General features: G+C 69.9%; 55 protein-coding genes (2 of these 55 only partly in view). 26 read left to right on the top strand and 29 right to left on the bottom strand.

The annotated features are described in order from the left end of the window. Together ACSF8R_RS08865 and ACSF8R_RS08860 are read right to left on the bottom strand one after the other, a co-directional pair. Window positions 1-467, bottom strand: the beginning of a protein-coding gene (locus ACSF8R_RS08865; protein ID WP_434811504.1) for a methionine synthase. It extends 559 nt beyond the left edge of the window; the window shows 467 of its 1026 coding nt (coding positions 1-467); it begins with the start codon at window positions 465-467; its stop codon lies off the left edge, out of view. 17 nt (window positions 468-484) lie between these two features. Further along, window positions 485-1474 carry a putative oxygenase MesX gene (locus ACSF8R_RS08860; protein ID WP_434811503.1) on the bottom strand — a complete coding sequence of 330 codons (990 nt, stop codon included), beginning with the start codon at window positions 1472-1474 and terminating at the stop codon, window positions 485-487. 119 nt (window positions 1475-1593) lie between these two features. Here ACSF8R_RS08860 and ACSF8R_RS08855 point away from each other — a divergent pair, with 119 nt between their 5' ends. Genes ACSF8R_RS08855 through ACSF8R_RS08845 form a run of 3 tightly spaced genes read left to right on the top strand, consistent with a single transcriptional unit; the run spans window position 1594 to window position 3933 of the window. Then, window positions 1594-2535: a LysR family transcriptional regulator gene (locus ACSF8R_RS08855; RefSeq protein ID WP_434811502.1), complete on the top strand. Its 942-nt coding sequence runs from the start codon at window positions 1594-1596 to the stop codon at window positions 2533-2535. A 52-nt stretch (window positions 2536-2587) separates the two neighbouring features. After that, a complete protein-coding gene (locus ACSF8R_RS08850) occupies window positions 2588-2938 on the top strand; it encodes an ArsR/SmtB family transcription factor (protein WP_434811501.1) in 351 nt (116 codons plus the stop codon). 29 nt (window positions 2939-2967) lie between these two features. After that, the gene (locus tag ACSF8R_RS08845; RefSeq protein WP_434811500.1) at window positions 2968-3933 is read left to right on the top strand and encodes an SRPBCC family protein; all 966 of its coding nucleotides are present in this window, start codon (window positions 2968-2970) and stop codon (window positions 3931-3933) included. A 145-nt stretch (window positions 3934-4078) separates the two neighbouring features. Here ACSF8R_RS08845 and sufU read toward each other — a convergent pair whose 3' ends face one another. The 6 genes from sufU to ACSF8R_RS08815 are packed head-to-tail and all read right to left on the bottom strand — an operon-like array spanning window position 4079 to window position 10661. Continuing rightward, window positions 4079-4540, bottom strand: a complete 462-nt coding sequence (gene sufU, locus ACSF8R_RS08840) for a Fe-S cluster assembly sulfur transfer protein SufU (RefSeq protein ID WP_434811499.1) — start codon at window positions 4538-4540, stop codon at window positions 4079-4081. Next, on the bottom strand, window positions 4537-5850 hold the full coding sequence (locus tag ACSF8R_RS08835; protein ID WP_434811498.1) for an aminotransferase class V-fold PLP-dependent enzyme: 1314 nt from the start codon (window positions 5848-5850) through the stop codon (window positions 4537-4539). Before ACSF8R_RS08835 ends, sufU begins: the two co-directional genes overlap by 4 nt. Before the next feature lie 52 nt (window positions 5851-5902). Then, a complete protein-coding gene (locus ACSF8R_RS08830; protein ID WP_434811497.1) occupies window positions 5903-6643 on the bottom strand; it encodes a hypothetical protein in 741 nt (246 codons plus the stop codon). Between the two features lie 36 nt (window positions 6644-6679). After that, window positions 6680-7906, bottom strand: coding sequence for an amidohydrolase (locus ACSF8R_RS08825; protein WP_434811496.1), 1227 nt, complete (start codon window positions 7904-7906; stop codon window positions 6680-6682). Window positions 7907-7953: 47 nt separating this feature from the next. Continuing rightward, window positions 7954-8970 carry a LacI family DNA-binding transcriptional regulator gene (locus tag ACSF8R_RS08820; protein WP_434811495.1) on the bottom strand — a complete coding sequence of 339 codons (1017 nt, stop codon included), beginning with the start codon at window positions 8968-8970 and terminating at the stop codon, window positions 7954-7956. Between the two features lie 8 nt (window positions 8971-8978). After that, window positions 8979-10661, bottom strand: a complete 1683-nt coding sequence (locus ACSF8R_RS08815) for a glycoside hydrolase family 13 protein (protein WP_434811494.1) — start codon at window positions 10659-10661, stop codon at window positions 8979-8981. 93 nt (window positions 10662-10754) lie between these two features. Between ACSF8R_RS08815 and ACSF8R_RS08810 the strand changes: the two genes are divergently transcribed. Both ACSF8R_RS08810 and ACSF8R_RS08805 read left to right on the top strand, forming a co-directional pair. After that, window positions 10755-11273 (top strand): adenine phosphoribosyltransferase, encoded by a 519-nt coding sequence (locus ACSF8R_RS08810; protein WP_434811493.1) that lies wholly within the window; start codon window positions 10755-10757, stop codon window positions 11271-11273. A gap of 118 nt (window positions 11274-11391) precedes the next feature. After that, a complete protein-coding gene (locus ACSF8R_RS08805; RefSeq protein ID WP_434811492.1) occupies window positions 11392-12759 on the top strand; it encodes a MinD/ParA family ATP-binding protein in 1368 nt (455 codons plus the stop codon). A gap of 6 nt (window positions 12760-12765) precedes the next feature. Here the strand turns inward: ACSF8R_RS08805 and ACSF8R_RS08800 are convergent, their stop codons facing one another. Then, window positions 12766-13686 (bottom strand): 2-hydroxyacid dehydrogenase, encoded by a 921-nt coding sequence (locus tag ACSF8R_RS08800; protein ID WP_434811491.1) that lies wholly within the window; start codon window positions 13684-13686, stop codon window positions 12766-12768. A gap of 114 nt (window positions 13687-13800) precedes the next feature. On the opposite strand from ACSF8R_RS08800, the gene ACSF8R_RS08795 reads away from it, so the two are divergent. Next, the gene (locus ACSF8R_RS08795; protein WP_434811533.1) at window positions 13801-14232 is read left to right on the top strand and encodes a DUF1761 domain-containing protein; all 432 of its coding nucleotides are present in this window, start codon (window positions 13801-13803) and stop codon (window positions 14230-14232) included. Window positions 14233-14269: 37 nt separating this feature from the next. Here ACSF8R_RS08795 and hpxO read toward each other — a convergent pair whose 3' ends face one another. The 4 genes from hpxO to ACSF8R_RS08775 form a co-directional block, all read right to left on the bottom strand. Then, window positions 14270-15457 (bottom strand): FAD-dependent urate hydroxylase HpxO, encoded by a 1188-nt coding sequence (hpxO, locus tag ACSF8R_RS08790; RefSeq protein ID WP_434811490.1) that lies wholly within the window; start codon window positions 15455-15457, stop codon window positions 14270-14272. 63 nt (window positions 15458-15520) lie between these two features. Then, entirely contained in the window at window positions 15521-15841 is a 321-nt protein-coding gene (uraH, locus tag ACSF8R_RS08785) for a hydroxyisourate hydrolase (protein WP_434811489.1), read from the bottom strand. 1 nt (window position 15842) lies between these two features. Further along, a complete protein-coding gene (gene uraD / locus ACSF8R_RS08780) occupies window positions 15843-16340 on the bottom strand; it encodes a 2-oxo-4-hydroxy-4-carboxy-5-ureidoimidazoline decarboxylase (protein ID WP_434811488.1) in 498 nt (165 codons plus the stop codon). 44 nt (window positions 16341-16384) lie between these two features. Continuing rightward, complete coding sequence (locus tag ACSF8R_RS08775) at window positions 16385-16990, bottom strand: helix-turn-helix domain-containing protein (protein WP_434811487.1); 606 nt, start codon at window positions 16988-16990, stop codon at window positions 16385-16387. Between the two features lie 217 nt (window positions 16991-17207). On the opposite strand from ACSF8R_RS08775, the gene ACSF8R_RS08770 reads away from it, so the two are divergent. Together ACSF8R_RS08770 and ACSF8R_RS08765 are read left to right on the top strand one after the other, a co-directional pair. Further along, window positions 17208-18857, top strand: coding sequence for an NCS1 family nucleobase:cation symporter-1 (locus tag ACSF8R_RS08770; RefSeq protein ID WP_434811486.1), 1650 nt, complete (start codon window positions 17208-17210; stop codon window positions 18855-18857). Then, complete coding sequence (locus ACSF8R_RS08765) at window positions 18854-19561, top strand: aspartate/glutamate racemase family protein (protein ID WP_434811485.1); 708 nt, start codon at window positions 18854-18856, stop codon at window positions 19559-19561. The genes ACSF8R_RS08770 and ACSF8R_RS08765 overlap by 4 nt, the downstream gene beginning before the upstream one ends. Before the next feature lie 20 nt (window positions 19562-19581). On the opposite strand, the gene ACSF8R_RS08760 is transcribed toward ACSF8R_RS08765, so the two are convergent. The 3 genes from ACSF8R_RS08760 to ACSF8R_RS08750 are packed head-to-tail and all read right to left on the bottom strand — an operon-like array spanning window position 19582 to window position 22261. Continuing rightward, window positions 19582-20370: an ABC transporter ATP-binding protein gene (locus ACSF8R_RS08760; RefSeq protein WP_434811484.1), complete on the bottom strand. Its 789-nt coding sequence runs from the start codon at window positions 20368-20370 to the stop codon at window positions 19582-19584. Window positions 20371-20384: 14 nt separating this feature from the next. Continuing rightward, the gene (locus ACSF8R_RS08755; protein ID WP_084201860.1) at window positions 20385-21251 is read right to left on the bottom strand and encodes an ABC transporter permease; all 867 of its coding nucleotides are present in this window, start codon (window positions 21249-21251) and stop codon (window positions 20385-20387) included. 53 nt (window positions 21252-21304) lie between these two features. Beyond that, entirely contained in the window at window positions 21305-22261 is a 957-nt protein-coding gene (locus ACSF8R_RS08750) for an ABC transporter substrate-binding protein (protein WP_434811483.1), read from the bottom strand. Window positions 22262-22452: 191 nt separating this feature from the next. Between ACSF8R_RS08750 and ACSF8R_RS08745 the strand changes: the two genes are divergently transcribed. The 6 genes from ACSF8R_RS08745 (at window position 22453) to ACSF8R_RS08720 (ending at window position 29873) form a co-directional block, all read left to right on the top strand. Beyond that, on the top strand, window positions 22453-23073 hold the full coding sequence (locus tag ACSF8R_RS08745; RefSeq protein ID WP_434811482.1) for a helix-turn-helix domain-containing protein: 621 nt from the start codon (window positions 22453-22455) through the stop codon (window positions 23071-23073). A 73-nt stretch (window positions 23074-23146) separates the two neighbouring features. After that, window positions 23147-24535, top strand: coding sequence for an allantoinase AllB (gene allB, locus ACSF8R_RS08740; RefSeq protein ID WP_434811481.1), 1389 nt, complete (start codon window positions 23147-23149; stop codon window positions 24533-24535). Beyond that, window positions 24532-25617, top strand: a complete 1086-nt coding sequence (locus ACSF8R_RS08735; RefSeq protein WP_434811480.1) for an acetamidase/formamidase family protein — start codon at window positions 24532-24534, stop codon at window positions 25615-25617. Before allB ends, ACSF8R_RS08735 begins: the two co-directional genes overlap by 4 nt. Window positions 25618-25753: 136 nt before the next feature. Beyond that, a complete protein-coding gene (locus ACSF8R_RS08730) occupies window positions 25754-27328 on the top strand; it encodes an AtzH-like domain-containing protein (protein WP_434811479.1) in 1575 nt (524 codons plus the stop codon). Then, entirely contained in the window at window positions 27325-28572 is a 1248-nt protein-coding gene (locus tag ACSF8R_RS08725; protein WP_434811478.1) for a pyridoxal-phosphate-dependent aminotransferase family protein, read from the top strand. The genes ACSF8R_RS08730 and ACSF8R_RS08725 overlap by 4 nt, the downstream gene beginning before the upstream one ends. Then, window positions 28569-29873 carry an allantoate amidohydrolase gene (locus ACSF8R_RS08720; protein WP_434811477.1) on the top strand — a complete coding sequence of 435 codons (1305 nt, stop codon included), beginning with the start codon at window positions 28569-28571 and terminating at the stop codon, window positions 29871-29873. The genes ACSF8R_RS08725 and ACSF8R_RS08720 overlap by 4 nt, the downstream gene beginning before the upstream one ends. A gap of 6 nt (window positions 29874-29879) precedes the next feature. Here ACSF8R_RS08720 and ACSF8R_RS08715 read toward each other — a convergent pair whose 3' ends face one another. Then, a complete protein-coding gene (locus ACSF8R_RS08715) occupies window positions 29880-30494 on the bottom strand; it encodes a TIGR00730 family Rossman fold protein (RefSeq protein ID WP_434811476.1) in 615 nt (204 codons plus the stop codon). A gap of 72 nt (window positions 30495-30566) precedes the next feature. Between ACSF8R_RS08715 and ACSF8R_RS08710 the strand changes: the two genes are divergently transcribed. Together ACSF8R_RS08710 and ACSF8R_RS08705 are read left to right on the top strand one after the other, a co-directional pair. Further along, window positions 30567-31937, top strand: coding sequence for an amidohydrolase family protein (locus tag ACSF8R_RS08710; RefSeq protein WP_434811475.1), 1371 nt, complete (start codon window positions 30567-30569; stop codon window positions 31935-31937). Window positions 31938-32003: 66 nt separating this feature from the next. After that, the gene (locus tag ACSF8R_RS08705; RefSeq protein WP_434811474.1) at window positions 32004-33470 is read left to right on the top strand and encodes a D-alanyl-D-alanine carboxypeptidase family protein; all 1467 of its coding nucleotides are present in this window, start codon (window positions 32004-32006) and stop codon (window positions 33468-33470) included. A 16-nt stretch (window positions 33471-33486) separates the two neighbouring features. Here the strand turns inward: ACSF8R_RS08705 and ACSF8R_RS08700 are convergent, their stop codons facing one another. The 6 genes from ACSF8R_RS08700 to ACSF8R_RS08675 form a co-directional block, all read right to left on the bottom strand. Next, window positions 33487-34281: an ABC transporter permease gene (locus ACSF8R_RS08700; RefSeq protein ID WP_434811473.1), complete on the bottom strand. Its 795-nt coding sequence runs from the start codon at window positions 34279-34281 to the stop codon at window positions 33487-33489. Further along, entirely contained in the window at window positions 34281-35084 is an 804-nt protein-coding gene (locus tag ACSF8R_RS08695) for an ABC transporter permease (protein ID WP_434811472.1), read from the bottom strand. Before ACSF8R_RS08695 ends, ACSF8R_RS08700 begins: the two co-directional genes overlap by 1 nt. Then, window positions 35084-35905, bottom strand: a complete 822-nt coding sequence (locus tag ACSF8R_RS08690) for an ABC transporter ATP-binding protein (RefSeq protein ID WP_434811471.1) — start codon at window positions 35903-35905, stop codon at window positions 35084-35086. Before ACSF8R_RS08690 ends, ACSF8R_RS08695 begins: the two co-directional genes overlap by 1 nt. Before the next feature lie 7 nt (window positions 35906-35912). Continuing rightward, window positions 35913-37016: an ABC transporter substrate-binding protein gene (locus ACSF8R_RS08685; RefSeq protein ID WP_434811470.1), complete on the bottom strand. Its 1104-nt coding sequence runs from the start codon at window positions 37014-37016 to the stop codon at window positions 35913-35915. A gap of 116 nt (window positions 37017-37132) precedes the next feature. Continuing rightward, complete coding sequence (locus ACSF8R_RS08680) at window positions 37133-39877, bottom strand: molybdopterin-dependent oxidoreductase (protein WP_434811469.1); 2745 nt, start codon at window positions 39875-39877, stop codon at window positions 37133-37135. Next, entirely contained in the window at window positions 39874-40698 is an 825-nt protein-coding gene (locus tag ACSF8R_RS08675; RefSeq protein ID WP_434811468.1) for an FAD binding domain-containing protein, read from the bottom strand. Before ACSF8R_RS08675 ends, ACSF8R_RS08680 begins: the two co-directional genes overlap by 4 nt. A 118-nt stretch (window positions 40699-40816) precedes the next feature. Between ACSF8R_RS08675 and ACSF8R_RS08670 the strand changes: the two genes are divergently transcribed. Both ACSF8R_RS08670 and ACSF8R_RS08665 read left to right on the top strand, forming a co-directional pair. After that, a complete protein-coding gene (locus ACSF8R_RS08670; RefSeq protein WP_434811467.1) occupies window positions 40817-41899 on the top strand; it encodes an XdhC family protein in 1083 nt (360 codons plus the stop codon). Further along, on the top strand, window positions 41896-42456 hold the full coding sequence (locus ACSF8R_RS08665; RefSeq protein ID WP_434811466.1) for a nucleotidyltransferase family protein: 561 nt from the start codon (window positions 41896-41898) through the stop codon (window positions 42454-42456). Before ACSF8R_RS08670 ends, ACSF8R_RS08665 begins: the two co-directional genes overlap by 4 nt. An 84-nt stretch (window positions 42457-42540) precedes the next feature. On the opposite strand, the gene purQ is transcribed toward ACSF8R_RS08665, so the two are convergent. Both purQ and purS read right to left on the bottom strand, forming a co-directional pair. Beyond that, window positions 42541-43248, bottom strand: a complete 708-nt coding sequence (gene purQ, locus ACSF8R_RS08660) for a phosphoribosylformylglycinamidine synthase subunit PurQ (RefSeq protein ID WP_434811465.1) — start codon at window positions 43246-43248, stop codon at window positions 42541-42543. Beyond that, a complete protein-coding gene (gene purS, locus ACSF8R_RS08655) occupies window positions 43245-43490 on the bottom strand; it encodes a phosphoribosylformylglycinamidine synthase subunit PurS (protein WP_434811464.1) in 246 nt (81 codons plus the stop codon). Before purS ends, purQ begins: the two co-directional genes overlap by 4 nt. 298 nt (window positions 43491-43788) lie before the next feature. On the opposite strand from purS, the gene ACSF8R_RS08650 reads away from it, so the two are divergent. The 5 genes from ACSF8R_RS08650 (at window position 43789) to ACSF8R_RS08630 (ending at window position 49597) form a co-directional block, all read left to right on the top strand. Next, complete coding sequence (locus ACSF8R_RS08650; protein WP_434811463.1) at window positions 43789-45066, top strand: ABC transporter substrate-binding protein; 1278 nt, start codon at window positions 43789-43791, stop codon at window positions 45064-45066. Window positions 45067-45166: 100 nt separating this feature from the next. Next, window positions 45167-46150: a carbohydrate ABC transporter permease gene (locus ACSF8R_RS08645; protein ID WP_434811462.1), complete on the top strand. Its 984-nt coding sequence runs from the start codon at window positions 45167-45169 to the stop codon at window positions 46148-46150. Then, window positions 46150-47043, top strand: coding sequence for a carbohydrate ABC transporter permease (locus tag ACSF8R_RS08640; protein ID WP_434811461.1), 894 nt, complete (start codon window positions 46150-46152; stop codon window positions 47041-47043). Before ACSF8R_RS08645 ends, ACSF8R_RS08640 begins: the two co-directional genes overlap by 1 nt. Before the next feature lie 56 nt (window positions 47044-47099). Further along, complete coding sequence (locus ACSF8R_RS08635) at window positions 47100-48587, top strand: GH1 family beta-glucosidase (protein WP_434811460.1); 1488 nt, start codon at window positions 47100-47102, stop codon at window positions 48585-48587. Next, on the top strand, window positions 48584-49597 hold the full coding sequence (locus tag ACSF8R_RS08630; protein ID WP_434811459.1) for a LacI family DNA-binding transcriptional regulator: 1014 nt from the start codon (window positions 48584-48586) through the stop codon (window positions 49595-49597). Before ACSF8R_RS08635 ends, ACSF8R_RS08630 begins: the two co-directional genes overlap by 4 nt. A gap of 22 nt (window positions 49598-49619) precedes the next feature. On the opposite strand, the gene ACSF8R_RS08625 is transcribed toward ACSF8R_RS08630, so the two are convergent. From ACSF8R_RS08625 to ACSF8R_RS08615, 3 genes are all read right to left on the bottom strand, one after another. Then, window positions 49620-50495, bottom strand: coding sequence for a VOC family protein (locus tag ACSF8R_RS08625; RefSeq protein WP_434811532.1), 876 nt, complete (start codon window positions 50493-50495; stop codon window positions 49620-49622). 110 nt (window positions 50496-50605) lie between these two features. Next, complete coding sequence (locus ACSF8R_RS08620) at window positions 50606-51964, bottom strand: uracil-xanthine permease family protein (protein ID WP_434811458.1); 1359 nt, start codon at window positions 51962-51964, stop codon at window positions 50606-50608. Window positions 51965-52055: 91 nt separating this feature from the next. Beyond that, a complete protein-coding gene (locus tag ACSF8R_RS08615; RefSeq protein WP_434811457.1) occupies window positions 52056-52952 on the bottom strand; it encodes a phosphoribosylaminoimidazolesuccinocarboxamide synthase in 897 nt (298 codons plus the stop codon). 88 nt (window positions 52953-53040) lie between these two features. Between ACSF8R_RS08615 and ACSF8R_RS08610 the strand changes: the two genes are divergently transcribed. From ACSF8R_RS08610 to ACSF8R_RS08600, 3 genes are all read left to right on the top strand, one after another. Beyond that, window positions 53041-53682 carry a TetR/AcrR family transcriptional regulator gene (locus ACSF8R_RS08610; RefSeq protein ID WP_434811456.1) on the top strand — a complete coding sequence of 214 codons (642 nt, stop codon included), beginning with the start codon at window positions 53041-53043 and terminating at the stop codon, window positions 53680-53682. A 77-nt stretch (window positions 53683-53759) separates the two neighbouring features. Beyond that, complete coding sequence (locus ACSF8R_RS08605; RefSeq protein ID WP_434811455.1) at window positions 53760-54269, top strand: septum formation family protein; 510 nt, start codon at window positions 53760-53762, stop codon at window positions 54267-54269. Between the two features lie 114 nt (window positions 54270-54383). Beyond that, entirely contained in the window at window positions 54384-55964 is a 1581-nt protein-coding gene (locus ACSF8R_RS08600; RefSeq protein ID WP_434811454.1) for a DHA2 family efflux MFS transporter permease subunit, read from the top strand. A gap of 31 nt (window positions 55965-55995) precedes the next feature. On the opposite strand, the gene purD is transcribed toward ACSF8R_RS08600, so the two are convergent. Then, on the bottom strand, window positions 55996-56086 hold the final stretch of the coding sequence (gene purD / locus ACSF8R_RS08595; RefSeq protein ID WP_434811453.1) for a phosphoribosylamine--glycine ligase. The gene runs 1184 nt beyond the window's last position; 91 of the gene's 1275 nt are visible here — the last part of the coding sequence; the start codon falls outside the window, past its right edge; the stop codon is at window positions 55996-55998.

Here is a 56086-nt window from a genome sequence, read left to right as displayed (position 1 = left end):
AACTCCCACGCCAGCTTCTCGCGGCTCTTGTAGTGGGCGTCGTAGAGCGTGTCGATCATCGTCATGGGGCCGGGCAGTGCCCACTTGATCGGGCGGTCGGTGCTCTGCCGCAAGAACTTCGCGTCGTCGACGAACACGGGCCGCTCGCGGCCGACCGCGCCGACGACCGTGGGCACGCTCGCGTCGTAGCGGTCGCGGATACGGACCGTCTCGCGCCGTTCGAAATCGACACCGCTCAGGTGCTCGATGAAGGTCGTGACGAAGTGCTGACGGGTCTGCTCGCCGTCGCTGACGATGTCGATGCCGCGGCGCGTCTGCTCCTGCACGGCGATGCGCAGCGCATCCTGCTTGCCCTCGACGAGCGCGTCGCCTTCGAGCTTCCACGGTGACCACAGGGTTTCGGGCTCGGCGAGCCACGACGGCTTGGGCAGGCTGCCGACGATCGAGGTCGGAAGGAGGGTGCTCATGTCGTGATCCTCCGCGCTCAGCCGACCGGGGCGAGCGCGCCGGCGAGCCACTGCTCGAGCGCGTCGTTGTGCGGCGTCATGAAGTGCTCGTCGGTGTACTTGCCCTGCGTGACGCCGAGTCGGCTGCGCTCTTCGCGGTCGTAGTCGATCTGCGTGCGCGAGAAGTCCAGCGACTCGAGGGTCGGCCGGTAGATGTCGGCTGCGGCCGAGTTCGCGTTGTAGATCTCGGGGCGGTAGATCTTCTGGAACGTCTCCATCGTGCTGATCGTGCTGATCAGCTGCAGGTTCGAGTAGTCGCTCAGCAGGTCGCCGCGGAAGTAGAACGCGAGCGGCGCGACACTGCCGCGCGGCATGAAGTACCGCACCTGCAGGCCCATCTTGGCGAAGTACTCGTCGGTCAGCGAGAACGCGTCCTGCTCGTACTCGACGCCCAGCACGGGGTGCACGTTCGTGGTGCGACGGTAGGTCTTGCTCGTCGAGACGCTGATGCAGATGACCGGTGTCTGCGTGAAGCGCTCGCGGTACGCGTCGGATGCCAGGAACTGTTCGAACAGGCGGCCGTGCAGCAGGCCGAAGTCGTCGGGCAGGTGCGACGATCCGCTGTTGCTGAGCGAGGGGAGCACGATGCTGAAGTCGTAGTCGCGGACGTACGACGAGAAGTTGTTGCCGACGATGCCGTGGTGGCGGGCACCCGTGCGGCGGTCGACGATCGAGGTGTCGAGCACTTCGAGCAGCGGAAAGCTCTGCGCTTCACCGTCGGCGGTGAAGTCAAGATGCACCGAGACGATCTCGAGTTCGACGGCGTAGCGGTCGCGAGTCGGGTTGTCCCAGCCTGCGAGGTCGTTGAACCGGTTCTCGATCATCGCGAGCGTGTTGCGCAGGTTCTGCTGACGGTGCTCACCGCGGGCCAGGTTCGCGAAGTTCGTCGTGACGCGCGAGTCGTCGGAGGGGGTGTAGTCCTCGTCGAAGCGTGTCGTCGTGAAGCGGAAGCTGAAGTCGTGGGCCATGCTCGTCATCCGGTCGGGTGGGCCGGGGTCGGCCGCAGAAGGGGGATGCATCAATGGTGACGCCGCAAGGCGGTTATCGGGTAACTTGCGCTGACTATGCGCTCATATAGGGTTTGCCTATGGCTCAACGATCGGGCGGGATGACGCTGCTGCAGCTGCGCTACTTCATCGAGGTCGCGGCCGAGGGGTCGATCTCGGGCGCGGCCGACCTGCTCTACGTCGCGCAGCCGACCATGTCGGCCGCGATGAAAGACCTCGAGTCGCGCGTGGGCCGGCCGCTGCTCGTCCGCTCCGCGCGCGGCGTGACCCTCACCGACGAGGGTGCCGAGTTCCTCGGCTACGCCCGCCAGGTCGTCGAGCAGGTCGAACTGCTCGAGCAGCGCTACCTCGACCGCCCGCCCTCCCGCCGTCTGCTCGGCGTCTCGACGCAGCACTACTCGTTCGCCGTCGACGCCTTCGTGCGCATGGTGAAGGCCTCGGATGCCGCGGAGTACGAATTCTCGCTCCGCGAGACCCGCACGTGGGACATCATCGAAGACGTCCGCACGCTGCGCAGTGAAATCGGCATCCTCTATCGCAACGACTTCAACCGGAAGGTGATCGACAAGCTGCTGCGCGACTCGGGGCTCGCCTTCCACCCGCTGTTCCTCGCCGACCCGCACATCTTCATCTCGCGCACCAACCCGCTCGCGAAGCGGGAGCGGGTGACGCTCGACGACCTCGCCGACCTGCCGCGCCTCACGTTCGACCAGGGTGCGAACAACTCCTTCTACTTCGCCGAAGAGATCCTCTCGACCCGCTCGAGCCGGCAGGACATCCGCGTGTCCGACCGCGCCACGATCTTCAACCTCATGATCGGCCTCGACGGCTACACGATCTCGACCGGCATCATCAGCGACGAACTCGACCCCGAGATCGTCGCGATCCCGCTCCAGGTCGAAGAGCGCATCGAGATCGGCTGGATCGACCACACCGCCATCCCGCTCACCGACCAGGCCCACCGCTACCTGTCAGAGGTGCGCGCCGTCGTCTCCGGCTTCGGAGTGCAGCTGCTCGACTGAGGTTGTGAAGACCTCTTGACACCCGGCATCCACTGCCTTAACGTACAACCAAATGGTTGTACAAGATTCCAGCCCGGAGCTGACCGACGATGAGACCGACCGCCTGTTCCATGCACTCGCGGCGGCGACCCGCCGTGACATCCTGCGTCGCACGATCGAGCGCGAGCAGTCCGTCTCGGCGCTCGCCGCTGACTACGACATGTCGTTCGCCGCGGTGCAGAAGCACGTGGCCGTGCTCGAAGCCGCACACCTCATCGTCAAGCGCGCCGAGGGCCGGGAGCGGCTTGTCCGAGCGGATCCCGTCATGATCGCCCGCGCCCGCGCCCTGCTGTCGCGCTACGAAGACCTCTGGCGCGCACGCATCGACCGGCTCGACGCGTTCCTCGCCGAGCCCGAGCACTGACCCATACGAAGTCACCCAAGGAGAGAGCAATGCCTGTCACCGACATCACCACCGACACCGAGAACCTCACGATGACGCTCGTCGCCGACGTCGACGCATCCGTCGACCGGCTGTGGCGCGCGTTCACGCAGCCCCGCCAGCTCGAGCGCTTCTGGGGCCCTCCCGGGTGGCCGGCCACCTTCACCGACTTCGACTTCACGGTCGGCGGCCGCGCGAAGTACCACATGACCAGCCCGAAAGGTGAGGCCTCGTACGGGGCGTGGGAGTTCCTCTCGATCGACGAGGGCAACGGCTTCGAAGTGCTCGACAACTTCACGGATGCCGAGGGCACCGTCTTCGATGGCTTCCCGACCATGCGCATGACGTACGCATTCACCGCGACCGACACCGGCGCGCGCATGACCAACGTCACGACGTTCGCCTCGCTCGAAGGGCTGCAGCAGGCGATCGACATGGGCGCCGTCGAAGGCTCGCGCATGGCGATGGACCAGCTGGATGCCGTGCTGCACGACCTGCGCGACTACGCGCAGGGCAAGGGCACCCGCACCGAGATCCTCGACGACACCCACGTGCGCATCACCCGGCTCATCGAAGGTCCGCAGGACCTCGTCTGGCGCGCGCACCAGGAGCCCGAACTGCTCAAGCAATGGCTGCTCGGCCCCGACGGCTGGCAGATGGTCGAGTGCGAAGTCGGCGACACCTACCGCTACGTGTGGCAGCAGGGCGACGACGAATCCACCCGTTTCGGGTTCGAGGGGGAGACGCTCATCAGCGAGGCGCCGCGGCGCTCGGTGACGACCGAGAAGATGATCGGGATGGAGGGCGAGGGCACGATCAACGACCTGCAGCTCTACGAAGAGGACGGTGCGACCCTGCTCACGCTTCTCATCGAGTACCCGAGCCTCGAGCTGCGCGACATGATCCTAGCCACCGGCATGACCGACGGCATGGAGACCAGCTACGCCCGTTTGGAGGGTGTGCTCGCCGCCGTCTGACCTGCGGCATCCCCCGCGAACCCTCACACTCTGCTCGAACCCTCAGAGTTTTCGACGCAGGAGTGTGAGGGTTCGCGTCAACTGTGAGGGCTCGGCGATGAGGGGATGCCGCGGCGAGTGTGCGAATCGCCTCAGCGGGCCAGTCTCAGGCGCGGGCGATGGCATCCTCGAGCGCGACCCACGCGAGCATGGCGCACTTCACCCGCGCTGAGAACTTCGAAACCCCCGACAGCGCGGTCGCGTCGGCGTAGGTCTCTTCGTCGAGCGGGATCTTGCCGCGCGAGCGCAGCGCCTCGCGGAACCCTTCGATGAGCGCATCGACCTGCTCGCGGGGAAGGCCGGCATCCCCGGCATCCTCTTCGACGAGCGCGGCGAGCATGGATGCCGACGCCTGCGAGATCGAGCAGCCGGTGCCGTCCCACGTCACGTCGATGAGGCGCGCGCCGTCGTCCGAGACATGCACCTGCAGGGTCACGTCGTCGCCGCACATCGGGTTGTGCTGGTGCGAACTCGCGACCCGGCCCGGCTCGTCGGCGATGCCCTTGCCGCGCGGGTGCTTGGAGTGGTCGAGGATGAGCTCCTGGTAGAGCGAATCGAGCCCGTTCATGCGTCTGCTCCGAAGTAGGGACGGATGCCGCGGACGCCATCGAGGAACGCGTCGACGTCGGCATCGGTGTTGTACAGGGCGGTCGAGGCGCGCACCGACGCGGTGATGCCGAACCGCTGGTGCAGCGGCTTCGCGCAGTGGTGGCCGACGCGCACCGCGATGCCGAGCGCATCCAGGTACTGCCCGGCGTCGTGCGCGTGCACACCTTTGACGTCGAACGACCACAGGCCGACGCGCTCCACAACCTCGGCGTCGCCGAGCAGACGGATGCCGGGGATCTCGCGCAGCCCGTCGCGCATGCGCTCGGCAAGCCGGGCCTCGTGCGCGTGCACGGCATCCACACCGGCATCTTGCAGGTAGCGGACCGCCGCGGCCAGGCCGATCGCGGGGCCGACCGGCTGCGTGCCGGCCTCGAACTTCTGCGGCGCGGGCAGGTAACCTGCCTCGTCGAGCGTGACCGTCGTGATCATCGACCCGCCGGTGAGGAACGGCGGCAGCGCGTCGAGCACCTCGGCGCGACCATAGAGCCCGCCGACGCCGTACGGGCCGAGCATCTTGTGGCCGCTGAAGACGGCGAGGTCGACGCCCGATGCCGGCAGGTCCAGCGGCAGGTGCGGCGCCGACTGGCAGGCATCCATCACCGTCAGGGCGCCCGCCTCGCGGGCGAGTGCGACGAGCTCGGCGACCGGGTTGATGATGCCGAGCACGTTCGACACGTGTGTGAAGGCGACGACGCGGGTGCGGGCGCCGATGAGGGATGACGCGGCATCGAGATCGAGCTGCCCGTCGTCGTGCAGCGGGATGTGCCGCAGCGCGGCGCCCGTGCGCGCCGCGAGCTCTTGCCACGGGATGAGGTTCGCGTGGTGCTCGCTCTCGGTCACGACGATCTCGTCGCCCGGCTTGAGGGCGAAGCGGGATGCCGCCTCACCGCCGCGTCCGAGCGTCGCATTGCCGATCGAATACGCGACGAGGTTGAGGCCCGCCGTGGCGCCGCTCGTCCAGGCGAGCTGCTCGGGGGCGGCACCGACGAACCCGGCGACGGCCTCACGGGCGTCCTCGAACAGGTCGGTCGCCTCGGCCGCGAGCGTGTGCGCACCGCGGTGCACGGCCGCATTCTGGTGGGTGAGGAAGTCGTACTCGGCCTGCAACACCTGCCGCGGCTTCTGGCTCGTCGCACCAGAGTCGAGATACACGAGCGGGTGGCCGTTCACCTCGGTCTGCAGGATCGGAAAATCCTCCCGCAACGCGGCGGCATCGAACACCCGCACGGGTGCGGGCGCTGCGGTATCGGTCAGGCCGGGGGAAGTCACCCCTCTAGGCTACGCCGCCCGTGACGGCCAGGGCCCGGTGTGACCCCCGGGGTCAGCGCTCGCCCTGGTAGAACGTGTAGGTCACGCCCGTCACCGCGTCGGCGCTCGCCTTCGCGAACGCGCTGAAGGTGCGCACCCCGTCGTTCCAGAACGTGCCGCGGTCGGTGCCGAACACGAGCTGCGTGTGGCTGCCGTCGGCGGTGTCTTCAGCATCCGGTCCGAGCGCCTGCGCGTCGGCGACACTCATGCCGATCTCGATGCCGAACTCGTCGGCGATCGTGACCTCGCCGACCGTGTTCGCTGTGTAGTCGACATAGGTCGGGGCGGGGATCTCGTCGCGTGGCCGGTTGCCCTCGCCCAGCCGTACGTCATAGAGCCGGAAGCCGTTCCAGTCGTAGATGTCGTAGGCCCAGTTCTCGGCGTCTCCCTCGAGGAAGTCCTCGGTCGGTTCGCTGCCGAACGCCTCACTCAGCGCATCGATCGCAGGCTGCGCCTCGGCCGCCCAATCGTGCTCATACACCTCGGAGCCCGCGGCATCCGTCAGCGTGAAGCCGGTGCCCGACACCTCGATGCGCGCCCCGTCGGTCTCGGCAGGCGGCGTCGAGGCGTCGTCGCTCGGCGCCGTCTCGGTGGTCTCGACGGGCGCCTCGCCGGTCGTCGTCTGCTCGGATGCCGGAGTGCTCGACCCGCCGCGGTTCATCGCGATGATCATGGTGACGATCACGGCGACCGCGAGCACACCCGCGATCACCGCCAGAACGATGGTGGAGCGTTGCGCACGTGCGGGGGCCATGCATCCAGTCTCCCCGATGCGGCTGGGTGCGCCGTGCTAGTCCAGGAACTCGGTCGCCGCGACGACCAACGCATCGACGCCCCGCTCGATCGTGGGGTGCAGCACGGGCGCGAAGAGCGGGGAGTGGTTCGTCGGAATGTCTTGGGCGATGCGACCGGCAGCCTCGGCATCCGCGTACGTCTGCGGGTCGACCCCGCCCCAGAACCAGAACACGAGCGGCACGCCCGACTCGCGCGCGAACCACGAGACGTCTTCACTGCCGGTGAACATGCCCGGGTCGATGACCGTGCCCGCCCCGAACGCGTTGTCGAACGCCGCGGTCAGGCGCGCGGTGGCGTCGTGGTCGTTGATCGTCGGCGGCAGTGTGTGGTCGATCGAGATGACCGGCTCCTCCTCGGCACCGGATGCCGCGGCCTCCGCCCGCACGATCCGCTCGACCCGCGCCATGACGTCGGCGCGCGCATCGTCGTTCGGGTACCGCAGACTCAGCTCGAGCTTCGCCTCGGCGGGGATGATGTTGTTCTTCAGCCCAGCGTGGATCGAGCCGACGGTGACGACCGCCATCTCACGCGGGTCGACCTCGCGCGAGACCACCGTCTGCAGGCGCATGACGGTCGCCGCGGCCATGACGACCGGGTCGATCGTCGCGTGGGGGCGCGAACCGTGCCCGCCGCGACCGAGCAGCCGCACGCTGAGCCCGTCGGATGCCGCCATCTGCGTGCCCGGGCGCACCCCGATGACGCCCGCGGGCAGCGGTGTGAGGTGCTGGCCGAGCACGACGTCGGGCTTCGGGAACCGGTCGAGCACACCGTCGGCGATCATCGCCTGTGAACCCGCGCCGTACTCCTCGGCCGGCTGGAAGACGGCCACGACGGTGCCCGACCACTCCTCACGCGTCGCGAGCAGCTTCTCGAGCGCGCCCAGCAGCGCGGTCACGTGCATGTCGTGGCCGCACGCGTGCATGACGGGCACATCGGTGCCGGCCGGGTCGGTGCCGCGCGCGGTGCTGGCGTAGGCGAGGCCGGTGTCTTCTTCGACGGGCAGGGCATCCATGTCGGCGCGCAGCCACACGACGGGACCGTTGCCGTTGCGGATCGTCGTCGCGACACCGGTCTTGCCGATGCCCTCTTCGAACTCGAGTCCCAGCGCCGCGAGCTCACGCGTGATGACGCCCGCCGTGCGGGTCTCTTGGAACGACAGCTCCGGGTGACGGTGCAGGTCGATGTAGAGGGCTTCGAGGTCGATCGGGTGGCGCTCGGTCATGCGTCAGAGCCTACGCGGGTGCCCCAGTCGAACGCGGGCAGCGGAAATCAGCGGGGCGCGGGGCCCGTGGTGGTGCGCACGATGAGTTCGAACGGCAGCGACGCGTCGTCGGGCAGCGACGCGTCGTCGGGCAGCGAGCCGGTCTCGACAAGCGCGAGGATCGCATCGCCGGCCCGCTCGCCCTGGTCGTGCGGAAACTGCGCGACCGTCGTCAGGCCGAAGAACTCGCTCATCTCGTGGCCGTCGACGCCGACGATCGACAGATCACGCGGCACGTCGAGACCCAGCTCGCGCGCCGCGAACAGGGCGCCGAAGGCGAGCTCGTCGGATGCCGCGAAGATCGCGGTCGGACGCCGCTCGCCCTGCAGCAGCTTGCGCGCCGCGCGGTGGCCCTCGTCGATCGTGAAGTCGGCGGGTTCGAACCCGGCCGGCTCGAGCCCCGCCTCGGCGAGGGTCGCCTCGAACCCGCGGGTACGCAGCGTCGGGATGTCGTGCTCGTCGCCGGCCTCTTTGTCGAGACCGATGTGCGCGATCTCGCGATGCCCGAGCTCGAGCAGGTGCTCGGTCGCCGTGCGTGCGACCGCGACATCGTCGACCCGCAGTGCCGCGAGGCCGGGGCCGGGCGCACCGAGACCGACGACCGGAAGCCCTAGGTCTTGCAGGTGGGCGACATCGTCGGCATCGAGATCGACCGACAATGCAACCAACCCGTCGACGCGACGGCGCCGCAGCGACGACGAGAACAACCGGCGACGCTGCTCGGGGTCGTCGGTCACGTTGTAGAGCGTGATGTCGTACCCGCGCGGCGCAAGATGGTTTGCGATGCCGCTGAGCACCATCGCGAAGAACCACTTGTCGAGCAGCGGCACCAGCACGCCGATGTTCTGCGTGCGACCCGATGCCAGGCTCGACGCGGATGCCGACACGACGTAGCCCATGGCATCCGCCGCGTCGCGCACCCGCTCACGAGTGGCGTCCGAGATGCGGCCCCGGCCGCTGAGGGCGCGGGAGACGGTCGCCGTCGACACATTGGCTCGACGGGCGACCTCCTCCAGGCTCACCATCGCGGTGCTCAGCCGGCGGCCAACCAGACAGTCGTGTCGACGGGCAGCAGACCGCCCTCGAACGCGTCGCTGGCCGCGATCAGGGTACCCGCGGGCAACGCGACCGGTTCGGCGCCGAGATTGGCGATGACCGTGAGATCTCCGTTGCTGAAGGCGAGCACGTCATCAGCGTAGCCGCTCAACCACGTCAACTCGCCTGCACCGAGGTTCAGGTCACGGCGCGCCGCGAGCAGCGTGCGGTACAGCCACAGCGTCGAGTCGGGGTCGTCCTCCTGCGCCGAGCGCGCCAGGGCGTCGAATTCTGCGGGCTGGGGCAGCCACGATTCGCCCGACGTGCTGAACCCGTACGACGGTGCACCCGACTCCCACGGGATCGGCACACGGCAGCCGTCGCGGCCGTAGCGCTCGCCCTCGGTGCGGAACCACGTCGGGTCCTGGCGGGCGTCGTCGGGCAGGTGGATGACCTCGGGCAGGCCGAGCTCCTCACCCTGGTACAGGTACGCCGAACCGGGCAGCGCCAGCATGAGCGCCGTGGCGGCCCGCGCGCGGCGGAGACCGACTTCGGGGATCGGCTGACCGGGCGACGCAGGACCGATGCCGTGACCCTGCGGGTTCTCGGCGGTCAGCGCCAGCCGCGACGCGTGACGAACGACATCGTGGTTCGACAGCACCCACGTCGACGGTGCGCCGACGGCGGGGTAGGCGCGGAGGGACTCCGAAATCACCTCGCGGAGCTCAGCGGCATCCCACTCGGTCGTCAGGTACGAGAAGTTGAACGCCTGGTGCATCTCGTCGGGGCGCACCCACAGCGCGGTCTTGTCGACGGTCGGCAGCCATGCCTCTGCGCACAGGGCGCGGTCGCCCTCGTACTCGGCGAGCACACGGTTCCAGTCGCGGTAGATCTCGTGCACGCCTTCCTGACCCCAGTAGGGCACGTCGTCGGCGTCGCCGCCCATGCTGTCGCCGTCGACAGCGGGCAGGTGGTCGGGCAGGCCGTCGGTCTTGACGAGGCCGTGCGCCACGTCGACGCGGAAGCCGTCGACGCCGCGGTCGAGCCAGAACCGCAGGATGCGGCGGAACTCGTCCTGCACCTCGGCGTTTGCCCAGTCGAAGTCGGGCTGCGACGTGTCGAACAGGTGCAGGTACCACTGGCCCGGTGTGCCGTCGGCCTCGGTCACGCGCGTCCACGCGGGCCCGCCGAAGACCGACTCCCAGTTGTTCGGGGGCAGTTCGCCCTGCTCGCCGTTGCCGTCGCGGAACATGTAGCGGGCCCGCTCGCGGCTGCCCGGTGCTGCCGCAAGGGCCGCCTGGAACCACTCGTGCTGGTCGGAGCTGTGGTTCGGGACGAGGTCGACGATCACCCGGATGCCGCGTCCGTGCGCCTCGCCGAGCATGCGGTCGAAGTCTTCGAGCGTGCCGAACAGCGGGTCGACGTCGCAGTAGTCGGCGACGTCGTAGCCGGCATCCTTCTGCGGCGAACGGTAGAACGGGCTCAGCCACACGGCGTCGACGCCGAGCTCCTGCAGGTGCGGGAGGCGCTCGGTGATGCCGCGCAGGTCGCCGATGCCGTCGCCCGACGCGTCCGCGAACGAGCGCGGGTAGATCTGGTAGATGACGGCGGTACGCCACCATTCCGCACCGGGGCGGCTCTCACCGATGGGAGCCAGGGTGGACAGGGTCGAAGTGTTCATGGATACATGGTAGGGCAAGCGCTTGCGCATTCTTACCTCCAATTTCTCGGTCTCGGATCATCCTCGCAGGTGCGACGCGCGTACCCTGGATCGGTGATTTCACAGGCCCTCGACCGCGCCGAGTCGCTGATCGCGACGATTCCCGACTTTCCCGAACCCGGCATCCTCTTCCGCGACATCTCGCCCCTGTTGGCGGATGCCGATGCCCTGCGCACCGTCGCCGACGCGCTCGTCGAGCCGTTCGCCGGCACCTTCGACGTCGTCGCCGGTGTCGAAGCGCGAGGCTTTCTGCTCGCCGGAGCCACCGCGATCGCCGCGGGCGTGGGCATGGTGCCGATCCGCAAGGCGGGAAAGCTGCCGCGACCGGCGGCATCGGTGTCGTACGCCCTCGAGTACGGCGAAGCGGCGATCGAGATGGCGGCAGACCTGCCGCCCGGCAGCCGCGTGCTGCTGCTCGACGACGTGCTCGCCACCGGTGGCACCCTGCGCGCCGCGAAGGAGCTGCTCACGACGCTCGGCTACGAGGTCGCCGGCACCGCAGTGCTGATGGAGCTCGAGCACCTCGGCGGACGCGCCGTGTGCGGCGACGTGCACGCCCTGTTCAAGGTCTGAGTCGCTCCCGGCCCGACCTCAAGCCGGATGGGATGATTTTCTGAGCCCGATCAGCATCCCCCCGAGCATGATCCGCCCCGAACACGATCGGCCGTGCGCCCGATCAAGAGAGGCCCCCGTGGGAACCACCACCTTCGAGCCGACCGTGCGCATCACGTCGGCCACCGCCGCCGAACTGCACGTCTCCGGTGACATCGACCAGCTCTACGCGTCGAGCGCCGAGGGCCTGCGCGACCGCATCGTCGAAGCGATCCGTCAGCTTGCGGCATCCGCCGGCGAACCCGTCACCGCGACCGTCTTCGACGACGACGTCAGCTGGCCCATCATCGTGCACCCCGACGGCACCTATCTCGAAGCGGCGTCGCTCGACGACGCGCCGGCGCCCGCCGCTGCCGCTGTCGCCCCGATCTCTGCCGTGCCGCTGCACCCCACGACCCCCGCGCCGGTGTCGGCCGCCACACCAGCACCGGCCCCCACGCCGGCGGAGGCGCCGGCCGCCGCGGCATCCGCCCCGCTGCGGTCGACCGCGACCCGCCGCGACGCCACCCGCGCAACCCCGACCGTCGACGACTTGCTCGGGTCGCGCGCCGAGCGCGCCCGTGCCCGTGCGAACGAGGGCTGGCAGGGCGCCGTGCGCCGCATGACCGGCGGCGCCATCTCGCCGCGCCCGGGCAAGGCCGAACGCTCCCGCATCGAGCGCGAGCGCAAGGTCCAGCGACGCCTCGACGCACCGCGCACGATCGTCGTGCTGAACCCGAAGGGCGGCGCGCACAAGACGACCTCGACGCTGCTGCTGGCCGCCACCTTCGGCACCCAGCGCGGCGGCGCGACTCTCGCGTGGGACAACAACGAGACGCGCGGCACGCTCGGCTGGCGCGCCCAGCACTCGCCCCACAACCGCACCGCTGTCGACCTGCTCGAAGAACTCGACCGGTTCACCGAGCCGACCGGCGCGAGCCTCGCGGCCCTCGACACCTACGTGCGCACGCAGGTCGACGCACGCTTCGACGTGCTGGCATCCGACGAAGACGCCGCCGCCTCGTCGACGATCGACGCCCCCGCATTCGACCGTCTGCACGACGTGCTCTCGCGCTACTACCGGATCATGGTCGTCGACACCGGCAACAACATGCGCGCCTCGAACTGGGTCGCCGCGGTCGCTGCCGCCGACCAGCTCGTGATCGTCTCGACCGTGCGCGAAGACACCGCGGCATCCGCTGCGTGGCTGCTCGACGGGCTGCGCGAGAAGGGCTTCGATCACAAGATCGACAGTGCCGTCACGATCCTCGCCGCCCCCTCGCAGCGACCCGACAAGCGCCTCGCCGAACGCCTGCAGCGCCACTTCGAACAGGTGACCTCGGCCGTCGTGCACGTGCCCTTCGACGCCGCGCTCGTCGACGGCGGTCCGATCGACTTCGAAGCGCTCTCGCCCGAGACCCGCGACGCCTGGCTCACGGTCGCCGCCACGATCTCCGACCGCCTCTGACGCGGGTCAGGTGCGGATGACGATGTTCTCGGGCTCCTTGCCCGCGAGCATGCGGTCGATCTGACGGCGGACCAGACGGGCGATGCGCGGCTGCATCGCCGTCGACGCGCCGCCGACGTGCGGCGCGATCAGCACACTGTCGAGCCCCCACAGGGGATGGTCGGCGGGCAGCGGCTCGGGGTCGGTCACGTCGAGCGCCGCCCGGATGCGGCCGCGCTCGACGTGCGCGACGAGCGCGTCGGTGTCGACCAGCGGGCCGCGCCCGACGTTGACGACGAGCGCCCCGTCGGGCAGCGCCGACAGGACGGCGTCGTCGACGATGTGTCGCGTCGCCTCGCCACCGGGCAGCGATGCGATCAAGATGTCGACCTCGCCCAACAGGTTCGGCAGCTCGTCGACGGCATGCACCTCGACGCCGTCCTCGACGCGAGCCCGCGACGCGACCGCGACGAGGTCGACCTCGAACGGTGCCAAGCGTGCCGCGATGGCTTTGCCGACGCCGCCGTAGCCGAGCAGCAGCACCCGCCGGTCGGCGAGGCTCTCGGCGAACACGGGCGCCCAGCGACCCTCGTCCTGTGCACGCACGAACGACGGCAGCTGGCGCTGCGCCGCCAGCGTCAGGGCCACGGCGAGCTCTGCCGTCGACGTTTCGTGCACCGTCGCGGCGTTGGCGAACACGGTGCCCGGCGGCAGCGTCCGCTCGACACCCTCGTACCCGATCGACTGCCCCTGCACGAGACGCGTCGACACGTTCGCGAGGTGCGGCAGCCCGCGCCCGGCCGACATATACGGCGGCACGACGATGTCGAGGTGCGGATGCGGTGACGCGTCGTCCATCGTCCACACGACCGCCTCGACGCCGGGCGGCAGCGGCTGCAGATCGGCGGCGAGACGTTCGGTCGGGACGGCAACGACGAGATCGGTCACCCGATTCACGCTACCCGCGCGGCGAGGTTCATGGCGCGGCCGATGACGCGGCGATACGCTCCGGGCAGCGGTCCGCATCGGACGCCGCACCCCGGATGCGTGGAGGAAGCGATGATGATCCCCGAGATCAATTATTGGGCCGTGACGCTCGCGATGCTTTCGAGCATGGTGGTCGGATCGATCTGGTACACCCCGAAGGTGTTCGGCACGAAGTGGGCCGAGCTCGCGAAGGTCGACATGGACCGCCCCGGCGCATCGGCATGGCTGCCGATCCTCGTGACGGTGCTCGTCAGCTTCGTGACCGCGTGGGTGCTCGCCGGCGCCACGACGCTGGCATGGCACTTCTACGAGGGCAGCTACCTCGTCGCGTCGCTGCTGACCGCGATCATCCTGTGGGCGGGCCTTACGGCTGCGCGTTTCATCACGCACGACGCGTTCGAGGGCCGCCCCACCAACTTGACGGTCATGAACATCGCCCACGAACTGGTGACGGTCGTGGTCATGGCCGTCATCATCGGCGTCTGGCCGCCCGCCGGCACTGTCTGAGCGGGCGACTGACCCCGCGCCGTCGGGTTCGCGGGACTCAGAGCAGCGCCGCGCCGAGTTCGACCGGGCTGCCGTCGATGTTGCCGACGATGCCGCGGATGATGCCGACGCCGTCGGCGCCGCGCAGACTCTCGTACCAGGCATCCGTCGCGTCGGGGTCGTAGGCGTGCGTCTCGTGCCCGCGCTTGCGTGCACGCAGCACGAGCTCGCCGGCCCGCTGCGACCGGATGCGCTCGTAGCGGCGCAGGGTGTCTTCGACACTCACGGTGTTGGTCGCGAACGCGATGCCCAGCGCGAAACTGTCCTCCAGGGCCGAACACGCGCCTTGGCCGATGTCGGGTGCGGTGTTGTGTGCGGCATCCCCAAGGATCGCGACCCGGCCCTTCGCCCAGGTATGGAAGGGGGTGATGTCCCAGATCTCGACGCGGTTGAGCGACCGTGCCGGATCGATGCGCTCGAGCAGCCGCTGCACACCCGGCGCCCAGCCGTCGAACGCCGTGCGCAGGGGGCCGGTGCCCTCGGACGGGTGGTAGGGCACCCCGGCGGGCTGCGGCACGTCGAACCAGAAGTAGAACCGGTCGCCGGCCACGGGCATGACCGCGGCACGCTTGCCGTCGGCCACGTACGTGGTCCACTGGTCCGGCGGACCGATCTCGTCATCCGTCTCGATGAGGCCGTTGAAGTTCGTGTACCCCGAGTACTCGCGCTCGATCGGCACGGCGTCATCCGGCTGCACATGCGCGCGGGTGATCGAGCGGGCGCCATCGGCGCCGATGAGCAGATCGCCGGTGTCGGTGCTGCCGTCCTCGAAGGTGACGGTCACCGCATCGCCGGCGTCCTCGATGCCGACCATCCGCATCCCGAGTCGGATGTGGTCCATCCCCACGCGCTCCATGAGCAGGGACTGCAGGTCGGCCCGAGCGACCGGGTAGGGGCGCTGGCCGGTCTGCGTCGTCACCGGCTCCAACGAGAACCGGCACAGTTCTTCGCCGCTGTACCCGTCGACATACGCCATGTGATCCATGGCGCCGCCGAGGGCCGCGACCTCGTCGGCCAGCCCCAGCCAATTGAGCACCTTGACGCCGTTGGACCACAGCGACAGCGCCGCGCCGACCGGTTTGTTCTCGCGCATCCGGTCGTAGATGACGACCTCGTGGCCGAGCCGTCGCAACGCAATGGCCGCACTGGTTCCGCCGATTCCCGCGCCGACGATGATGACCTTCACATCCGCAGGCTACGGATGCTGTGTCACCGTCAGGTTTCGTCGCGCTACCGGGGCGTTACGCCGTCACGACCCGCGATACGTCGAGTACGCGAACGGGCTCAGCAGCAGCGGCACATGGTAGTGCGGGCGGTCGGCGACGGTGAACGCGACCGTCACCGACGGGTAGAACGCCTCGACGCCTTGCGCCACGAAGTACGGCCCGGTGGCGAACGTCAGCGTGTAGTCGCCCGGCTCCAGGGCATCCGGACCGAGCGCGAGCCGGCCGTCGGCGTCGGTCTGTCCCGACGCAAGGGCGGCGCCGTCGGGGCCCACCAAAGTCACCGCGACACCCGTCGCGGGCACACCCGCGGTCGCGTCGAGGATGTGGGTCGTCAGGTGGCTCATGTCAGTCCTCCAGGCTCGAGCGCAGGCGCAGCAGCGCGATCTGGCGCAGCTGATCGCGCGCTTCGGCGGCTTCGGTGGCGTCGTCGTTGCCGAGCCGGCGGCGCACTTCGGCCAGCATCTCGTCGGCGCTGCGGCCCGCGGCGCGGATGAGGAACACGCGCCCGAACCGGGCTTCGTAGTCGGCGTTGGCCTGCGCCATGGCATCCGTCGTCGAAGCGGATGCCGTCGCCATCGCCGCCTGCTCGCGGGTGCTCGCGGCAGCTTCCGCCCCCGACCCCGCGGGCTTCTGCCCGATGCGCGGGTGGTGGGCGAGCGCGGCATCCAGATCGGCGTCGGTCCAGCCCCGGGCGAGCTCGTCGGCGCGCGCGGTGACCTCGCCGACCGAGGCGTACGGACGCGCCGCGACGACCGCGTCGACCCACGCGGGAACCGCCGCCCACACCGCGACCGTCGCCGCGGCCGTCTCGCGGTCAGCCGCGTTGAACTCCGAGAGCTGCATGCACCGACCGTATCGCCGCGGCGTTTCGTCCCCGTAACGTGCGCTCAGCGGCCCGGGTGGACGATCAGCCACTGCGCGACGACATCCTCGGTTCCGGTGTTGTGCAGCAGGTGCGGAACGGAGCACGGGTAGCTGATCGCGTCGCCGGCGCGCAGCGTCACCCGTTCGTCGTCGAAGTCGATCGTCAGCTCGCCCGCGAGCACCGTGCCGATCTCGTAGCCGTCGTGGCGGAACAGTCCGTCTTCGGGATGTGCGGTCGCTCCCGGCGGGTACGTCGTGATGAAGTAGTCGACGCCGGGAGAGGGCACGGGCGAGATGCGCCGGAACGTCACGCCCCCCTCGAGCGGGATCTGCACGGCATGCCCCGCGCGCTGCAGCGCGAACCCGTGGTGCGCGTCATCGTCGGCGGCACGGTCGTCACCGATTCCGAACACGTCGGCGAGCGGCACATCCAGTGCGTCGGTGATCGCGATCAGACGCGCGATGCTCGGCTGCAGCACGCCGCGCTCGATCTGCGAGACGGCGCTCGGCGAGATCTCCAGCCTGGTGGCCAGCGCGCGGGCCGAGATGCCGCGCGCCTTGCGCAGTTCGCGCAGGCGCGCTCCGACCGGCGCGGTGGTCGCTTCGGGAGCGGCGGCGGGGTCGGCCATGGCTCCGATCCTAGACGGCGCATCGGGGCGGACGTCCCGGTCACGCCTCGACCGCACAGTGTGAAGTCGGAACTTCACAACGCTGTTACATCCGCGAAACCGATCGCGATGTGTGAAGGGATAGCTTCACATTCAGTTCCACCCGCCGCGGACTCCTCGTCGTGGTCACCCCATCCATGCACCACTCGCGAACCACCGGCCAGCGGAAGGCTCACTCATGTCGCAGCAACAGATCAACCCACCCACCACCCCACAGGACATCGTCGAAGCCGCGGGGCACCCCGTCGGCTCGGGCAACGTCAAGCCGGGCTACGACCCGCGTCTCGCGAACGAGGATCTCGCTCCCCTGCGCAAGCAGAAGTGGAGCTGGTACAACATCTTCGCGTTCTGGATGTCCGACGTGCACTCGGTCGGCGGCTATGTCACCGCGGGCTCGCTGTTCGCCCTCGGCATCGCGGCCTGGCAGGTGCTCGTCGCCCTCGTCGTCGGCATCGTCATCGTCCAGGTCTTCGCGAACCTCGTCGCCAAGCCCAGCCAGAAGACGGGTGTGCCGTACCCGGTCGTGAACCGTGCGATCTTCGGCATCAAGGGTGCGAACATCCCCGCCATCATCCGCGGCGTCATCGCGATCGCCTGGTATGGCGTGCAGACCTTCCTCGCGGCTGAGTCGCTCAACATCATCTTCCTCAAGTTCATCCCGGGCTCCGAAGCGCTGCTCGACGTCGGCTTCCTGGGACTGTCGGCGCTCGGCTGGATCTCCTACGCGATCCTGTGGGTCGCGCAGGTGGCCCTGTTCTGGAACGGCATGGAGGTCATCCGCCGCTTCATCGACTGGGCGGGCCCCGCCGTCTATGCCGTCATGATCGTGCTCGCGGTGTACCTCGTCTCGCAGGCGGGTTGGGAGAGCATCGACCTGAACCTGTCGGATCCGGATGCCGCGCCCCAGGACTTCTGGGGAACGATCGGCCTCATGGTGATGGCCGTCGGCATCGTCGTCGCGTACTTCTCGGGTCCGATGCTCAACTTCGGCGACTTCGCCCGCTACGGCCGCTCGTTCCGCGATGTCAAGCGCGGCAACTTCTGGGGTCTGCCGGTGAACTTCCTGTTCTTCTCGATCCTGACGGTCCTCACGGCGGCGGCGACGCTCCCCGTCTTCGGCGAGCTACTGGTCGACCCGATCCACACGGTGCAGGCCATCGACACGCCGTTCGCTATCCTGCTGGGCGGGCTCACGTTCGTCACGGCGACCGTCGGCATCAACATCGTCGCCAACTTCATCTCGCCCGCGTTCGACTTCTCCAACGTCGCGCCGCACCGCATCTCGTGGCGCATGGGCGGCATGATCGCCGCCGTCGGATCGGTCTTCCTGCTTCCGTGGAACTGGTACGCCGACGCGACCGCGATCCACTACTCGCTGGGTGTGCTCGCCGCGCTCATCGGCCCGCTGTTCGGCCTGCTGATCGCCGGCTACTATGTCGCGGCGCGCCAGCGCATCAAGGTCGACGACATGTTCACGATGTCCGAGCAGGGCGCCTACTGGTACCGCAAGGGATACAACCCGAACGCGATCAAGACGCTGCTGGCCGCGGGCATCCCGACGATCCTCCTCGCGATCCTGCCGAAGACGTTCGCCGACCTGGGGCTGTTCGACATCTCGTGGATCGGCAACTTCACTTGGTTCATCGGATGCGCTCTCGGCTACGGCCTGTTCATCCTGTTCGAGCGTATCGACCCGCAGGTCCCGACGTTCGACGGCGAGGACGAGGGCATCTCGGACGGCACGATCGACGGCGCCGCCGCGACCGCGGACTCCGAGCCGCCGGCCATCTCAGCGGAGGTCCCCGTGGTCGTGGAGCACGGCGCGTGAGGATCACCCTCATCAACCCCAACACCTCCCGGGCGATGACGGCGAAGATCGCCGCCGCCGCCCGGGAGGCGGCGGGGCCCGGCGTCGTGATCGACGCGGTGTGCCCCGAAACGGGCGCCGCCGCGATCGAGTCGCACGTCGACGAGGTCCTCGCCGCCGCGGCGGTGGTCGACCTCGTCCGGCAGGACCAACAGGCGGGGGGCAGTGATGCATACGTCATCGCCTGCTTCGGGGATCCGGGGCTGGATGCCGCGCGGGAGCTGGTCGACGTTCCCGTCATCGGCATCGCGGAGGCCGCGATGCACGCCGCGACCCTCGCGGGACGCAGCTTCGCCGTCGTCACGACCCTGAGCCGCACGCTCGGCCGCGCACGCGACCTCGTGGCCCGCTACGGCATGGGCGACGCGGCCGTCTGGCTGACGGCCGCCGAGATCCCCGTGCTCGAGCTCGAGGACTCCGGGTCGGAGGCCACGGCATCCATCACCCGTCTCTGCCACGAAGCGGTGCGCCGCGAGGCCGACGTCATCGTGCTCGGCTGCGCCGGGATGGCGGATCTGTGTCGCATGCTCACCGCGACAGCGGGTGTCCCCGTCGTCGACGGTGTCGCGTCGGCTGTGGGCCTCGCGACCGCGATGGTGCGGATGGGGCTGAAGACGAGCAAGCGCAGCGAGTACGCGAGCCCACCCCGCCTCGTCGCCGTGTGAGGCGCTGCCCGCGGCCGGTGTCAGGCGTGATCGCCTGCGCCGTGCACCAGGTCGGAGATCTCGCGCTTGTACGCGTTGAACGCGGGGGTCGTGACATCGCGCGGCTCGGGCAGGTCGATCGGCACGATGCGCGCGATGTGCCCGGGCACGCCGTGCGAGGCCCCACCCGTCATCACCACGACGCGGTCGGCGAGGAACACGGCCTCTTCGATCGAGTGCGTGACGAAGACGACGGTCGTGCGGGTCTCGAGGTGGATGCGCTTGAGCTCGGCCTGCAGGTCCGACCGCGTCAGCGCATCCAGCGCGCCGAACGGCTCATCCATCAGCAGCACGCTCGGCTCGTTCGCGAGGACGCGAGCGATCGCGACCCGCTGCTGCATGCCGCCGGACAGCTCGCCCGGGTACCGGTCGGCGAAGCGGCTGAGCCCGACGGTCTCGGTGAACCGGTCCGCGAGCTCGCGCACACGTGCTCGCGGCACACGTCGCCGCTTCGGGCCGTAGGCGATGTTCTCGCGCACCGTGAGCCAGGGGAACAGTCCATAGTCCTGGAAGACAACCCCGCGGTCCGGGCCGGGGGCGGTCACGGGCCGCCCCCCGACGGTGACGCTGCCGCTCGTGGCGGGCTCGAATCCGGCGAGGATGCGCAGCACGGTGCTCTTGCCGCAGCCGGATGCGCCGACGACGGCGATGAACTCGCCCGCAGCGATGTTGATGTCGACGTCGGCGACAGCCTGCACGCCCGCCCACTCCGGGCCGTAGCGCTTGCCGAGATCCTGCAGGACGACGTCGGCGGTGGTCAGATCGGTCATGTGCTGTGCTCCCGTCACTTCACCAGGGGGCGCCCGCGTGTGAGCAGGCGGAAGGCTCCGACGAGGATGCGGTCGGAGAGGAAGCCGGCGAGGCCGATCACGATCATGCCGACGACGATCATGTCGGTGCGCACGACGTCGCGGGCGAGGATGATCGCAGAGCCGAGGCCGACGTTGACGCCGACGCTCTCGCCGAGCACGAGCACGACCCAGGCGAGCCCGAGCCCGACGCGCATTCCGTTGATGACGGCTGCCGCCGAGGCGGGCACGACGATCTGGCCGAGGATCTCCCAGCGCCTGGCGCCGAGCATCTGCCCGGCCTCGATGAGCCGACCCGGGACCTCCTTGGAGCCACTGATCGCGCCGAGCACGATCGGGAAGAACGAGGACAGGGCGATCAGGAAGATCGTCGCCTGGTCGCCCCAGCCGATGAGGAGGCCGACGAGGGGCACCCACGCCGTCGCCGGAATCGGCCGGAACAGGTTGATGAACGGATCGAACATCGCGTCCATCTTGTAGTAGCGGCCCATCAGGATGCCGAGGGGGATGGCCAGCACCGACGCGATCAGGAAGCCGATGAGCACGCGCAGCGAGGACGCCCCGAGGTTTACCCACAGGTCGCCGGAGAAGGCGTCGTCGTGGATGCCCCCGAACGCGTAGTCCCACAGCGACGCGACGACGTCGCCGGGGGCGGGCAGATACCCCATCCGGATGCCGATGAGGGGAATCTCCCACGCTTGGTCGCGCCCGACCTGCCACAAGACGAGGAACAGGAACGGGATCGGGATCCCGAGGAGGATCCGCGTGAGGAGCGCGCGCTGATTGGGTCGCTGCGCGGGAGGGCGTCGGCGCACGGGTCGCGCCGTCGTCTGCGTGGCCATGCGGCCGCCCTTCTGACGTGCGGGGGCGGCCGCAGCCGCCCCCGCACGTGCGATCACGAGGTGAAGGAGGTGTCCACGATGTCGTCGCCCGTGGGCGTCGTGGTGATGAGCCCGATCGAGGCCATCGCCTCGGCGAGGGCGGAGAGCTGCCCGACGTACTCGTCGGACAGATCCGAGCGCAGCCAGAAGTTCGCCAGCGCCGACGTGAAGACGTCCTGGTCGCCGCCGAACTCCTCGACCATGCCGGGCAGCCACTCCTCGATGTTGTCGGCCATGTAGGCGGTCGTCGCGGCGTGCGTATCGACGACCTTCTGCACGAGCTCGGGGTTCTCCTCGATGAGCTTGCCGGTGGTGACCAGGCCGATGTTGACCTTGCCGATGGGCGTCGAGTACGGGTCGACGACCTCGGTGCCGCCGGCGTTCTTCGCGATCGAGACGCCGATCTCGACGCCCATGAACGCGTCGATGTCGCCCGCGATGAACGCCGATGCCATCTCGGGCACGGGGATCACCGACAGTTCGAAGTCCTCGGGGGTGAGGCCGGCCTCGTCGATCAGCAGGCGGAGGGCGACCTCCTGGGCCGAGCCCTGGACGATGCCGATCTTCTTGCCGACAAGCTCGTCAAGGCTCGACTCGCCGTTTCCGATGAAGCCGGATCCGCCGTCGGCGGCGCTCGCGATGATCTTGAGGTCGCGGCCCTGCGCGATGGAGGAGATCGTCGGGGTGACACCTGAGATCGCGAAGTCGATCGACCCCGACACGAGCGCGTCGGAGAGGGCAGGCGTCGTGTCGAGCGTGACGACCTCGAACTTCACATCGTCGACGGCGTGGTCGTCGTAGAGGAACGGCTGGTAGAAGTGCGGCTGGCCGCGCAGAGTGCCGATCTTGACGGTGACGGTCTCGGCGGCATCCGACGACGAGGGTGTCGTGTCACCCGAGCTGCAGGCGGACAGGATGAGGACGGATGCCACGGCCAGCGCGGCGGCGATGCGAGGACGGAATCGTGCCATGTGAAGGACTCCCGGGTTCGGTCCGCCGACGACACGGCCGACGGACGGTGCGAGGTGCTGTGTGGCCCCAGTAAAGCGAGCGCGGTGGCGCTCGCCATGAAGGCGGTGTAACGGTTGTGTTAAGTCATGACTGAACACGCGCGGAGTCGGTCGCGCATACGATGGGTCGCGCATGAGGACCGGAGGATGCCGTGGAAGAGAGCTCCCTGCCCGCACAGATCGGTGCGCGACTGCGTCGGCTGCGGACGGCCTCGGGCCGCTCCCTCGCGTCGGTCGCACAACAGCTAGGCATCTCGTCGAGCGCGCTGTCGCAGATCGAGACGGGCACGATGCGCCCTTCGGTCAACCGGCTCGTCGAGCTCGTCGCCGTGCTGGGCGCTCCCGTGTCGGCGATCTTCGATGATCTCGATCTGTTCGCACCCGACCTCGATCACGCCGCGGGTGACGTCGCCGAACCCCTCCCGGGGGTCCTCGTCACCGGGCCGGGCGAGGCTGCCCCCGCGCAGCTGGACCAGGGCGTCGTCTACCGGCGGCTGTCGCCGGCGCCTCTTCCCGGCGTCGACTTCTTCGAGTCGATCTACCCGCCCGGCTCCGCGTCCAGCGCCGACGGTGCGATGCTCGTGCATGACGGCCTCGAGTCGGGCTACGTGCGCTCGGGCGAGCTCACGTTCGAGTTCACGGAAGGCGCCGTGCGGCTCGGCGCAGGCGGGTCGCTCTCGTTCGCGGCGTCTCGGCCGCACCGCGTCGTCAACCAGACGGCGGACGTGGCCTCGGCGATCTGGCTGACGATCCTCCCGGCGCGCGGCGTCTGAACCCGGCGGCGTTTCACACGCCCGTTACGTGGGGGTAATCGCTCGCGTCACGTTAAGCAATAGCTTTAGAAGCGTGAAGACCGGTGAAGTGCAGGTGGATGCCGCGGAGCTCGTGATCCGCGCGGAGCGCGCGTGGATCGACGGTGCGTTCCGCCCGGCTGAGGTCGTCGTGCAGGGCGGCGTCATCGCGGACGTCCGGGTGCCCCACGGTGCCCCGCGCGGCGCCGTCGAAGTGCCCGAAGACGCGGCCCTGCTCCCCGGTCTCGTCGACTCGCACGTGCACGTCAACGAACCCGGCCGCACCGAGTGGGAGGGCTTCCGGTCGGCGACCCTCGCCGCGGCCGCGGGCGGCGTGACGACCCTCGTCGACATGCCGCTCAATTCGATCCCGCCGACGACGACGACCGATGCCCTCGCGATCAAGCGGGCGGCGGCCGCGGCATCCGCCTATGTCGACATCGGGTTCTGGGGCGGCGCCGTCCCCGAGAACCTCGGTGCGCTCGGGCCGGTCCACGACGCGGGGGTGTACGGGTTCAAGAGCTTCCTCGCGCCCAGCGGCGTCGACGAGTTTGGGCACCTCGATCGCGACCAGCTCGACCGCGCGATGGCCGAGGTTGCGGCGATCGGCTCGCGCCTGATCGTCCACGCGGAAGACCCCGACCTCCTCTCCGGTGACGGGTCGCTCGGGCGCGGCTACGCCGCCTTCCTCGCGTCGCGCCCGCCGGCGAGCGAGGAAGCCGCGATCGACGCCGTCATCGCCGCCGCGCGGCGTCACGGCGCACGCGCCCACATCCTGCACCTGAGTGACGCGCGCGCCGTTCCGGCGATCGCGGCCGCCAAGGCCGACGGCGTCGACCTCACCGTCGAGACCTGCCCGCACTACCTGACGATCACCGCCGAGGAGATCCCCGACGGCGCGAGCGAGTTCAAGTGCTGTCCGCCGATCCGCGAAGCGAGCAATCAGGACCTCCTGTGGCAGGGCATCCTCGACGGCACGATCGACGCGATCGTGAGCGACCACTCGCCCTCCACCGTCGACCTCAAGCGCTCGGGGAACGGCGACTTCGGCCTCGCGTGGGGTGGCATCGCGGGCCTGCAGGTGGGCCTCTCGGCCGTCTGGACTGAGGCGCGCCGCCGCGGCATCCCGCTTGAGATTCTGCTGCCGCTGTTCACGACCGGTCCCGCGCGCGTCGCGGGACTGACGGACGTCGGCGAGATCGCCGTCGGCGCGCCCGCGAACCTCGCGGTGTTCGGCCTCGACGACACCCTGCGCATCGAGGCGCGCGCCCTGCAGCATCGCAACCCCATCTCGGCCTACGACGGCAAGGTCCTCACCGGACGCGTGCGCCGCACGTGGCTGCGCGGGCAGAGTGTGTACGACGCGAGCGAAGGCGGCGCCGGCGAGGCGCCGTGGCTGAGGCGCCCACCGGCGGGCCGCCTCCTGTCGAGAGGAACGGCGTGAGCGAGATCCTGCAGCCCGGAATCGGGCCCATCCCCGGCGACCACTACGTCGCCGCGTCGCCGCAGACGGTGCTGTGGGGCAGGTTGCCGTGCGAGACGGATGCCCCGGTGCTGGCCGTTCCGGCGGGGGCGACCGTCACGTTCGACACCGTCAGCCACGAAGGCATCCTCCCTGATCAGGGGCAGGATCCGCTCGGATACTTCACGGGACACGGGGTCGCGCCCGAGGCGGTGCTCACGGACGCGATCGAGATCGCGGCATCCGTCCCCCGCGACGCGGTCGCCGACGGGCCGCATGTCGTCACAGGGCCTGTCTTCGTCGAGGGGGCGGAGCCCGGCGACCTGCTCAAGATCACGGTCATCGAGCTCGCGCCGCGCGTGCCGTACGGCGTCATCTCGAACCGGCACGGCAAGGGGGCCCTGCCCGGCACGCTGCCGCGCGGCCCCGAGAACGTCAGCGTCTTCACGCCGGTCGCCGGCGGCGCCGGGCGCCTGCCGCTCGTCGAGGGTGGCGAGCGCGTCGTGGGCTTTCCACTCGCGCCCTTCCTCGGCACGATGGGCGTCGCCGCCGCGGGTCCGGAGCGCCCGCACTCGGTGCCGCCCGGGTCGCACGGCGGCAACATCGACATCAACCTGCTCGTCGAGGGCGCGGTCCTGTACCTGCCCGTGCAGGTGCCCGGCGCCCTCGCCTACGTCGGTGACCCGCACTTCGCGCAGGGCGACGGCGAAGTCGCGCTGACGGCGCTCGAGGCATCCCTGCGCGCGACACTGCGCTTCGAGGTCGTGCCGCGTGCCGAGGCGCTTGCCGCCTTCGGCGAGGTCACCGGCCCCCTCGTGCGGACGGACGAGTACCTCGTTCCGACGGGCCTCGACCCAGACCTGAACGAGGCGATGCGCAAGGCCGTGCGCGCGGCGCTCGACCTGCTCGCCGCCCGGTACGGCATGGCCGAGCACCTCGCCTACGCGTACCTGTCGGCGGCCACCGACTTCGACATCTCGCAGGTCGTCGACATCGTGTGCGGCGTGCACGCCCGCATCCGCGAGGCCGACTTCGCCGGCGTCGAGACGGCGGGTGACGCGTGAGCGCGGCGCATAACTCAGGCTGTTCGGGGCTCAGGCAGGGGTATCGACGCCCGCGGGCGGGATTCTGCCTGAGTTATGCGCCCGTGCCGGCGCCCGCGCCCGCGCCGGCAGCCGCGCCCTCGGAGCGGGGTGACGCGTGAGCGAGATCCCCGCCGACCTGCGGGCGGCCTTCGACGCGTACGAGGCCGCGATCCTCGCGAACGACCTCGATGCGCTGGATGCCGCGTTCGCGCCCGGCGCCGAAACGATACGCGGCGACGGCGCGGGCCTGCTCGTCGGGCACGACACGATCAGCGCGTTCCGCGGCGTGCGCGGTGGGGTTCCGCCCCGCACGATCGAGCGCATCGAGTACCGCCCGCTGGCAGGCGACGTCGCGCTGCTCGTGTCGGTCTCGCGCTTCCACGGCGGTGGCACGGGACTGCAGACGCAGGTCTGGGAGCGCCTCGACGGACGCTGGCTCATCACGGCCGCCCACGTCACGCCGCGCGCGCAGGCCCTCGACCGGTCGGTCTGGCGATCGGTCGGCGACCCGCTGTTCCAGGGCGTGTGGGAGGGCCCGCTCGAGGGCCTCACCGTCGCCGTCAAAGACCTCTTCGCCATCAAGGGCTATCGCATCGGCGCGGGCAACCCCACCTACCTCGACTCGGCGCGCGCCGAGACGACGACCGCCCCCGCCGTGGCCGACCTGCTCCGCGGCGGAGCGTCGCTGCGCGGCATCGCCCGCACCGACGAGTTCGCCTACTCGATCGCGGGCGACAACGCGCACTACGGCACCCCGCCCAACGGAGCCCTCCCGGGAGCCCTGCCCGGCGGCTCATCGAGCGGACCGGCGACGGCCGTCGCGACGGGCCAGGCCGACATCGGCCTCGCGACCGACACCGCCGGCAGCGTGCGCGTGCCCGCGTCGTACCAGGGGCTGTGGGGTCTGCGCACGACGCACGGCCTCGTGCCGCGGCAGGGCTTGCTACCGCTCGCGCAGAGCTTCGACACCGTCGGGTGGCTCACGCGCGACGGCGCGACCCTGCAGCGCGTCGCGGACTGGTGCCTCAGCTACGACGGGTCGGACTCGACCGAGTCGGTCTTCGGTGAGTCCGGCGCCGACCTGCCGTGGCGCTTCGTCATCCCGGCCGAGGCGCTGGATGCCGCGGATGCCGCCACGCGCGCCGCGTTCGGGGCCTTCGTCGCGGCATCCGCTCTGCCCGTCGAGACCGCCTCGATCGGCGACCTCGACGACTACCTCGTGCCGTTCCGCACGGTGCAGGGCGCGGAGGCCTGGCGCAACAACGGCGACTGGCTGCGCGCGCACCCGGGCGCCACGGGCCCGGCCGTCGCCGACCGCTTCCGCGCGGCCGCCGCCGTCACGGCCGCCGACGAGGCCGCCGCCCGCGCCGCCCTCGCTCCGTTGCGCGCGCGGCTGACCGACCTCGTGACGGATGCCGTCCTGATCCTGCCGACCGCGCCGGGCCCCGCCCCCGCGCGGACGGCCGGCGGCGAGGGCATCGACGCCGTGCGCCAAGCGACGCTGCGGCTCACGACCCCCGCCGCCGTCGCCGGGTTGCCCGCCCTGTCGGTGCCGCTGCTGACGGTCACCTCGCCCCTCGGCCCCGCCCCCGTCGGCGTCTGCCTCATCGCGCGCGCCGGAACCGACATCGCCCTCGTGCGGCAGGGCCTCGCCCTGCACGCCCTCGTCACCGGAACGGAAGCACCATGACCACCGTCCTCCCCGGCCCCACCCTGCCCGGACCGATTGACCCGCCCGCGCGCCTGCTCATGGGCCCCGGCCCGATCTCGGCCTACCCGAGCGTGCTGCGCGCGATGTCGGCACCCCTCGTCGGGCAGTACGACCCGTTCATGACGACGGCGATGGCCGAGACGCAGGAGCTCTACCGCGGCGTCTGGAACACCACCAACGACGCGACCCTGCTGATCGACGGCACGAGCCGCGCCGGCATCGAGGCCGCGATCGTGTCGCTCGTGCGCCCCGGCGACCGCGTGCTGGTGCCGGTGTTCGGCCGGTTCGGGCACCTGCTCGCCGAGATCGCCGAGCGTGCGATGGCAGAGGTACACACGATCGAGACCGCGTGGGGGCAGGTGTTCACCCCCGCCGCCGTCGAGCAGGCGATCGTGCGGGTGCGCCCGACGCTGCTCGCACTGGTGCAGGGCGACACGTCGACGACGATGAACCAGCCGCTCGACGAGATCGGCGAGATCTGCGCGCGGCACGGCGTGCTGTTCTACACCGACGCGACCGCCTCGCTCGGCGGCAACCCCTTCGAGGCCGACGCGTGGGGGGTGGATGCCGCGAGCGCCGGCCTGCAGAAGTGCCTCGGCGGCCCGAGCGGTTCGGCGCCGCTCACCCTCTCGCCCCGTGCGGTCGAGGTCGTCACGTCGCGCAAGAAGGTCGAAGCCGGCATCCGCGAGGACGGTGACCCGGATGCCGCCGACTTCGTGCGCTCCAACTACTTCGACCTCGGCATGATCCTCGACTACTGGGGCCCGCGGCGCCTCAATCACCACACCGAGGCGACGTCGATGCTGTACGCGGCGCGCGAGTGCGCCCGCGTGCTGCTGGCCGAGGGGCGGGAGGCCGTCATCGAACGCCATCGCCTCGCCGGCGCCGCGATGCTCGCCGGCGTCCAAGGACTCGGTCTGCAGGTGTTCGGCGACGTGGCGCACAAGATGCACAACGTCGTCGCGGTCGAGATCCCCGCCGGGGTGGCGGGCGACGCGGCGCGGCAGGCGATGCTCGACGACTTCGGCATCGAGATCGGCACCTCGTTCGGCCCGCTGCACGGGCGGGTGTGGCGCATCGGCACGATGGGCTACAACGCGCGCCGAGACACCGTGCTCACGACCCTCGCCGCACTCGAGCAGGTGCTGCGCCGCTTCGGGGCCTCGGTGCCGGTGTCGGGCGGTGTCGAGGCGGCCGCCGACGTGTACGCGGGAGCGGCATGACGGCCGCGCCCAGCCTGCGCGACCTGCCCGAGGGCGTCACCGCGGCCGCCGCGCGCCGCGTGATGGCGCGCTGCGACGAGCTCTCGCGGGTGACGGCGACGCCGGGCACCATCGAACGCGTGTACCTGTCGCCCGAACACGCCCGTGTGAACCGGCTGGCCGCGGAGTGGATGCGCGAGCTCGGCATGCGCACCTGGCAGGACGCCGCCGGCAACCAGGTGGGCCGCATCGGCCCGGCAGGCGCCGATGCCGACGACGGCCCGGCTCTCATGCTCGGTTCGCACCTGGACACCGTCATCGACGCCGGCCGCTTCGACGGCATCGTCGGGGTGCTCATCGCGCTCGAGGCGGTTCGGCTGCTGCGGGCGCCCGGCGGCGGCATCCGCCTGCCGTTCGCCGTCGAGATCGTCGCGTTCAGCGACGAGGAGGGCACACGGTTCGGCACCGCGCTGCTCGGCTCATCGGCGGTCGCGGGCCGCTGGAACGAGCAGTGGTGGGATCTCGCCGACGCCGAGGGCGTGACACTGCGACAGGCGTATCGTGAGTTCGGCCTCGACCCGGGGCGGGTCGGCGAGGCAGCGCGCCGCCCCGACGAGCTGATCGGCTACCTGGAAGCCCACATCGAGCAGGGGCCCGAACTCGACCGCTCCGGTGAGGCGCTCGCCGTGGTCTCCTCGATCGCGTCGGCGCGGCGTTTCCAGCTCGTCGTCGAGGGTGAGGCACGTCACGCCGGCGGCACGCCCTACGACATGCGCCACGACGCGCTGCTGGGTGCGAGCGAGGCCGCGCTCGCCGTCGAGCGCGTCTGCGCGGCCGAACATCACATCATCGGCACGGTCGGACGCTTCGAAGCGTTCCCCGGCGCCGTCAACGTCATCCCCGGCGAAGTGCGCTTCAGCCTCGACCTGCGCGGCGAGTTCGACGGGGAGCGCGACCGGGTGTGGCTCGCGCTGACCCGCGAGCTCGACGAGATCATGGGTCGCCGCGGGCTGCGCTGGCGGTCGCGCGAAATCCACCGCGCGGCCGCCGTGCCGTGCGATCCGCTGCTGCAGGACGTCGTGCGCGCCGGCATCGTCGATACGCTGCCGCAGCGCGGCGAGGAGCCTCCCGTGATCTTCAGTCGGGCCGGGCACGACGGCATGGCGCTGGGCGCGATCACCGGGGTCGGCATGCTGTTCCTGCGCAACCCCGAGGGCATCAGCCACCACCCCGACGAGGCGGTATCGGCCGCCGACGTCGCACGTGGCATCCGCGCGCTCGCCGCCGCCGTGCTGCACCGCGCCGCCGAGCCGGCCGCGTAGCGGCGATCAGGGGCGCAGCGCCGACATCTCGGCGCCCGGCGAGACCACCCCGCGCGCCGGTGGCGTGTAGTCCTGCAGAGCAGTAAGTGCGGCATCGACCTCGTCGGCGACGACGAGCATGTCGGTGTACCGCGGGTGGGTGAAGCTGCGATCGCGCATGTTGGCCACGAGCGCCAGGAACGGGTCGTAGTAGCCGTCGACGTTGAGCAGACCGACGGGCTTCTCGTGGATGCCGAGCTGCGCCCACGTCCACTGCTCAGTGAGCTCCTCGAGTGTGCCGGGCCCGCCGGGCAAGGCGAGGAACGCGTCGGCGCGCTCGCTCATGATCGTCTTGCGCTCGTGCATCGTGTCGACCACGATCAATTCGCTGAGCTCACCATGGATGTCCTCGCGCACCCGCAGCGCGTGCGGGATGACGCCCGTCACATGCGCGCCCGCCTTCATCGCGGCATCGGCGACCTCGCCCATCAGCCCGACATGTCCGCCGCCGAAGACGAGGTTCATCCCGTGCGACGCGATCGCTTCGCCCACGGCGCGGGCCGCGTCTGCGTAGAGCGGATCGGCTCCCGGCGCAGACCCGCAGAAGACGGTGACGGTGAATCGATGCGGCGCGGTACCCATGGACCGACGGTAGATTCGGCGTGTTTCCCCAGTGTGACAGGGCGGAAACAACGTGGGTCTACCGTCGAGCACATGACCCTGCTCGTCACCCACGCCCACCTCATCACGGTGCCCGCCGGCACGGCCGATCCCGGCTTCGTCGAAGACGGCTGGATGCTGGTCGGCGACGACGGACGCATCGCCGCGATCGGGTCGGGCACGCCCGCAGTGACGGCCGACGAGACGCTCGACGCGTCGGGGATGTTCGTGGCGCCCGGATTCGTCTCGAGCCATTCGCACCTGTTCACCTCGGGGCTGCGCGGCCTGGGCGTCAACGACACGCTCTACGGCTGGTGCGACTCGATGCTCGGCACCACGGCTCACATGAGCGCCGAGCAGCTGTACTGGTCGACCCTCCACGGCAGTCTCGACTTCCTCTCCCACGGCGTCACGACTGCGTACAACTTCACCGACCCACTGCAGGCGTGGGAGTCGATGGTCGACGGCAAGCGCACCGGTACTGCGGGTATGCGCGAACTGGAATATCACTTCCGGCAGGCCGACGGCTGCCTCGACGCCGGCATCCGGTTCGTCGACGCGAGCGGCTTGGACGTCACCGTCGGCACCGATGACGAGATTCTCGAGCGGTTCGCCGCCGAGGTCGCGCACACGAGGGCGATGGACCCGAGCCTCGCCCTCGGCGCCTCCATCATGGGCCAGGTGCAGTGGTCGCCCAGGCCCGAAGCCGCCGAGCTCGAGGTCGAGGCGATGCGTCGCTACGGCGTCACCAACCAGGCCCATTTCCTCGAGTCGCCCGAGGCGATCGAGCACCAGCAGTCGAAGTTCGCGCTGTACCGCGATGCCGGCGCGCTCGGCCTCGGGCTCATGTTCGGGCACTTCATCCAGACCACGCCCGAGATCATCGAGCAGTCCGTCGCAGGCGGGGCATCGATGTCATGGCAGCCGGCCTCGAACGGCCGGCTCGCGTCGGGCATCGCGCTCGTGCCCGAGATGCTCGAGATGGGTATGAAGGTCGGCGTCGGGCTCGATGACCAGGCGTGCACCGACGTCGCCGATCCCTGGCAGAACATGCGCATCGGCATCTACGCGCAGCGGGCCCGCACGAAGGATCCACTCTCGATGACGCCGGAGTTGATGCTGCGCCTGCACACGCTGGGCGGCGCCGAGATCATGGGCGTCGACGATCGGGTCGGCAGCCTCGAAGTCGGCAAGTTCGCCGACTTCGTGGTCGTCGACCCGCGGCATCCCGACGTCGGTCCGCTGTGGCACCCGGTGCGCAGTTACGTACTCGCGATGAGCCCGCGAAACCTGAAGCAGGTCTACGTCGGCGGACGTCTGGTCGACGAGTCGGGTGTGTCGGTGAATCCGCTCGCGGTCGAGGCCTCGGCGAAAGTGCACGAGCTGCCGGCATCCGTGGTGCCGTTGCGGGGTCACCCGCACTGATCGGGTTCCGGTGATCCCGCCCGGTTCGGGCAGGATGGAACCGCACCGATCGGCAGGGGGTCCACGATGCAGCACGACCGCGCACCCGAGTCCGGACGCGTCGATGACGAGGTCGACGCGCTCGCCGACTTCGAGGTGCTCATCCGTGACGAGCACCACTACGACCGTGCCGGGCAGGTCATCGCGGTGGCGCCGCCCGCCGCAGACCTGGCAGCGCCGCAGTCGCCGCAGCGACCGCCCCGCGCGCCGCGCGCACCCGTCGATCCCGCGGTGCGACGCCGCCGCATCCGACGCGCTGCGCTGGGCATCGGCATCCCCCTTGTCGTGCTCGCCGCGGCCGCGGGCGGCTACGTCGCCTGGGCACTGAACGCCCCGCTGCCCGCACCGACGGGACCGGCCGCAGTCGCCCCGACCGCCCCCGTGGGCTTCGCCGCAGACGTGTCGTTCCCACGCTCGGGCTCGGCCGCGATCTCGGTGTCGGGCGCCGAGGATTACCTGGCCACCTCGGGCGACCAGACCTGGCTTGCCAGCGGGGGAGACGACGCGCGCCCGATGGCGAGCATCACGAAACTCATCACCGCGCTCGTCGTGCTCGACGCGTACCCGCTGGAGCAGAACGAAGACGGCCCGACGATCGTCTTCGGCCCCGCCGACCGAGCGCTCTACGACTACTACTACGTGCGCGATGCGACAATCGCGCCGATGCCGCGCGGCACCAGCATGTCGCAACGCGATGCGCTCGCAACCATGCTGATCCCCTCGGCGAGCAACTACGCGACGGCGCTCGCCCGGTGGGCGTTCGGGTCGGATGCCGGCTTCACCCGCGCTGCGCGAGCCTGGCTCGACGAGCACGGTCTCACGGACACGCGCGTCGTCGAGGCGACCGGGATCGATCCCCGCAACACGAGCACTCCGACCGATCTGCTCGAGGTCGGCAGGCTGGCATCGGCGGATCCCGCGATCGCCGCCATCGTCGCGATGCCGTCGTTCGAAGCGGCCGACGGCACCTCCCTGATCAACACGAACGACCTGCTCGGTGTCGACGGCATCACCGGCCTGAAGACCGGTACCCTCTCGGGCAGCGGCTCGAACCTCCTTTACTCGGCGACGATGGACGTCGGCACCGAGACGCCCCTGCAGATCGTCGGTGTCGTGCTCGGCGGGCAGAGCCGCGGCGCGGTCTCGGCCGGTGTCCTGGACACGCTGGAGAGCATCCGCGGCGGCTTCGGCACCGTCGCGCTGGCGCAGCGCGGCGACACGCTCACGACCTACACGACCGAGTGGGGCGACAGCGTCGATGTGATCATCAGCGAGGACGCGTCGCTGCTCGTGTGGGGCGACACCCCCATCGAGGTGCGCCTCGACGCCGGCGAGCCGACCGCGTGGATCGACGGTGAACAGGTCGGCAGCATCACCTGGACGGCAGGCCCTGAAACGATCACCGTGCCCATCGAAGTCGACGGCACGATCGACCCGCCCACCGACGAATGGCGTCTGCAGCACCCGCAGGAACTGCTCGACGCCGCGCGCTGAACCGCGCGGCCCGCACTCAGGCGACTCCGTTCACCATCCCCATGCGGGCGAGCACGAGGTTCTCGAGGATCTGCACGACGTTGTAGAGGACGAGTGTGATCACCGTGATGAGGGCGATCGAGGACCACAACTGGGCGAACTGCGCCTGCGCGTTGAACTTGAGGATGGCGCCGCCGATCCCGAGCCCCGTCGACAGCCATTCGGCCAGCAGTGCGCCCGTCACCGCGCTCGGCACCGAGACCCGCGCGGCGGCGAACACCGACGGCAGCGCGCCGGGCAGGTTCACTTTGCGCAGCGCGGTGAGTCGCCCGCCGCCGAACACATGCACGACGTCGAGGCTCTGACGACTCGCACGGCTCAGGCCGAACAGGACGTTCGCGAGCGCCGGGAAGAGCACGACGACGGTGCCGATCACCGCGACCGATGCGGGCGTGCCGCGGCCGGTGATCAACAGGATCACGGGGGCGATTGAAACCAGTGGGATCGTGCGCAGCAACAGCACGAGCGGCATGACCCCCGCCTCGATCGCCTTCGACAGGCTGAACAGGATCGCCAACACGATCGCGACGGCCATTCCGACGACGAACCCGGTCACCGAATCGACCAGGGTCTGCCCGAGCAGTGGCATGAGTTGATCGCGGTGCGCCGCGGCATCCTCGCCTGCGAACAGGAACTCCCAGACGTCGAGGGGACCCTTGGCGACGAACGACGGGATGCCGGCGAAGCTGACGATCGCCTGCCACAGCAGCAGGAGCACCACGAGCGTGATGCCGGCGTTGCCGAGCGAACGGCCGAGTGCGCGGCGCAGCATCAGGCGGCCCTTCCCGCCACCCAGGGCGTGACCAGACGGATGAGCAGGCCGACGACCCCGTAGGCGACGAGGGCGAACACGGCGCACAGCAGGAACACCGACCACACGCCGGCAGAATCGAGCTGCCCCTGCAGGCGAATGAGCGTGGGCCCCACGCCGGCGGTGATCGCACCGAGGTACTCGCCGAGGACCGCGCCGAGGAACGCCGTCGGCACCGCGATCTGCAGCGCGTTGAGGATTGCCGGCAGCGCCGCGATCAGTCGTACCTTCGTCAGCTGCGTCCAGCCGCCGCCGCCGAAGACCCGCACGACATCGAGCGCGGCCCTGTCGGCCGACTTGAAGCCCAGAATCGAGCCGACCACGGTCGTGAACACGCACACGAGCGCCGCGAGGAAGATCGCCGTCGCCGACGGGTCGCCGGGGTTCTTGGCGCCGCCGATGACGACGATCGAGATGCCGCCGACGGCGACGATGGGGAGGCAGTAGCTCACCACCGCGATCTGTGTGATGACCGTCTCCGCGCGAGGAACCAACAGCACGACCGCTGCCAGCACGAGGGCGATGCCGTTGCCCCACAGGTAGCCGATGCCGGCCGCGGTGAGGGTGGGCGCGAACACGTTCCACGCCCCGGCGACGTTGCCCTGCAGGAACAGCCAGTCGAAGACCGCGAAGGGCGTCGGCACGGGTGTGAACGTGGTGCCCTCGGCGGGCGTGAAGGTGAGCGCGAACAGCCACCATGCGACGACGAGCACGACCCCGCCGAGCACGCCTGCCATCCAGCCCGGCATCCGCAGGCTGTTCATCAGGCCTCCGCTTCTGCCCGCCCGTCCGAGCCGAACAGCAGCTCGGACGCCTGATCGACGTAGGCGTGGAACTCGGGCGTGCGCATCATGTCGGGCGTGCGAGGGCGCGGCAGGTCGATCTCGAGGATCGCCTTGATCCGGCCCGGCCGCGGTGACATGACGGCCACCCGGTCGGCGAGGAAGATCGCCTCGCTGATGCCGTGCGTCACCAGCAGGGTCGTCGCCGGCTTCTCGGTCCAGATGCGCAGCAGTTCGAGGTTGAGGTTCTGGCGCGTCATGTCATCGAGCGCACCGAATGGTTCGTCCAGCAGCAGCACCGACGGCTTCAGCACGAGTGCCCGGGCGATCGATGCCCGCTGTCGCATGCCGCCTGACAGCTGCGACGGCTTGGCGTTCGCGAAATCCTTGAGGCCGACGAGCGAGATCAGTTCGTCGACATAGTCGTGGTCGACGGGGCGCCGGGCGACTTCGAAGGGCAGTTCGATGTTCTTGCGGACGCTGCGCCACGGCAGCAGTGCGTGGTCTTGAAAGGCGATGCCGAGCTCGCTCTTGCTGCGCAGCTGGTCGGGCGTCTCGCCATCGACCAGCGCGGTGCCCGAGGAGGGGTGCTCGAGAGCGGCGAGGATGCGCAGGATCGTCGACTTGCCGCAGCCCGATGGGCCCAGCAGCGCTAGGAACGAGCCCTTGTCGGTGTGCAGGTCGGTGTCTTGCAGCGCCGTGAGCGACTTGCCGCCGCGCAGCGCAAAGGTCTTCGAGAGGGAGCTGATGTGGATGCCGGTGCCCGTGAGGGCACCGGCATCCGTGTGGGTCGAGTTCGACATGAATCCGTTAGGGCAGGTAGTCCAGCAGGTCGGGGTTCTCGGCGTAGATCTCGTCGATGATCGTCGTGTCGAACAGCTGGTCGGCCTCGAGGTCCCAACCCGACGCCGACAGCGACGCGAGGGTCTGCTCCTTGAGCTCGTCCGAGATGGTGAACAGGCCGTTGGCCTCGGTCTCTTCGGTCGAGATCAGCAGCGCCTGCGCCTCGATGCCCGCCGCGGTCTTTGCCGGGTCGAGATCGCCGAAGGTGAGGTCTCCGGCGGCAGCCGACGCGTTGTAGTGCTCGATCACCTTCGCGACCGTGTCGTCGATCGGTTCGGTGAACGTGTGCGTCCAGCCCTTGATCTCGGCGATGAGGAACGCCTTGATCAGTTCGGGGTTCTCCGCCAGGTACTGGTCGGTGACGGCGAACGACTCGGCCACATAGGGCAGGCCGTTGTCGGCATAGGCGAGGTTGGTCACCTCGTGGCCGGCCATCTCGACCGTGATCGCCTCGTTGGTCAGGTAGGCCATGAAGCCGTCGACCTGGCCCTCCATGAGCGGGGTCGGGTCGAAGTCGACCGGCACGATCTCGACCTCGGACGCGTCGATGCCGTTGGCGTTGAGCAGCGCCGCGAACACCGAAGCGTTCGAGTCCTGCACGCCGATCTTCTTGCCGATGAGGTCCTGAGGGGTCGCGATGTTCCCGCCGTCGGCGAGCGAGAGGATCGTGAACGGGTTCTTCTGGAACGTGGTCGCGACGATCTTCAGCGGCGCGTCCTGCTCAGCGACTGCGGCGCCGACCGAAGCGGCGTCAGTGAGGGCGACCTGCACGGTGCCCGACAGCAGCTTGGCGACACCGGTGTCGGGACCGGCGATGCCGATCACGTCGTCGAAGCCGGCCTCGTCGTAGTAGCCCTCGTCGTACGCGTAGAACTCACCGGCGAACTCCTCGTTCTTGATCCAGGAGTACTGCACGCTGATCTCGCCGTACGAGGCGGCTTCGTCCGGGCTGCCGGATGCCGCCGGCTCGCTGCTGGACGACGCGCAGGCGGACAGGGCGAGGGCTGCGGCTGCGGCAGTCGCGAGCAGAGTGGCTGCGCGACGTGCGCGACGGCTGTGGGTGTGAAGCATCGGGTCTCCTTACCGGGCGAAAGGTGCTGATCGAACGTATCCACGCCACGTTTCCAATCCGTTTCGCGTCGGAGCGACGACTGTTACCGGTTTCGGGTGCTCGTCGCAGCGGCGGCTCACCCGGCTGCGGGCAGTGCCTGCGCGAGGCGCCAGACGCGGTCGCGAGTGAAGGGCTGCATGTAGGGCCGAGTGCCGAGCGCGCGGGCGATCGCATTGCCGATCGCCGGCGCCACGGGGTTGTACGGCGACTCGCTCATCGACTTCGCGCCGAACGGGCCGAGACTGTCATCGGTGTCGGCGAAGTACACCTCGGTGTCGGGGATGTCGCCGATCTGCGGCACCCGGTACAGCCGGAACACGGGATTCTCGACCCTTCCGTCGCCATCGACGAGCACTTCTTCGTAGAGCGCGCTGCCGATGCCCTGCGCGACACCGCCCTCGATCTGCCCGCGGCACTGCGCCGGATTGAGCACGACACCGGCATCCGCCGCCTGCACCGACTGCAGGATGCGGACGCTCCCCGTCTCCGGGTCGACGGCCACCCGCACCGCGTGCACGTTGAAGGCGAGCGAGCGCTGCGCGCCGGTCTCGCTGCCCGTGGCGGTGAGTCCATCGCCGGTCGAATCCGCCGAGGCTGCGACGATCTCGGCGTGGGTGACGGTGCCGGTCGGGGTGCGCACCCCGTCCGGGGTCAAGACCGCATCGGCGGGGTCGGTGCCGTGCAGTTCGGCCGCGGTGCGTCGCATCCGCTCCGCCAGCGCGAGGCACGCGGCGTGCAGGGCTTTGCCAGCGACCGTGATGCCCGCCGACGCGAAGGCACCGGTGTCGTGGGCGACGGCATCCGTGTCACCGTGCCAGAGCTCGAGCCGTTCGAACGGCACGGCGAGGTCGGTCACCGCGATCTGGCGCAGCACCGTGGTCGTGCCGTTGCCGAATTCGGCGGTGCCGGTGCGCAGCAGCACGGTGCCGTCGGCGCGGAGTGTCGCCGACGTCTTCGCGAAGTGACCGAACGGGGCCATCGTCGCGATCATCGCGAGCGCCATGCCTTCGCCGACGAGCCACCCGTCCGGCGCGCCCGGTGCATCGCGGTCCCGCTCGAGCGCGGTCTGCGCGAGATCGAGACACTGGTCGAGGCCGTAGCTGCCCCACACGAGGTCGTCGTGCGCGTGCGGGTCGGTGGGCCCGACGACGTTGCGCCGGCGCAGTTCGAACGGGTCGATGCCCAGACGCTCGGCGAGCATGTCCATCGCGGATTCGACCGCGAGCACGACCTGCCCGAGGCCGTAGCCGCGGAACGCGCCGGAGGGGATGTTGTTCGTGTAGACGACCTCTGCCGTCGTGCGCCGAACCGGTACGCGGTACACCGATGTCGATTCGGCCAATGCGTGGAACAGCACGCCTCGGGAGTGGTTGCCGTACGCGCCCGTGTCGCTGAGCACGTCCAGCGCGAGTGCCGTGAGCCGGCCGTCGCCGTCGGCGCCGAGGCGCACGCCGATGCGCATGGGATGCCGCACCGAGGCGCGCTGGAACTGGTCGGTGCGTGTGAACTCGTACGCGACGGGGCGACCGGTTCGCAGCACGGCGAGCGCGACGAGGTCTTCTGTGAAGATCTCCTGTTTGCCGCCGAACCCGCCGCCGAGGCGGGCGGTGTGCACGCGCACCCGCTCGGGCGCGAGGTCGAACAGACGGGCGAGTTCGTCGCGGGTGAGGAACGGCACCTGTGTCGACGAGCGGATGACGAGCCTACCGTCGTCGTCGAGCCACCCCACCGATCCGTGGGTTTCGAGTTGGGCGTGCGAGACGCGCGAGGTCTGCCAGGTGCCCTCCACGACGACGGCGCTGTCGCTGAGGGCGTGTTCGAGCGCCGATTCGGAGCCTTCGTCGATGCTGAGGATCACGTTGCGGTCGGCGTCGTCGACACGGTCGTCGGTCGTGCGATCGGGGTGGATGACGGGGGCGCCCGGGCACCGGGCAGCCTCGGGATCGAACACCGCCGGCAGGACGTCGTAGTCGATCGTGATCAGTCGACACGCAGCATCGGCGATCTCGGCCGTGTCGGCGACGACGGCCGCAACCCGCTGCCCGATGTGTCGGACGACATCGTCGAGCAGGCGGGTGTCGTCGGGGTCGTCCTCGCGGTGCTCGTGGCGCGCGGTGGAGTACCGCAGCGGCGGTGCGTCCTCGTGCGTGAACACGTCGACAACGCCCGGCAGGGCGCGGGCAGCACTCGCGTCGATCGACCGGATTCGGGCGTGGGCGTGCGGGCTCGCGACGACCCGCAGCACGAGGGCGCCCTCCGCGGGATGGGTGGGTTCGAGATCGAACGTGAACGGCTCACGTCCCTGTACGATCCGTCGCGCGGCCTCTGGCGCGACCGACCGCCCGACGGTGCGGCCCGCCGGCTCGCTGGTCCCGGTCTGCCGGACGGGACCGAGAACGGCCGCCCGAACCGCCTCGCGGATCGGGCGATAGCCCGTGCAGCGACACAGGTTGCCTTTCAGTCGACGATCCAGGTCATCGAGGTCCTCGGCGCACAGGGTCGATGCGGTCACCGACAGTCCCGGTGTGCAGAACCCGCATTGGAACCCGAAGCCGGTCGCGAGGGCTTCCTGCACGGGATGCAGTTCGTCCCCCGGCGCCAGGCCCGCCGCCGACGTGACGTGTCGGCCTTCGACGCGCCCAGCCGGTACGAGACACGAGTGCACGGGTGTGCCATCGAGCAAGACGGTGCACGCCCCGCAGTCGCCGGCATCGCACCCCTTCTTCACCGCGGTTTGCCCGACTTCCCGGAGCAGGGTGCGCAGGCACTGACCTGGACGCGGCTCGGCATCATGCGCGATGCCGTCGACATCGAACCTCATGCGGCCTCCACGAGGTCGGCAAGCACCCGGGCGGCCAGCACACGCGAGACGCCGCGCCGCCAGTCAGCAGCGCCGAGCGGGTCCGAGTAGTACCTCGGTGCCGCGGCGACGGCCGTATCGAGGACGGCCGGTGTCGGCGTCGATGCGAAGCGGAGCACCGTGGGTGCCTCGGTCGCGGCGGTGACCGTGAAGACTGAGGACCCGCCCGGGTGGACCCGCCCGGTGACGACCGCTCCCGACCGGCCGTGCTCGGCGAGGGCGATCTTGCGAAGGGCCGCGCGGGCACGGAGGGCTGCCGCCGGCACGTGCACCGCGCGGAGCACTTCTCCGCGGCCGAGCATCGTGGTGCCATTCCCGGTCACGACATCTGCCACCGGCAGCCGATACGCGGTGCCGTCCGGCATCCATACCTCCGCCACCGCGTCGAGCGCGACGGCCAGCGTCGTCATGGCGCCCGCCGCGAACCCTCGACAGATGTTGCCGCCGACGGTCGCGGTGTTCCAGATCTTGAACGACCCGAGGAGGGCGTTCGCGGCATCCGGAACGATGCGCAAAGCCTGCCACTCCGGCCGGAACGACAGCAGACGCTCGGCTCCGGCCACCAGGCGGGCGATCGTGCAGGTTGCACCGATGCGCAGGCCCGTCTCGTCGGCGTGCACCTCGTCCCAACCGAGGCCGGTCAGGTCGACGAAGCCCGAGACGTGCGGCTGTGGCTGGCTCATCAACCATGAACCGCCCGCCAAGAACGTCTCTCCGTGGGCGAGCGCGAGGTCGTCGCGCGTCCTGGCGACGCGGTACGCGGTCACCGATGTGATGTCCATGTCGCCTCCGTTCGCCGGTCGGGTGCCGGCGAGAGGTCTGAGTGAAACAGACGTGAGTTTCGACGGTGTTTCACGCGGCGGCAACAGGGCGGCAACACGACGTGTTTAGCGTTGCCGCATGAGAGAGGTGCTGTCGATCGCGGCCGACTGGGTGCGGGAGCGGCGGCCGTTCGCGCTCGCGACGGTGGTCGACGTCGCAGGCAGCGCGCCCCGCGGAGTGGGCGCGGCGATGATCGTCGACGGTGAAGGTCGCATCGCCGGCAACGTCTCGGGCGGTTGCGTCGAATCCGCCGTCGCGGCCGCGGCGCTGGAGTGCCTCGACGACGGCGCAGTCCGTGCACTGCACTTCGGCATCGCGGGTGATGCGGTGTTCGAAGTCGGGCTCATGTGCGGCGGATCGATCGAGGTCGTCGTGCAGCTCGTCGAGCCCGACGGCGACCTGGCCGGGGCCCTCTGCCTACTCGAAGGGCGCGAGCGGGCAGGCATGCCCGCGACGCTCACGCTGCCGCTGGAGGCGGGCACCTCGCGTCGCCCCGTCGTCGTGACGGCAGACCCCGGCGTACCCGATGCCGCCGTGGTCGAGGTGCTGCACGAGCGCGACCGCCCGCCCGAGCGGGTGCTGCGCGTCGGGGTCGGCTCGCCGCCGCGACTGATCATCGTCGGAGCCGTCGAGTTCGCCGTCGCGCTCAGCCGGCTCGCGATCGCGACCGGGCGTCGCGTCACCGTCGTCGACCCGCGTACCGCGTTCCTCACGCCCGACCGGTTCGCCGGCGCCGAACTCGTCGCCGCGTGGCCCGACGCCTACCTGCGCGGGGCTGAGCTGGACGGGCGGACCGCGGTGTGCGTGCTCAGTCACGATGCCAAGCTCGACGAGCCCGCGCTGACGGTCGCCCTGGGCTCCGCCGCCGGCTACGTCGGGGCGATGGGGTCGCGGTCGACCGATGCCGATCGGCGTTCGAGGCTGGCGCGGGCCGGTGTCGCGTCGCGAGATCTGGAGCGGCTGCGCTCGCCCATCGGGCTCGATTTGGGCGGCCACACCCCCGACGAGACCGCGCTGTCGATCCTCGCCGAGATCGTGGCGGTGCTGCGCGGCGGGAGCGGCTCGCCATTGCGGGAGCGGACCGGTCCGATCCACGGCAACCACGCCGGTCTGACGGTCGCTGCGGCACCTGGCGTCGCGTGCGGGGTCGCACCGTCGTGACCACTGTCGGGATCGTGCTCGCCGCGGGGGCGGGCACCCGCTACGGGCTGCCGAAGGCGCTCGTCAGCTGCGACGACGGCACGCCATGGCTGCACCGGGCGGTCGCCGCGCTGCGCGGCGCAGGATGCGATCCGGTCCTCGTCGCACTCGGCGCCGAGCGCGACCGCGCGAGCAGACTGGTGCCGGCACGCGCCGACGTCGTCGAGGTGCCGCGCTGGCGCGACGGCATGGCGGAGTCGCTGCGAGAAGCGCTGCGTGCCGCAGACGCGACCGACGCCGACGCGGCGGTGATCGTGCCGGTCGACACCCCCGACCTGCCGGCCGCGGTGGTCGCCAGGGTCGCGGCCGGTGCGACGGCGGCATCCCTCGCGCGCGCCGTCTACCTGGGCGCGCCCGGGCACCCGGTGCTCATCGGGCGTGCCCACTGGCACTCGGTTGCGGCGAGCGTGCGCGGCGACCGCGGTGCCGGCGACTACCTCGCGGCGCACGGGGCGCGCAGCCTCGAGTGCGCCGACCTGTGGCACGGCGCCGACATCGACCGGCCAGCGGGCACCTGAGCGCGAGAAACCAGATCTGCGCGAGAAATCACCGCACGCGCGGTGCGTCGCGTCGGCTGTGGTTTTTCGCGGGCCGAGCGCGGGTCAGGCGACGGATGCCGCGAGCGACGCGACGGCAGACGTGAAGAATGTGAGTCCGTCGACGCCGGAGCGCATGGCCTCGGCAGTGTCGGGACCGAATCCGGGTTCGACTGCGTGCTCGGGGTGCGGCATGAGGCCGACGACGTTGCCGCGCTCGTTCGTGAGGCCGGCGATGTCGTCGAGCGACCCGTTCGGGTTGACGCCGAGGTAGCGGAAGGCGACCAGGCCTTCGCCCTCGATGCGTGCGAGGGTCTCGGCGGAGCAGGTGAACCCGCCGTCGCCGTTCTTGAGCGGGATGACGATCTCCTGGCCCTCGTCGAACCCGTTCGTCCACGCCGTCGACGCGTTCTCGACGCGCAGGCGCTGGTCGCGGCGGATGAACTGCTGGTGGGCGTTTCGGATCAGACCGCCCGGCAGCAGGTGCGCCTCGACGAGCATCTGGAAGCCGTTGCAGATGCCGAGGATCGGCATGCCCTTGGATGCGGCATCCTTCACTTCGGTCATGATCGGCGCGACGGCCGCGATGGCGCCCGCACGCAGATAGTCGCCGTAGCTGAACCCGCCGGGCAGCACGAGCGCGTCGACACCGTCGAGGTCGTGCGAGCCGTGCCACAGCGCGACCGGCTCGGCACCCGCGAGGCGGACGGCGCGCTGCGCGTCGCCGTCATCGAGCGAGCCGGGGAAGGTGATGACCCCGACGCGCGCGGTCACTCGACGACCTCGATGCCGACGACGTCTTCGATGACCGAGTTGGAGAGGATCTCGGCCGCGATCTTCTCGACGTCGGCGAGGGTCTGCTCGTCGGCGGTCTCGACCGTGAGCTCGAACCGCTTGCCGATGCGAACACCGTCGATGCCGGCGTGACCGAGACGGGTCAGGGCTCCGGCGACGGCCTTTCCCTGCGGATCCAGCAGCTCGGCCTTGGGCATGACGTCGACGACGATGGTGGGCATGAAAGACTCCGGGACTCGCGGATGGGATTCGCGTCCAGTCTAGCCGCGGCGCACCGTCTGCCCGGTGCCGCCGCAATCCGTCCGCCCGGCGGCGGCTGCCGGCGCGATCACGGGTTCGGCGTGCCGCACGTGCCAGTGCCGTGATCGAAGCGTGACCCACGTGGCGGCGGTGCACCCTTGACACCGTGGGAGCGCTCCCGTAGCGTCGGCACCACCACGATGAGAGCGCTCCCACGAGGGGTGTGGCAGCGAACCAACCGTGGTCACCTGCACCGCCCACACCACAAAGGAGTGACCTGTGAACACCCGAGCCCTGCGTCGAACCGGCCTCGCCGTCGGCGCCGTCACCGTCTCCGCGCTCGCCCTGTCGGCCTGCGGCGGCGGCGACACCGCCGCAACGCCGGATGCCGATCCGGACGAGCCCATCGAACTCACCCTGGCGACGTTCAACGACTTCGGCTACACCGACGAGTTGTTGCAGCAGTACATGGACGACCACCCGAACGTGACGATCGTGCACAACCGCGCCGCCGAGTCGGGCGACGCACGCGCAAACTACTTCCAGAAGCTCGGCAAGGGCGGTCTCGCCGACGTCGAGGCCGTGGAGATCGACTGGTTCGCCGAGGCGATGCAGTACAGCGATCTGCTCGCCGAGGCCCCGGACTCCGTCAAGGGGCGCTGGCTGGATTGGAAGGAGGCGGCAGCGACCGACGCCGATGGCAGGCTCGTCGGATTCGGCACCGACATCGGACCGCAGGCCGTCTGCTACCGCAGCGACCTGTTCGCCGAGGCCGGGCTGCCGTCCGACCGTGCCGAGGTCGCGGCGCTCTTCGACGGCGACTGGGACAACTTCCTCGACGTGGCCGATCAATACCGCGAGGCCACCGGCCAGCCGATGATCGACTCCGCCAACTCGGTGCTGCAGGGCATCGTCAACCAGATGGAGTACACCTACACCGAAGCCGACGGTACGGTCATCGCGACCACCAACCCCGAAATCCAGGCTGCCTACGAACTCGTCGTGGAGCGGGCCATCCCCAACTCGGCATACTCCGGTCAGTGGAGCGATGACTGGTTCGCCTCGATGGCCGGTGGCGAGTTCGCCGCGATGCTCTGCCCCGGATGGATGCTCGGTGTCATCGAGGGCGGCGCACCGGAGGTCGCCGGTTGGGACATCGCCGACGTCTTCCCGGGCGGTGGCGGCAACTGGGGCGGCTCGTACCTGACGGTGCCGGCCGACGGCGACAACGTCGAGGCGGCGCTCGCGCTCGCCGACTGGCTCACGGCGCCGGAACAGCAGATGCAGGCGTTCGAGAGCGCGGGCACCTTCCCGAGCCAGACCGAGGCGCTGGAGGGTGACGAACTGGCCGCTGCGACCAACGCCTACTTCAACGACGCGCCCACCGGCGAGATCCTCAGCAGCCGGGCCGATGCCGTGACGGTGGCGCCGTACAAGGACGAGAACTACTTCACGTACCACGACGGTCTGCAGAACGCGGTGAACCGGGTGTTCGACGGCCTCGAAGACGCCGAGACCTCGTGGAACACGTGGGTCGCCGAGGTCGAAGCGCTCTGACCACACCGACCGCCCGACCGGGTGGTGCGCGCGCCCACTGCGCCGCGCGCACCACCCCCGGGCGTTCGCCCGCCCGTACGACCCGACCCGGAGCACTCTCGTGACAGCCACCGACACCCGTCCGTCCGGCCGACCCGCCGCGCCGCCGACGCCCACGCGACCCGCACGCGTGCTGTCGTTCTCACAGCGGTTGAGCAAGTGGGATCTGAAAGTCTCGCCCTACCTGTACATCTCACCGTTCTTCATCATGTTCGCGATCGTGGGGCTGTTCCCGATCGTGTTCACCGCCGCGATCTCGTTTCAGAACTGGGACCTGGTGCGCAACTCCGGTGAGTTCGTCGGCTTCGACCAGTACGCATGGATCCTGGCGAATCCGCAGTTCTGGACGGCGCTGCGCAACACGTTCAGCATCTTCCTGCTCTCCAGCGTCCCCCAGCTGATCGCGGCCGTGTTCATCGCCGTGCTGCTGGACCGCAACATCCGAGCCAAGACCTTCTGGCGCATGAGCGTGCTCGTGCCGTTCGTGATGGCGCCGGTCGCCGTCGCGCTGATCTTCTCGAACATGTTCGGCGACAACCACGGTCTCGTGAACAACCTGCTCACCGACTGGTTCGGCATCGCGGTCCCGTGGCACAAGGACCCGTTCTGGAGCCACATCGCCATCGCCACGATGGTCAACTTCCGCTGGACCGGCTACAACACCCTCATCCTGCTCGCCGCGATGCAGGCGATCCCCCGCGACTACTACGAGGCGGCCACCGTCGACGGCGCGGGCGCGATGCGCCAGTTCTTCAGCATCACGCTGCCGTCGCTGAAGGCGACGCTCATCTTCGTCATCATCACCTCGACCATCGGCGGCCTGCAGATCTTCGACGAGCCGCGCATGTTCGACAACACCGGCCAGGGCGGCTCGGCTCAGCAGTGGCTGACCATCACCCTGTTCCTCTACAACATCGGCTGGGGCGAATGGAACTTCGGTCGCGCCGCCGCGCTGGCGTGGATCCTGTTCCTCATCATCCTGGTGATCGGGCTGATCAACCTCGTCGCCACCCGCACACTCGTCAGGGACGAGGGGAGCCGCTGATGGTCACCGCAACCGACACCACCACACCCCCCGCACGACCGGCAACCGGTTCGCGCACGGTGCGCATCCGCGGCCGGCGAGCCGGGTTCTGGGTCTACCTCGCGCTGGTGATGGTGCTCATCGGCTCACTGTTCCCGTTCTACTGGTCCCTTTTGATCGGCTCCGGCGATGCCTCGACGCTGAACGACCCCGACATGTCGTGGTGGCCCGGGGGCAACTTCCTCGCGAACGCCGCCACCGTGGTCAGCGACCCGGCGGTCAACTTCTGGCGTGCGTTGTGGAACTCCATCTACAGCTCGGCACTCATCGCGCTCTCGGTGGTCGTGTTCTCGACCCTGGCCGGATGGGCCTTCGCCAAGCTGCGGTTCCGTGGCAGCGGTCCGCTGCTGGTGTTCGTGGTCGCGACGATGGCCGTGCCCATGCAGCTGGGCGTCGTGCCGCTGTACATCCTGTTCTCCGACCTCGGATGGACCGGCGAGATCGGCGCTATCATCATCCCGTCGCTCACCAGCGCCTTCGGGGTGTTCTGGATGACGCAGTATCTGCGTCAGTCGGTGCCCGATGAGCTGATCGAGGCAGCCCGGGTCGACGGCGCGAACTCGCTGCGCACCTTCTGGACGGTCGGGATGCCCGCGGCCCGCCCCGCCGCGGCGATGCTGGGCCTGTTCACCTTCGTGACCGCGTGGAACAACTTCTTCTGGCCCTTCATCGTGCTCGACCGGCAGGACCCGACCCTGCCGGTGGCGCTGTCGCTGCTGCAGTCCAACCACTTCGTGGACTATTCGATCGTGCTGGCTGGCGTGCTGCTGTCGACCATTCCGCTGCTGATCCTGTTCGTGTTCGCGGGCAAGCAGCTGGTCAGCGGCATCATGGCCGGAGCCGTCAAGGGATAACCTTCGCTGGGGCCGCCGCGCGCATCCCCCCTGCACGTCGAGAGGATCACGTCGATATGTCGTCGCACCCACCCCGCCCGTTCCCGCCCGGATTCCTGTTCGGGGCGGCCACTGCCGCGTATCAGATCGAGGGCGCCGCCTTCGAGGACGGCCGCACCGCATCGATCTGGGATGCGTTCAGCCGCGTGCCGGGCGCGGTGATCGACGCCGACAACGGCGACGTCGCGTGCGACCACTACCACCGGTATCGCGATGACGTGCGCCTGATGGCCGAACTGGGTCTGCAGACCTATCGGTTCTCGGTGTCCTGGTCGCGGGTGCGGCCCGACGGCGGCGCGGTCAACCCCGCCGGTATCGACTTCTACTCGCGGCTGGTCGACGAACTGCTCACCGCCGGCATCGTGCCCTGGTTGACGCTCTACCACTGGGACCTGCCGCAGGCGATCGAGGAGCGCGGCGGCTGGACCGCCCGTGAGACCGCCGACCGCTTCACCGAGTACGCGCTCGACGTGCACGACGCGCTCGGCGACCGCGTCGCGAACTGGACGACCCTCAATGAGCCGTGGTGCTCGTCGTTTCTGAGCTACACCGCGGGCATCCACGCTCCCGGGCGGTACAGCGTGCGCGACGGGATGCTGGCATCGCACCATCTGCTGCTCGGGCACGGGCAGATCGTGCAGAACCTGCGTGCCCGCGACGCGTCACTGAAACTCGGGCTCACCCTCAACCTCACCGTTGCCGACCCCGTCGATCCCACCGATGCCGGCGATCTCGACGCGGCGCGGCGCATCGACGGACAGTACAACCGCTGGTTCCTCGATCCGATCTTCCGCGGCTCTTACCCCGCCGACGTGCTCGAGGACATCCGCGCGGTCGAGCCCGATGCGGTCGCCGCCTTCGAGCACGCCGTTCGCCCGGCAGACCTCGAGACGATCTCGACACCGCTGGATACCCTCGGGGTGAACTACTACCACGGCGAGTACGTCGGCGGCAGCGCGCCGGCTGAGCCACCCGCAGGTGGCGACGCGCCGACCGACCGGCCGGTGCGCTCGCCGTTCCCGTCGCACGAGGGCATCCACTGGCACGAGCGGGGCCTGCCGCGCACCAGCATGCACTGGGAGGTGCAGCCGGAAGGCCTGACCGCACTGCTGCAACGCGTGCAGCGCGACTACACGGCGGCCGCCGGTGTGCCGCTGTACGTCACCGAGAACGGCGCCGCCTACGACGACGAGCCGGTGACCGCCGAGGGGCGCACGCGGGTGCCCGACCCCGAGCGCACCGAGTTCGTGCGCCGCCACCTGGGCGCGATCGTGGATGCGCTCGATACCGGCGTGGACGTGCGCGGCTATTTCTACTGGTCGCTGCTGGACAACTACGAGTGGGCCTGGGGGTACGCCAAACGGTTCGGCATCGTGCGCGTCGATTACGACACCCAGCAGCGGACGATCAAGGACTCCGGCCACGAGTACGCTCGAGTCATCGCCTCACGCGCCATCGACGTCGCACTCGCGAGCGGGGGAGGCGTGGGAACGGAGGACGAATGAGCACTGCCGCCCTCCGCGGCACGGTCACGATCGAGGAGGTCGCCTCGGCGGCCGGAGTCTCGCGCTCGACCGTGTCGCGTGTGGTGAACGGTTCCACGGGGGTCAGCCCGGCGGCTCTCGCCGCCGTCGAACGGGCCATCGCCGACCTGAATTACGTGCCCAATCGTGCCGCGCGCTCCCTCGCGAGCCGCGCGAACCTCGCGATCGCACTGGTCGTCCCCGAAGACGCCGCGCGAGTGTTCGGCGACCCGTTCTTCGCGTCGATCGTCACCGGCATCAACGCCCGGATCAGCCGTTCCGAGTACGTGCTCAACCTGATGATCGCCAGCGACGATCCGCACGACAAGACATCGGCGTACGTTCGCAGCGGCGCCGTCGACGGGGCGATCATCGTGTCGCACCACACCAGCGACGCGTTCATCGACCGCATCGCAGCGGCCGTGCCGGTGGTGTACGGCGGGCGCCCCGTGCAGCCACGCGACGCTGCCTACTATGTCGATGTCGACAACGTGCGCGGTGGCCACATCGCCACCGCGCACCTGATCGAACGGGGCCGTCGTCGCATCGCGACCATCACCGGACCCGCCACGATGCCTGCCGGTATCGACCGGCTCGCCGGGTACCGTGCCGCGTTGGCCGATGCCGGACTGGCGGAGGGGCCGATCGCCGACGGCGACTTCACCGTCGACGGCGGCGCATCGGCGATGCAGGAGATTCTCGACGGCGGACAGCCGTTCGACGCCGTGTTCGTCGCCAGCGACCTCATGGCGCGCGGAGCGCTGGCCGCGCTGACCCGGTTCGGCCGACGGGTGCCTGAAGACGTCGCCGTCGTCGGCTTCGATGACTCGCCGATGGCCGTCAGCAGTACGCCCGCGCTCACCACCATGCGTCAGCCCTCCCGCGCGCAGGGCGAGCGCATGGCCGATGTGCTGATCGCGCTGCTCGCCGGTGACCATCCGCCGCAGGTCAGCATCCTCGACACCGAGCTGATCGTGCGCGACTCGTCCTGACCTGGCACCCGCGCCGCGCCGCTCAGGCGACGGTCGCGTGCAGGGCGTTGTTCCAGGGGTCGTCGAACGCGAGGGTGCGGCCGTCGTCGCGGGTGCGGATGCCGTGGTGCGACAGCCGCTCGCCGAGCGCTCCGAGGCTGTCGGCGTCGGGCAGGGTGAGATCGACGCGGCCGAGGCCGAGTGCGGGCATGCGGGGGCCGGCGCCGCGCGAGTTCCACACGTTCATGGCCATGTGGTGGTGGTAGCCGCCGGCGCTGACGAACAGCGCCTGATTGCCGAGTTCGGCGGTCGTGTCGAAGCCGAGCGCGTCGACGTAGAACGCGCGCGCCGACGCGACATCTCCGACCGAAAGGTGCACGTGGCCGATGGTCGCGGCATCCGTCGCCGTCGCGCCGTTGGCTGCAGCCTCGGTCAGGTGCTCGCCGAGGAACGCGTTCGGGTCGAGGTACAGGGTCGCCATCTCGACCTGGCCGTGCGTCCACGACCACTCCGTGCGGGCGCGGTCCCAGTAGAGCTCGATGCCGTTGCCCTCGGGGTCGGTGAGGTAGAACGCCTGGCTGACGAGGTGGTCGGCGCTGCCGGTGAAGGTCTGCGGCGCGCGTTGGGCGACGCTGTAGAGCGCTGCCGCGAGGGCTGCCTGCGACTCGAACAGGATCGCGGTGTGGAACAGTCCCGCTGACCCCGGCGCGGCGTGACGCAGCGACGGCTCGTGGCGCAGCACGACGAGGGGCCGCCCGGCGCGGCCGAGCGTGACCGTGTCGCCCGCGGCATCCAGCACCTGCAGGGTCACGACGTCGCGGTAGAACGCGGTCTGCGCGTCGAGGTCGCCGACCAGCAGCGTCACCGCGCCCATCGAGGTCGCTGACGCCAACCGCTCCTGAAGCTCACTCACACGCATGCACAACGCGCCGCGGGTTCCGGCCATTCCCGTCGCGTGTCCAGAACGCGCGGATGTGCGGAGGTGAGCATGCGCGTGTCTTGGATACTCGACGAGATTGGATGCCGGGGTCAGTCCTTTTGGACGTCGCCGCCGAGCTGGCCGATCGGCACGATGGGGCCGCCGTCGTCGGCGCCGGTCTTGCGCCAGCGGGCGATCGCGTTGCCGCCGTGGTAGATCGCGAGCGCGGCGAGGGTGCCGAGCACGATGCCGCCGAACTGCAGCTGCCCCCACGTCATGGTGAATCCGGCGATCGCGACGACGAACGCGACGGCGACCGTGTACTGGTTGACGGGGCGCGAGAAGTCGACCTGGTTGTCGACCCAGATCTTGATGCCGATGACGCCGATGAGGCCGTACAGCGCGGTGGTCACCCCGCCGATGACGCCGTTCGGGATCGTGAAGAGGATCTGCCCGACGACCGGCGAGAACGACAGCAGCACCGCGATCGACCCGGCCACCCAGTACGCGGCGGTCGAGTAGATGCGGGTCGCGGCCATGACGCCGATGTTCTCGCCGTAGGTGGTCGTGCCCGAGCCGCCGAAGGCGCCGGCGATCGTGGTGGCGACACCGTCGGCGACGAGCGCGCGGCCGGTGCGCTGGTTGATCGACGGGTCGCCCGTCATGGTCGCGACGCCGCGCACGTGCCCGACGTTCTCGGCGATGAGCACGAGCACGACCGGCAGGAACATCGGCAGCAGCCCCCACGCGACGGGGTCGGCGAAGGACGGCAGGTGGAACTCGGGCAGCCCGAACCACTTGCCCTGCTCGACGAGCTCGCCGACCGCGGTGAAGTCGACCTTGCCCATGAGCACCGCGACGATGTAGCCGACCACGACGCCGAGGAAGATCGAGATGCGGCCGAGGAATCCGCGGAACAGCACCGCGAAGAGGATGCAGGCCACGAGCGTGACGGTGCCCAGCAGTGCGTCCGCTTGGAAGTTCTGCCACGCGACCGGCGCGAGGTTCAGGCCGATGAGCGCGACGATCGCACCCGAGACGACCGGGGGCATGAGCTTCTCGATCCAGCCGGTTCCGGTGGCCTGCACCAGGAAGCCGACACCGGCCAGCAGCACACCGGCGATGAAGACGCCGACGAGCGCCTGCCCGATCTGCTCGGGCGTCTCAAGCGCCTGCCCGCCGTTGAGCGCGGTGATCGGCGCGATGAACGCGAACGACGACCCCAGGTAGCTGGGCAGCTTGTTGCGCGTCAGCAGCAGGAAGAGGATCGTGCCGAGGCCCGAGAACAGCAGCGTCGTCGAGACCGGGAAGCCGGTCAGCAGCGGCACCAGGAACGTCGCGCCGAACATCGCGACGACGTGCTGGGCGCCGATCGCGATCGTCGAACCCCAGCCGAGGCGCTCGCTGGGCTTGACGACCGCGTCGGGCTGGATGCGGCGACCGTCGCCGTGCAGGGACCAAACGGGCATGGGTGTGCTCCTCAGGGGGGGTGGGGGTGCCTGCCATCAGCGTAGCTGGGAAACCGCTGAGTGCCCGGCAGCGACGGGGGCGACGAGCGCGTCAGGCGGTGAGCAGGTCGAGCAGTTCGCGGTACTTGTCGGCGGTGCGGGCGACGATCTCGGCAGGCAGGGCCGGCGGGGTGCCCTGCTTGTTCCAGGCCGCGGCGAGCCAGTCGCGCACGATCTGCTTGTCGAAGCTCGCCATGCGCTCGGCCGGCGTCGTGCCGGTGCGCCAGGCCTCGGCATCCCAGTACCGAGACGAATCGCTCGTGAGCACCTCGTCGGCGAGGGTCAGCACGCCGGCGTCGTCGAGGCCGAACTCGAACTTCGTGTCGGCGAGGATGAGGCCCTTCGCCTCGGCGGTCGCGGCCGCGCGGCGGTAGATCTCGAGCGACGCATCGCGCAGCTGCGCGGCACGGTCGGCGCCGACGAGTTCGACGGCCTGCGCGAACGAGATGTTCTCGTCGTGCTCGCCGAGCGGCGCCTTGTAGGCGGGGGTGAAGATCGGTTCGGGCAGCCGGTCGCCGTTCTCAAGCCCATCGGGCAGGGCGATGCCGCACACGGTGCCGGATGCCTGGTACTCGGCCCAGCCAGAACCCGTGAGGTAGCCGCGCACGACGCACTCGATCGGCTGCATGTCGAGCGCCTTGACGATCATCGCGCGATCGGCGACCGCGGCGGGCGGGGTCGCGCCGGGCACGAGGTGATTGGCGATGGGCAGACCGCCGTCGGCGCCGGCGAGTTGGTCGAACCACCACAGGCTGAGGGCCGTGAGCAGGGCGCCTTTGCCGGGGATGCCGGGGTCGAGCACGTGGTCGAAGGCGCTGACGCGATCGCTTGCGACGACCAGCATCCGGTCGGCGGTCTCGATCGTCTCGCCTTCGGGCAGGTACAGGTCGCGCACCTTTCCGGAGTAGGTGTGGGTCCAGCCGGGCAGGGTGGTCGCAGCATCCGTCACCCGCCCATTATCGACCGCGCGCGGCCGATCCTTCGACCGCGCTGGACTGAAGCGCGGTTCAGCGGCAGGATGTGTGCGGGGAGGTCGAATGCCGCGCACCGAGGAACAGAATCGGATCATCCGCGAGCAGTCTCGCGCACGCCTGGTCGGCGCCGCGTTCGAGGTGTTCGCCGAGAAGGGGTACCACGACGCGAGCGTCGCCGACGTGACCGCGCGGGCCGGGGTCTCGCAGGGACTCGTGAGCTATCACTTCGGCGGCAAGCAGCAGCTCGTCGAGGCGGTGCTCGAGGAATGGCTCGCCGACGTCGAGCGGCTGGCGCACCTCGAGGGGGATGCCGATGAGCGCTTGCGTGCGGTGATCGAGCTGTCGCTGGATGCGACATCGAACATGCTGCCGCGCCATCGGATCGCGCTCTCGCTGGCCGTGCAGCCGTCGACCCATCACATCTTCGCCGAGGTCGAGGAGCGTCACGCCGAGGGGCTGGCCGTCGCCGAAGACGCGCTGCGGCGCATCTTCGACGAGCGCGGCGCCGCAGACCCGGCGCTGGAGGCGGTCATGCTGCGCAGTCTGCTCGAAGGGGTCGTCGCGAAGCGGTCGATCTCCGGCGAGAGCTACCCGCTCGACGCGGCTCGGCTATGGATTCTGCACCACTACGGGCTCGGCGTTGCACCCGCCGGCTCGGCGGCGGCAGAGGGGCGGCTGCGCGCAACCGGCACAGCCGTGGAATGAGGACGTTGCGCAGGTCGCAGCATCCGTGTATACGTTGACTGTACGTCCAGTCAGTCAAACGATTCCGGGGGGATCACATGGGAAACAGCAAGATCGCGGCACTGATCGCAGCCGCCGCGGCAACCGCACTGATGCTGAGCGGATGCTCGGTCATCGAGCAGGCACTCGGCGGCGACAACGCCGTGCGTGACGAGGACTCGAGCGAGATCACCGAGGGCGGCGACCTCGACGTCTTCACGCTCGCCGTCGGCGACTGCTTCGACGACGACTCGGCGGCCGGCACCGAGATCTCCGAGATTCCGGTCGTGCCCTGCTCCGAGCCGCACGACAACGAGGTGTATCACGAGTTCACGCTCGACGAGGGTGAGTACCCGGGTGGCGACGTCATCGAGACCGCCGCCGACGAGGGCTGCTTCGCCGAGTTCGAGAGCTTCGTCGGGATCGACTACGAGTCCTCCGTCTACGGCTACTCGTGGCTGACGCCCACCGAGAGCGGCTGGAACGAACTCGACGACCGCCTCGTGCAGTGCGTCGTGTACGAATACGGCGAGAAGCTCACCGGTTCGGTCGCCGGCACCGCACGGTGATCACCGTTGCGCCGGGACGCGTGTTCCGGCGCAACCGCTGCGGCGCCTCGCACAGCGGCAGGCGGCGATCGCAGGCGACGCAGCACCGACGACCGACCGTGAAAAGGCGAACGCATGACCGAGACCACCGCCACAGGATCCACCCGCACCGCGGCATCCGAACCCAACCCGTGGCGCGCACTGTGGGCGCTCGTCATCGGGTTCTTCATGCTGCTGGTCGACACCACGATCGTCTCGGTCGCCAACCCCGCCATCAAGGCGGCGCTCGACCCCGACACCAACGACCTCGACAACGTCGTGTGGGTCACGTCTGCCTACCTGCTCGCCTACGCCGTGCCGCTGCTGATCACCGGACGGCTCGGTGACCGGTTCGGCCCGAAGAACATCTACCTCATCGGGCTCGCCGTCTTCACGCTCGCCTCGCTCGGCTGCGGCCTGTCGCAAGACCTCGGCACGCTCATCGCGATGCGCGCTGTGCAGGGGCTGGGAGCCGCGATGATGACGCCCCAGACGATGGCCGTCATCACCCGCACCTTCCCGCGCAACCGTCGAGGCGCCGCCATGGGGCTGTGGGGCGCGACCTCGGGCGTCGCGATGCTCGTCGGCCCGCTCGCCGGGGGCGTCCTCGTCGACGGACTCGGCTGGGAATGGATCTTCTTCGTCAACATCCCCGTCGGCATCGTCGGATTCGTGCTCGCCTGGATGCTCGTGCCCGCATTGCCCACGCATCCGCACCGCTTCGACATCGTCGGGGTCGTGCTCAGCGCCGTCGCCATGTTCCTCGTCGTCTTCGGCCTGCAAGAGGCGGAGCACTACGACTGGGGTGTCATCTGGGGACCGATCTCCGTGCCGCTGCTGATCGGCGTCGGCGTCGCCGTGTTCGCGCTGTTCGTATGGCAGCAGATGCGCACCCGCAGCGAACCGCTCGTGCCGATGGCACTGTTCCGCGACCGCAACTACTCCGTCGCCACCATCGCGATCGCCGCCGTCGGGTTCACCGCGGCGAGCATGTCGCTGCCGCTCATGTTCTTCGCGCAGCTCGCACGCGGCCTCACCCCCACCGAAGCGGCGCTCATCATGGTGCCGACCGCGCTCGGCGCCGGCATCCTCGCCCCCTTCGCAGGCCGCCTGCTCGACCGCACCGACCCGCGCTTCCTGCTCGTGCCCGGCATGCTCATGGTGTCGGCGTCGCTCGTCTGGTACGCCGCGCTCATGAACATGGACACCCCGATCTGGGTGTTCCTGCTGCCGGCCGCCCTCATGGGCATCGGGCAGGCCGGCATGTGGGGGCCGCTCGCGACCACCGCGACCCGCAACCTCGACGTGCGCTGGGCCGGTGCCGGCTCCGGCGTCTACAACACGCTGCGCACCGTCGGCTCGGTGCTCGGCTCGGCCGCCATCGCCGCCGTCATGCAGGGGCGCCTCGAAGCGAACCTGCCCGGCATGGATGACGCCGGCTCCGCCGTCAGCGGCGGCACCCTGGCCGAACAGATCGCCGCGCCGTTCTCGACCGCGATGGCCCAAGCCACGCTGCTGCCCGCCGCCGTCGTGCTGATCGGTGTCGTCGCGGTGCTGTTCATGGAACGTCCAGCGGTGCTGAGCTCCCGCGAAGCCCGGGCGCCCGCGAGCCCACACACTTCCGCCGAACCCACCCAGTTTTCGCGCACAGGACGTGAGGGCTCGCGAAAAGTCTGAGGGTTCGCGGAAGGGCCGCGGCGCTGAGCCGTCAGTCCTCGGCGACGCGGGCGGCGATGTCGGTGCGGAAGTGCGAGCCCTCGAGGCCGATGAGACCGATCGCCTCGTAGGCGGCGGCGCGG

Origin of the sequence: Microbacterium sp. bgisy189, from assembly GCF_965345345.1 — a bacterium.
Classification (GTDB): Bacteria; Actinomycetota; Actinomycetes; order Actinomycetales; family Microbacteriaceae; genus Microbacterium.
Note: the sequence above shows the minus strand (reverse complement) of the source record. Positions and strands in the feature narration are given on the sequence as shown.

Coding starts and splice junctions, on each gene's coding strand:
- purS (WP_434811464.1), bottom strand. CDS start 43,490: ATGCCCACCATCGTCGTCGACGTCATGCCCAAGGCCGAGCTGCTGGAT.
- ACSF8R_RS08825 (WP_434811496.1), bottom strand. CDS start 7,906: ATGACCGAGCGCCACCCGATCGACCTCGAAGCCCTCTACATCGACCTG.
- ACSF8R_RS08855 (WP_434811502.1), top strand. CDS start 1,594: ATGGCTCAACGATCGGGCGGGATGACGCTGCTGCAGCTGCGCTACTTC.
- ACSF8R_RS08720 (WP_434811477.1), top strand. CDS start 28,569: ATGACGGCCGCGCCCAGCCTGCGCGACCTGCCCGAGGGCGTCACCGCG.
- ACSF8R_RS08795 (WP_434811533.1), top strand. CDS start 13,801: ATGATCCCCGAGATCAATTATTGGGCCGTGACGCTCGCGATGCTTTCG.
- ACSF8R_RS08680 (WP_434811469.1), bottom strand. CDS start 39,877: ATGAGGTTCGATGTCGACGGCATCGCGCATGATGCCGAGCCGCGTCCA.
- ACSF8R_RS08675 (WP_434811468.1), bottom strand. CDS start 40,698: ATGGACATCACATCGGTGACCGCGTACCGCGTCGCCAGGACGCGCGAC.
- uraD (WP_434811488.1), bottom strand. CDS start 16,340: ATGCAGCTCTCGGAGTTCAACGCGGCTGACCGCGAGACGGCCGCGGCG.
- ACSF8R_RS08770 (WP_434811486.1), top strand. CDS start 17,208: ATGTCGCAGCAACAGATCAACCCACCCACCACCCCACAGGACATCGTC.
- ACSF8R_RS08610 (WP_434811456.1), top strand. CDS start 53,041: ATGCCGCGCACCGAGGAACAGAATCGGATCATCCGCGAGCAGTCTCGC.
- ACSF8R_RS08690 (WP_434811471.1), bottom strand. CDS start 35,905: ATGTCGAACTCGACCCACACGGATGCCGGTGCCCTCACGGGCACCGGC.
- ACSF8R_RS08620 (WP_434811458.1), bottom strand. CDS start 51,964: ATGCCCGTTTGGTCCCTGCACGGCGACGGTCGCCGCATCCAGCCCGAC.
- ACSF8R_RS08715 (WP_434811476.1), bottom strand. CDS start 30,494: ATGGGTACCGCGCCGCATCGATTCACCGTCACCGTCTTCTGCGGGTCT.
- uraH (WP_434811489.1), bottom strand. CDS start 15,841: ATGAGCCACCTGACGACCCACATCCTCGACGCGACCGCGGGTGTGCCC.
- ACSF8R_RS08850 (WP_434811501.1), top strand. CDS start 2,588: ATGGTTGTACAAGATTCCAGCCCGGAGCTGACCGACGATGAGACCGAC.
- ACSF8R_RS08845 (WP_434811500.1), top strand. CDS start 2,968: ATGCCTGTCACCGACATCACCACCGACACCGAGAACCTCACGATGACG.
- ACSF8R_RS08670 (WP_434811467.1), top strand. CDS start 40,817: ATGAGAGAGGTGCTGTCGATCGCGGCCGACTGGGTGCGGGAGCGGCGG.
- ACSF8R_RS08775 (WP_434811487.1), bottom strand. CDS start 16,990: ATGGCCGACCCCGCCGCCGCTCCCGAAGCGACCACCGCGCCGGTCGGA.
- ACSF8R_RS08605 (WP_434811455.1), top strand. CDS start 53,760: ATGGGAAACAGCAAGATCGCGGCACTGATCGCAGCCGCCGCGGCAACC.
- ACSF8R_RS08600 (WP_434811454.1), top strand. CDS start 54,384: ATGACCGAGACCACCGCCACAGGATCCACCCGCACCGCGGCATCCGAA.
- ACSF8R_RS08710 (WP_434811475.1), top strand. CDS start 30,567: ATGACCCTGCTCGTCACCCACGCCCACCTCATCACGGTGCCCGCCGGC.
- ACSF8R_RS08630 (WP_434811459.1), top strand. CDS start 48,584: ATGAGCACTGCCGCCCTCCGCGGCACGGTCACGATCGAGGAGGTCGCC.
- sufU (WP_434811499.1), bottom strand. CDS start 4,540: ATGAACGGGCTCGATTCGCTCTACCAGGAGCTCATCCTCGACCACTCC.
- ACSF8R_RS08695 (WP_434811472.1), bottom strand. CDS start 35,084: ATGAACAGCCTGCGGATGCCGGGCTGGATGGCAGGCGTGCTCGGCGGG.
- ACSF8R_RS08700 (WP_434811473.1), bottom strand. CDS start 34,281: ATGCTGCGCCGCGCACTCGGCCGTTCGCTCGGCAACGCCGGCATCACG.
- ACSF8R_RS08760 (WP_434811484.1), bottom strand. CDS start 20,370: ATGACCGATCTGACCACCGCCGACGTCGTCCTGCAGGATCTCGGCAAG.
- ACSF8R_RS08815 (WP_434811494.1), bottom strand. CDS start 10,661: ATGAACACTTCGACCCTGTCCACCCTGGCTCCCATCGGTGAGAGCCGC.
- ACSF8R_RS08725 (WP_434811478.1), top strand. CDS start 27,325: ATGACCACCGTCCTCCCCGGCCCCACCCTGCCCGGACCGATTGACCCG.
- ACSF8R_RS08830 (WP_434811497.1), bottom strand. CDS start 6,643: ATGGCCCCCGCACGTGCGCAACGCTCCACCATCGTTCTGGCGGTGATC.
- ACSF8R_RS08860 (WP_434811503.1), bottom strand. CDS start 1,474: ATGGCCCACGACTTCAGCTTCCGCTTCACGACGACACGCTTCGACGAG.
- ACSF8R_RS08640 (WP_434811461.1), top strand. CDS start 46,150: ATGGTCACCGCAACCGACACCACCACACCCCCCGCACGACCGGCAACC.
- ACSF8R_RS08755 (WP_084201860.1), bottom strand. CDS start 21,251: ATGGCCACGCAGACGACGGCGCGACCCGTGCGCCGACGCCCTCCCGCG.
- ACSF8R_RS08820 (WP_434811495.1), bottom strand. CDS start 8,970: ATGGTGAGCCTGGAGGAGGTCGCCCGTCGAGCCAATGTGTCGACGGCG.
- ACSF8R_RS08685 (WP_434811470.1), bottom strand. CDS start 37,016: ATGCTTCACACCCACAGCCGTCGCGCACGTCGCGCAGCCACTCTGCTC.
- ACSF8R_RS08625 (WP_434811532.1), bottom strand. CDS start 50,495: ATGCGTGTGAGTGAGCTTCAGGAGCGGTTGGCGTCAGCGACCTCGATG.
- ACSF8R_RS08750 (WP_434811483.1), bottom strand. CDS start 22,261: ATGGCACGATTCCGTCCTCGCATCGCCGCCGCGCTGGCCGTGGCATCC.
- ACSF8R_RS08705 (WP_434811474.1), top strand. CDS start 32,004: ATGCAGCACGACCGCGCACCCGAGTCCGGACGCGTCGATGACGAGGTC.
- ACSF8R_RS08635 (WP_434811460.1), top strand. CDS start 47,100: ATGTCGTCGCACCCACCCCGCCCGTTCCCGCCCGGATTCCTGTTCGGG.